Raw genomic sequence first — 57,278 nt, 5'->3', positions numbered from 1 at the left:
ACTTCCTGCACGGCAAGTGGCACTTCGGCACGGCGCGCGACGCCGCCAAGGCCCGCCACCTCGCCGCCCGCCCCGCCGTCAGCGCCGCGCACATGCGCGGTGAGGACCTGGGCGTGTTCACGCACGGCACGGTGGAGATCCTCAACCCTCAGGACGGCGAACGGGCCGCGGACTGGCCGTACTTGGTCGCCTACCTCAAGGACTTCTACGGCGACGACCTCTTCGACTGGGACAACGAGGTGGTCTACTACCGGCTGCATCCGCACTGGATGACCGTGTACGCCCCCGACGCCGGCAAGCTCACGTCTGTACCACCGGAGAACGACGGGACGGCCGTCACCGGGTCAGGCCGATGATGAGTTCGTCGCGGCCGCTCACGCCGGTGTTGCGGTAGATGGATTTCAGGTGGTCGTGCACGGTGTGCTGGGACACGCCCGATCTGCTTGCTGGGCAGCGCGTCGAGCAGGTGCCGTACGACCAGGAGCTGATGCCGCACCAGGCGGTGATGGCGGACCGGAGGGCCGCAGGATGGTGACGACCACCTCGGCCGACTCCGGATCCCCGATGAGCCGGCCGATCGCCCTCGCCCTTGTCACCGTGTCCGGCGGCGACCAGTGGGCGTGGTCGATGTGTGGAGCGACCTCGCCGCCACGGTGAAGGGCCCCAGCGCCCGCCGCACCAGCCAGGCCGCCCTGATCTTCGTTTCGGGAGCTGATCCCCGCTCCATGCCCTCAGGACCGATCAGGCCTCCCGGGTCAGGAACCCGTGGAGGCTTCGGCAGGCTCGGGTCAGTGAGGTCGAACCGCGCTTCTTCGCGTGGGCGGCCACCTCGGGGATCTCGCCCCGCGCGCCCGCCCACATGGCGAGATCCGTGGCCAGGACGACGGCGTCGGTGTGCGGGCGCTGGGCCCGTTCGCCCTCCCTCGGCAGGAAGACGGCCAGGAAGTGGCGCAGGATCGTCCATGCCTCGGCGTGCGCGCCCTGCCTGGCGGCCAGCTCCAGTGAGGGCAGCGCGGGGCCGGCCTCGTAGCGGGTGCGGCGGCTCAACTGGCCCAGCAGGCGGCCCGTCTCTTCGGCGGGAAGCGCGCCCTTGGCCGCCAGTTGCAGCAGCGGGGGCACCGCGTCGTCGCCCTCCACGGTGAGGAAGTAGGCCAGGACCAGGGCCGTCGCCGGGCCGGACGTGCCTTCGGCCATGGCCAGGGCGCGGAGGTCGTCGATCGCGATGCCGGGCGGGTCGAAACGGCCGATCAGGCCGACCGCCAGATGGGCCGCCGCGAGCTCCCGGTGGTGGGGCGTCATGGCGGGCCAGAAGTGACGTGACACGCGCCGGAACGGGCGCATCTCGGACGGGGTCAGCAGGGCGTCGAGGTGGGCGAGGCCGGTGGGCTCCACGGGCCGCCAGCTCACGTTGGCGATGCCGCGCTGGTCGAGGACGTGGTCGTCGCAGGGCACGACGCGGGAGCCCAGGTCGAGGGTCCAGGTCAGCTCCACCTCGGGGGGCGGGGGCGCGCCGCGCTCGAACCAGCGGGCCACCACCTCGGAGCCGCTGCTCTTCGCGCGTTCGGCCAGGTCGGGGGCGGGGCCGGGTGGGAGGCGTAACAGGGCCTGTGCCAGGTCCAGCGGGAGTGGTTCGCGGCTGGATTCCGCGTACACGGCCAGGCGGTCGAGCAGGGTCTCGGGGTCGAGGTGGCCGTCGGCGCGGGTGGGGGTGGCCAGCAGGACCGGGGGCAGGGCTCCGGTTTTCGCCGCGCGCAGGAGTTCGTCGAGGCGGGACAGGAGGAAGGCGTCGGGGCGGGCGCACTGCCGCAGGCTGGGGAGGCGGTTCCAGGGGGTGGGCGCAGGCCGCCCTTCGGGGTCGTAGAGGTCGTGCGGGCCGGTCTGGACGTCGAACGCCCGCTGGATGTCCTCCTGTACGTGGCCGGGCATCTCGTGGAGCGGGACGATCGTGCGGAGGCCGGGGAACAGGTGGAAGGCCGTGGCAGCGACGTTCACCATGCTGTCGTACAGGGTCTGCCCGAGGCCGCCGGAAAACGCCTGCTCCGCGGTGCCCCACTGCCTCGGCGGACGGGCCACGGGCGGCCCCGGATCTTCGCCTGGGTTGACGAGTTCCCTGGCCAGCGCCGTGCACCAGTCACGCGGGGACTCCCACCTCTCCGCGTCGTAGAGCACCGGCCGCAGGTGTTCGCCGAACCGGCGGGCCAGCGTTTCCCTCAGGGAGCCCGGGTTCGTCCGCGCCTCCCGCGTGACCGCCGCCAGCCACGCCTCGACATCGATCCAGCCGATCTCCTCCGGCGGGCCGCTCTCCAGATCGGAGGTGGGGAACGGGCCGGGGACGGTGACCTCGGGCAGGTGGCCGGGGGTGAAGTCGCCGGTCCAGCCTTCGGCGAAGCGCTCGAAGAGCTGCCGGGCCGAGGACGGGGGCAGCAGGTCGGCCGCCTCCAGGATCGGGGCGGGGTCGGTGATGTGGCCGGCGTGCTTGAGGGTGAGGGTGACCGCGCGGTCGCGTACCTCATGAGAGGCGTGCGCGTACGCGCTGGTCAGCGCGGTGACGTGGTCGGCCACCCGCTCCGGGTGCGGGCCGAGGTCGCGGTCGAGCCAGGTCAGGCCCTTCACGGCGAGCTTGGCCTCTGGGCGGAAGGTCATCGCCTCGATGGCCTCGGCGACGTCCGCCGGGTCGAGCCGTGCCTGGCGTACCTGCCGCCAGGCCAGCTCGGCCACCGGGCCCGGCGCGACGGGCAGCAGCCGCAGGTAGTCGCGCAGCCGCCCGGCCGACTCCTCCGGCGTGGGCGCCACGAGCGTGTGCAGCCGGACGAAGAAGCGCAGGTCCTGTGCGTCGCCGCCGAGCAGGAAACGGCTCACGCAGCCGGCGATGATCTGCTCGCGCGGCAGGGTGCGGGCGGTCAGGGCCAGCCAGCGGGACGGCTTCGGGGTGAGCGTCTCGTTGACCAGCGCCCGGCCCGCGCCGGCCGCCTCGAAGATCTTCGGAAGCAGGTGGGGCGTCAGCGGGTCCTTGGCCACGCCCACCGCCGACAACCAGGCCGCCACCAGCGGCTCGTGGTCGGGTGGGGTGGCCTCGCAGTCGCGCAGCAGCGCCAGGGCCAGCGCTGCGATCCGGTCGTCGGGACGGCGGATGCGGCGCGCGAGGCGTACCGCCAGATCGGCGCGCCAGGCCGGCGGGCGACCGGAGACCGCCTTCACCAGCCGGTGCGGGCTCGGCGCGCCGGACCAGCGGGGATTGAGGTCGCGCTTCATCAGCCAGGTGGCCGCCCCGGCCGGGCCGGGAATGGTCGCCGCGCCCACCATCATCAGCGCCTCGGACCGGCCGGTGACCTGGTCGCCGGCGGTCCAGTCGAAGGCGTCCCAGCCGACGGTGGCGCTCAGCAGCGGGCTCTCGCTGAGCAGGCTCGGCAACTCGGCGGCGACGGTCGCACGCTCGGCGTCGGTGAGCTTCGGCAACCGTAACGCCAGCCCCTCGGCGTCGTGGTTGAGCACGAGATTCCTGATCTCGGTCCGGATATCGGCAGATGTCATGACGTGACTCCGGTGAGCTGGGCGTGGAGGCGCCTGGTCATCGGGAGACCTCCACGGCGGCGCGGGCGACGATCCGGGCGGCCAGCACGTGTTTGCACGGCCCGAGCAGGGCCGCCGCGGCGGGGGCGGCCTGGGCCACCACGCCGCTGAAGAACCGAGGGGCCACGGCCGGGCCGGACAGGGCCCGCCCGCCGGAGGTCGCCAATCCGAGACGACCGTCGACGAGGGAGGAGGGCGCGGCGTAGGTGTACGCCTGCGTCGCTGAAGTCATGGCCGGGACAATAGATCGTCCCACCGACAATCCGGCGCGGCCGGATCAGGTCCCTTCGAGGACGTGCACCTGGGGGAGGTCGCGGTGGCGGTGGTGGGCTTGCGCGATCGCGGCGAGATTGTCGCGTCCCAGGGCGCGGTAGGCCAGGGTGAGCAGCTCGTTCGCCTGGCGTTCGCGTTCGGGGTCGCCCGCGCTGATCCAGTGCAGGTCACGGCCGAGCGTGAGGGCGTCGGCGGGCTGTCCGGCGGCGCAGCGCTGCCGTGCCTCGGCGACGCGGGCTCCGCGGGCGGCCGGGTCGGTCAGCTCCTTGCGCAGGGCCGTGCAGAAGTCGTAGTCGTCCCATGGTCTCTGACGGCCGCGTTCGATCACGGTGTCACCGTCGGCGAGCGCGCCGCCGCCGTCGAGGGTCTCGATCCGATCTTCGTGCTCGGGCTGCCCGCAGGCGTTGTGGTAGTCCTCGCCGTGTTCGTCGCGGTCGCCGGTCTCGAAGGTCATCAGGGTCTCGCGCAGCAGCCGTAGCCGATGCCGTCGTTCGACCACCTCGGGGTCCGGGGGATCGGCCGGCTCGTCGTCCCAGTCTCCGACGTGGCGCCATCCCCATTCGAGCGCGTTCCGGACGGTTTCGAGAGGGGTCCCCGATGGGAGGCCCACGCCGCCACCGTCGTTGTTGTAGTAGGAGGCGACGCCGGTGCAGGTGCGGCCGTCGTCGTACCAGAGCCCGAAATGCAGCCCGTCGGTGCCGCCGTGCATGAACGTGAGGAACTCGGGCGGGTCACGGTAGTAGCGGCCGTGTACGCGCACATCGACGCCGGGGCGGGCACCGCGCGCGGGATCGTCGAAGAGATCCATGATCCCGTACGGGACCAGCTCCAGGTCGTCGAGAGCCCGCTTTTCGATCGGGCCCAGGGACAGCAGGAAGGCCCGGAACCGGAAGATCGAGCCGGGCAGCCGGAACCCCCAGTCGCGCTCGACCCGTTCCTCAACGGCGGCGCGCTCGCGCTCCACCCGGGCCACCGCGGCGCGCTGGCCCTGCGGCCGGTTCGCCGCCCGCCACACCGCGTAGTCACGCAGCTCGGCGGCGGAACGCGCCGCGGCCCGCCGGCGGTGCGCCCGTTCGGCGTCAAGGCGCGAATAGCGCGACCGGCGCTCTTCCCGGGCGGCCGGCAGGGCGGCGATCCCCTGATCGAACGCACGCAAGGCCGCCGCCCTGCGCTGCCGCATTCGGGCGTCGACCTCGGCGCACAGCGCGGTGTAGGCGTCCCACTCCTGGGCCGGATCCTCCTCGGGAAGATCGACCCGCCCGAGGAAGAACGCGAACTTCTCCTCATACCCGAGGTCGTCGTACCGCGCCGCCACCTGCTCCCGCAGTTTTGTGAGGTCGCTGGACCACAACTCGGGTATGTCCTCGGGACGCTCCACCTGGTCCCGGTGGAGTTCCACCGTTGTCGGCCGGCCGAAGACCGTCACCTGCGCCGTCAACGTGTCTCCGTCCGCGGAGACGAGCTCCGCGTCCATGCCGGCGAACGGGCCATCGACGATCTTCACGAACCGACGCTACCGTACGGCGGAACAGAACCGTCTCAGGGATGGCGGTGGGCGGGAATTTCCGGCTTTTTCGTGTCACGGGCCGGTCTGAAACTTGGGGGAGATCCAGGCCAGGCGGAACGAGTCGCCCGTCGACGTGCTGTTGCCCTTGAGCACGAGAATCTTGAGCGTAATGCGGGACGTATCCGCCACCTGAGCCGTCACGGTCGGCGACTCGGTATACGTGGCCACCTGCTTGTCCAGCACCCGGCCATCGAGAGCCACGACCGAGAATTCGACCTGCGCCGCACCATTGGCGGATTCTCGATCAATGCCGGCTTTCGCCGTGAACGTGATGGCGCCCTGGGGGACGACGAAGTCCATGCTGCCGTCCATGGCGCCACGCTGAGAGACGAGGCAGGTCATGCCGGGAGCCGGCGTGGTCTCGCCACCCAGCAGCGCGGTGCCGTCTTCCCAGGCGTTCCCGCCCAGGCTCCCGCAGGACTCGTCCGTGACCGCCTCATTGGCGCTGAGCACGACTCCCGTTCCCGCGGACGCCTGTTCCCCGTCTCTGGTCGCCGAAGGGACGGCCGTGGCCGTGGTCGTCATGGTGACCGTCGCCGTGGCGGTCGTGGTCACCGCGATGCGATCGCCCAGCGCATCGCGTACCGCGTCAGGAGCGGCGATGATGGCGGCGACCACGACGGCGGCCGATGAGATCAGAGTTCCGGCGAATGTCACGAACGCCGTCACCACCGCGACCCGATGTTGATGCCCGCGTTCTTTTGCGGCGGCCGGATCTTCTACTCGGTCCTGGGCCATCCAGCGATATTAGCGGACATTCTTCTGCCTGTAGATATTATTCGAGTGATCCATTGTTGAGAATGGATAATTTGTCTCTCGTATTTTATTTCGCCGCCGGGTGGCCGTCATTCCCCGCCCCGCCGCGCGAGGTCGGCGACGGGGATCCTGCTGAGCTGCACGTCCTCCTTGTTGGTGCCGTACGCCGCGTACAGGTGGCCGTTCCACACGACGCTCTTCGGATAGCTGTACCCGGCGTTCTTGTACAGGCCCTCGTAGCGGCGCGGCTGCAGGTCATTGGCGGTGCGCAGGTTGTACCCCTTGTCGAAGGTCACCCCGTCGGCGCTGGTCAGCACCGTGAGCGGATACCGGGTGCGGGTGCCGGTCGGGTTGCTCACCAGGTAGGCGGTGCCGTCCGGCAGGTTGCCCGCGCTCTGCTTGCTGCGCGAGTCGGGCACGTTCGTCTCGACCGACCGCGACCAGGTCTCGCCGTTGTCGGTGCTGACCGCGGCGAGCTTGCGGAGGGTGCCGCCGCCCTGGTCGCGGAAGACCATCACGACCGAGCCGTCCGGTCGCCGGTACCAGCTCGGCTCCAGTTCGCGGCTGATCTCCGGGGTGTTCGGCTGGTTGGTGAAGTCGCCCTGCTTCCAGCCGGAGACGCCGAGCGGGTCGTCGGTGTAGTACGGCTTGACGAACAGGCCCGGCTGCACGTGGAACGCGGTCAGCAGCCGCCCGCCCGGCAGCGCCTTGACGTCCTGCTCGATGATGCCGTTCACCGGCTGCCCGTCGGCCCCGGTCACCCGCCGGGGCTTGCTCCAGCGGCGGCCGTCGGTGCTGGTCACGTACTCGGTGTGGCCGCCGCGCGGGGTCAGCGCGCGCGGCCAGACGTTGAGGTAGGCGACGAGGGTCCGCCCGTTGGTCCACCAGCCGCCGCTGGAGGTGTATCCGTCGGTGCGCGGCGCGGTGAGCGGGATCGGCTTCGACCACTTCTTGCCGTTGCCGCTGGTCGCGTAGGTGACGATCGTGTCGGGCGCGTCCTCGTCGACGGCGGAGCTCTGCCACTGCGCGTACAGCCGGCCCTTGAACGGCATGAGCACGACACCGTGGTTGTACTTCAGGTCGTCGTCGCCCGGCGCGAAGACCGTAATGGTCCTGGCGCGCTTGGCCAGGTCGAGGCCGAGGGTGGCGGTGTCGGAGGTGTCGATGAGCCCGTCGGTCACCTTCATCGGCGGTTCCTCCGCGGCGTACGCCGGGGCTGCGGACAGGGCGAGGAGGGCCGCCAAGGCGAGGGCGGCGGTGCGGACAGGGCGGCGTGTACGCGTCATGGCATTCTCCGTTAGTGGTAGAGTGGCAGGGCTCGGGCGAGCCGCCGCAGGGCTTCCTGGTCGGGTTCCGGGATCGGCATGCGTGACCGGCCGACCGGCCGGCCGGCGAGGCGGTGCACCGAGCGCATCCGCGTCGGCTCGCCCTGGATCGCGTCCACCACCTCGTCGACGTCGCCCTGCAGGCGAGCCACGGCGGCGGCGTCCGCGCGCTCCAGCGCGGCCCGCATCGCGACGAACGGTCTGGCGAACGCCGACGCCACGCCGGACACGATCCCGTTCGCGCCCGCGGCGGCGGACGTCGCGTAGTCGGCGTCGCTGCCGGTGTAAATGAGGAACTCCTCGGGCAGGCGGCCCCGGAACGAGGCGATCCTGTCGAGCGGTTCCCCGCTGACCTTCAGTCCCACGACGTTGGGGAGGCCCGCGAGCCGTACCAGCAGGTCCTCGTCCACCGCCACGCCGGTGCGCGCCTCGAAGAGGTAGACGAACACGTCCAGGCCGTCGGCCTCGGCGCTGACGTCACGGAAGAACGCGAAGACCTCGCCGGGCGGCGCCGGCAGATAGAACGGGGTGAGCACGGCGATCTCGCGGGCGCCGGCCGCCCGCGCGCCCGCGATGAGCTGCGACACCTCGAACCGGCTGGCGGCTCCGACGTGCACGATCACCCGGATGTCGGGCAGCACCTCCACGGCGAGCGCCGCGACCGCGTTGCGCTCGGGTATCGACAGGGCCGGGAACTCCCCGGTCGTGCCGAGCACGAGCGCCCCCTGGACCCCGGAGCCCGCGACGTACGCGAGGATCTCCCGGGTTCCGGTCAGGTCGAGCGATCCGTCCTCGGCGAACGACACGGGTACGGCGGTGATGATGTCATGCGACGTTGTAGGCATGGCTCTTTCGCGAGAGAAGGGAATCAGCGGCCGTAGGCCTCGTCCATCGACGCCAGCACCTGCTTGGCGTCCGCCTGCCCGGAGAAGAGCCGCTGGATCCCGGCGAGGTGCGCGGCCTGCACCTTCGCGCTCGGCCAGCCGGTGTCCGGGAAGGGAGCGGTCTTGCCGGCGGCGATGATGTCGATCGCCGCCCGCACGGCCGGCTCCGCCTCGACCTCGGCCCCCTGGATCGCGGGGATGCCGGGCGCCGTGCCGAACCAGGCCTTGGTGGCCTCCGGCGTCGCCAGCCAGTCGACGAAGCCGAGGGCGTTCACCCTGTTCTTCGCCTTGTCGTTGACCGCGAAGCTCACGCCGATGCCGCGCGGGATCGGGTTGGTGCCGGTGTCACCGCCCGGCAGCGGGAAGAACCCGAACTCCGTGCCCTTCGGAGCGGCCGAGGTGATCTGCGAGAACGAGGCCAGCACCTGCACCACGCCGACGGCCTTACCGGTGTTGACCAGGGAGTAGGACGCGGTCACGTCGGTGCCGAGCGGATCGTCGTTGAAACAGCCGGACTTGTTCATCTCCGTGTATTTGGCGAGCGCGGCCTCCCACCCCGAGCCGGCGAAGGTCGCCTGCCGCTTCGCCATCTTGTCGTTGAACGCCGGGTCGGCGGCGTAGACGGTCGAGGCGACCAGCGCGTACGGGATCAGCTGCGTCACCCAGTCGGTCTGGAGGCCCAGCGCGAAGGCGACCTTGCCCTTCGCCTTGACGTCCGCGCAGAACTTGAGCAGCTCGGTGTAGGTCGCCGGCACCTTCAGGCCGGTCTCCTTCAGCGTGCCGGCGTTGTAGATCGCGCCGATCGCGTCGAGCTTGGACGGCAGCCCGTACGTCTTGCCGCCGATCCGCAGCGTCTCGGCCGTGCCGGGCTCGACCTTCGTGGTCCACGGCCGGTCCGACAGGTCGGCCAGGTAGCCGGCCTTCTGCAGGATCGTGATGGCGCCGGGATTGCCGCTGCCCGGCCACACCGTGAACACGTCGGACGCCGTCCCCGACGACAGTTGGGTACGCAGCGTGGTCTGGTACTGCGCGGTGTCGGCCACGGTCAGGTTGACGTCGAGGCCGGTCTTCTTCTTGTACGCCTCGATCACCGCCTCCATCGGCGCCTGGTTGTTCGACGTCGTGGCGATGGTGAGCGCCTTGGTCTTCTCAGAGGTCTGTGGCGGTGACCCGCAGGCGGCCAAAGTCAGCGCCGCGATGCCGGCGACAGCGGCGATCTTCCGGTTGTGCATGCTGCTCCAAGCGAGAGGGGGCGGGGCCCCGGAGAATGTCAGTGGATCGGCGTCGCGGCAGGCGCTCCGGCCGGAAAACGGAAGTGGTAGCTTCCCGGCTCCAGCCGCAGCCGGGTGCACCCCTGCCGCTCCGCCTGGAGGGTGACCCCTTCCGAGCGGGTGACGGCCTCACCTCCTTCCGTGATCGCCGCCGCCGAGGGCACCGGGATTACGGCTTCGGCGGCCGCTCCCGGCGGTATCAGGACCGACCATTCGCACCAGCCGGCCTCGTCGCGGCGCCAGGAGCTCCCGACGCGCCCGCGAGGGGTCTCGACCGAGCCGCGCGCCCAGTCGAGGGACGCGTGGAGCTGCGGCGCGAGCCGGATGTCCGCGTACCCGGCCGAGCCGGGCGCCTGCCCGATGCCGAGCACCCCGGTGAACAGCCACTCGCCGACGGCGCCGAGTGAGTAGTGGTTGAAGCTGTTCATCCGCGGCGACTGGAATCCGCCCTCGGGCGTCCAGCCGTCCCAGCGCTCCCAGATCGTCGTCGCCCCGTTGCGCACCGAGAACAGCCACGACGGATACCGGTCGTCGTTGACCAGCGCGTACGCCAGGTCCGAGCGGCCGATCGCGGTCAGCACCGGGCACAGGAGCCCGACCGTGATGAAACCCGAGGTGAGGGAGACGCCGCGGCGTTCGATCGCCTCCACGAGCCGTTCGGCGACGGCGTCGCGCTGCCCCTCGGCGCACAGGCCGAACGCGAGGGTGAGCAGGTAGGCGCCCTGCGTGTCGCCGCGCACCCGGCCGTCGGGGCCGACGAACTCCGCCCGGTAGGCCGCGCGAACGCGCTCCGCGAGGTCGGCCAGCTCGCGCGCCTCGGCGTCCCGGCCCAGCACGGCGAGGCTGCGCGCGGCCAGGTCGGCGCTGTGCGCGAAGTAGGCGGTGGCCAGCACGTCCTTCGGGGTCTCCGCGCCGACCTGCAGCCAGTCGCCGTAGTCGTTGCCGACGCGCTCGCGCCAGATCAGGCCGGGATTGTGCCGTTCGATGTGCCGTACCCAGGCGGCCATGGAGTCTACGGCCTCGCGCAGGACGTCGGTGTCGCCGGTCGCGCGGTAGACGTGCCAGGGGATCGTCACCCCGCCGTCGCCCCAGGCCGGCGCGCCTTCCCGCAGGTGGATGAGGCGTGGCGAGATGTCCGGGAACGCTCCATCCGCGGACTGGCCGATGCGCACGTCCCGCAGCCAGCGGCGCAGCAGCGGGGCGACGTCGGCGAGCAGCAGCGCGGTCGGCGTGAACACCTGCGCGTCGGCGAGCCAGCCGAGCCGCTCGTCACGCTGCGGGCAGTCGGTCGGGATCGACACGAAATTGCCCCGCAGGCTCCAGGTGATGTTCGACGCCAGTGCGTTCAGGTCCGCGCTGGAGGTCTCGAACGCGCCGGTCAGCGCGAAGTCGTTGTGCAGCACGACCGCCTCGGCCTGCTCGGGGGCCAGGTCTCCGGTCAGGCCGGCGACCTCGGCGTACCGGAAGCCGTGCAGGGTGAACCGGGGCTCGAACACCTGCGCCGGCGAGCCGTCGGTCCAGAAGACGTCGACGGGTTCGGCGGTACGCAGGTTCGCGGTGTAGAGCTCGCCATTCTCGTCGAGCACCTCGGCATGGGTGAGCTGCACCCGGGTGCCGGCGGGCTGGCCCGTCAGGGTGAGCGCGACGCGGCCCACCACGTTCTGCCCGAAGTCGACGACGAACCGTCCGTCGCCCCGCGGCGTCACCGCGACCGCGGGCAGCCGGCCGGTCACGCGCACCGCCGGGTCGGTCTCCGGGACCAGCATGGAGGTGTCGCGGGAGGTCACCACCGCCTCCGACCAGGCCGAGGTGTCGTGTCCTGGCAGCTCCCAGCCCGGCTCGGCGCGGCGCGAGTCCTCGTACTGGCCCATCAGCAGGTCGGCGTAGAGGATGTCGCTCGGCGACTCCCTCCACCCCTCGCCGCTGACGATCGACCGGCGCGACCCGTCCGCGCCGTCCACGTCGAGCTGGACCAGCAGCGCGGGTTCGGTGCCGTAGTGCTGCGCCTGGTGCCGGCGGTCGGTGCCGATGAACCCCACGTACCAGCCGTCGCCCAGCAGCGCCGCGATGGTGTTGCGGCCGGGCCGCAGCAGGGCGGTCACGTCCCAGCTCTGGTACGTGATCCGCTCCCGGTACTCGGTCCAGCCCGGCACCAGCTCGTCCCGGCCGGCCCGCCGGCCGTTGACGTAGAGGCGGTACACGCCCTTCGCGGACGTGTGGATCCGCGCCGACGCCGGTGTGGTGGCCAGCTCGAAGTCGTGGACGAAGCGGCGTACCGGCCGCAGTTTGTTCACCGTGTAGCTGATGTCGGTGTCCTGCGGCGGCGAGGCCGCCTGGCGGTACACCGGGTTGCGGCCGATCCACGCGGCCCGCCACTCCCCGGCGTGCACCACTCCGGTGCCGAACCGGGCCCGGGCCGTCGCCCGTGCGCCCGTCTCGTCCTCGACCTCGACCTCCCATGCGTAGGCCGACGACGACACCAGCGGCCCGCCGCCGTAGCGGGCGCCGGCGGTGTCACCCGACTCCACCACGCCGGAGTCCCACACCAGCACCGCGCCGCCGGTCGCCGGCAGGTGCCGCACCCGGACGCGGTAGGAGCGCTGACGCGCGCCACGCCGGTCCGATTCCAGCCGCCAGGAGAAGGAGGGCGCGGCGACGACGCCCAGCGGCTCGTCCTGCCCGCCGGTACGCAGCTCGTAAGGTCGCAATCCGGTCATCCCTTCAGTCCTCCCGCGAAACCGCTGATGATCCGGCGCTGCAGCAGGAAGTAGACGGTCAGCACCGGCAGGATGCTGATCACCAGGCCGGCGAACACGATCGGCCAGTTCGACACGTACTGCCCGACGAAGGCGTACAGCGCGACCGTCACCGTCTGCCGCGGCGTCCCGCTCAGGTACAGCAGCGGGACCAGGAAGTCGTTCCACACGGTGATCGCGTTCAGGATGACGACGGTGCCGGTGACCGGGCGCAGCAGCGGGAAGACGACACTGCGGAACGTACGCAGCGCGCCCGCGCCGTCGATCGAGGCCGCCTCCTCGTACTCCTTCGGGATCGTGCGGAGGAACCCGGTGTAGAGGAAGATCGAGAACGGCACCTGCGCGCCGGCGTAGAGGATCACCAGCGCCCACAGCGAGCCGAGCAGCCCGAGGTCACGCATGGTCTGGTAGAGCGGAATGAGCGCCACCTGGAACGGGATCAGCATCCCGCAGAGCACCAGCCAGAAGATCGTCGAGGACAGCCCCGACGTGATCCGCGCCAGCGGGTAGGCCGCCATCGAGGAGATCACCACGATCAGCAGCACGCTGACGGTCGTCACGATCGCGCTGTTGAGCAGCGCGCCGGCCATGCCCGCCTGCTCCCAGGCGGCGGCGTAGTTGTCGAACGTCGGCGCCGTCACCGGCCGCAGCGGCGAGGAGACGTCGCCGGCCGGCCGCAGCGACAGGTTGACCAGGATGTAGATCGGCAGCACGAACACGAGGGCGACCAGGAGCATGACGACCTCACGCGCGAGGACGCCCTTGGTGTAGCGGAACATCAGCTCGCCGCCTTCCGGTTGGACAGCCGGTACTGCGCGACCGAGAACACCGCGACAACGGCCGCCAGCACGAGGGCGAGCGCGATGCCGTACCCGAACTCGTCGAACTGGAACGCCGACTTGTAGAGCAGCGTGGAGAGCGTCTCCGTGGCCCCGCCGGGGCCGCCGCCCGTGAGCACGTACACCTCGGTGAACATCTTGAAGCCGCCGATGATGGTCAGCATCACGTTGATCGTCGTCGCGGTGGCGAGCAGCGGCCAGGTCACCGACCAGAAGCGGCGCCACGTGCCCGCGCCGTCCACGGCGGCCGCCTCGATCAGCTCAGGCGGGATCGACTGCAGGCCCGCCAGGTAGATCACCATCGAGTACCCGGCGTGCTGCCACACCACGATCATGACCACCGACACCGCCGCCCACATCGGGTCGCCGAGCCAGCTCTGCCGCAGTGCGCCCAGCCCGACCGCCTCCAGCGCGCTGTTGACGGCGCCGTCCGGGGTGAGCATGAACTTCCACAGGTACGCGACCACGACCGGCGTGATCACGACCGGGGCGAAGAAGAGCACGCGCAGCACGTTGCGCGTCTTCAGGCCCGTGTGCAGGCCGACCGCGAGCAGCAGCCCGACGCCGTTCTGCAGCACCGTGATCGCGAGCGCGAAGACGAACGTCATGGTCAGCGCTTCGAGCGAACTCGCCGAGGAGAAGATCCGGACGAAGTTGTCGAACCCGACGAAGCTGTAGCCGGGGGAGAGCCCGTCCCAGTCGGTGAAGGCGAGCGCCCCGCCGCGCAGGGTGGGCACCACGACGGCGAAACCGTAGAACGCCAGCGCCGGCAGCGCGAACCAGAGCAGTCCGCGCGACGGCGCCGCCGGACCACGCCTGACGGTGACCTTTTCGCGAGTGGCGCCGCTCATGAGGCGCTCTCCTCGGTCCAGCCGGCCTCGGCCTCGATCATCGCCAGGACCGCGCGCCCCATCCGGTCGCGCGCACCGCGCAGGTGGGCGCGCATCGCGGCGGCGAGCGGGTCCGCCTCGCCCGCGGCGATCAGCTCCAGCAGCCGGCCGTGATCGTGCGCGGACGGGTGCAGGTCGACGTCCTCCTCGACGGTCAGCCGCATCAGGCTGGCGATCAGCGGCCGGCAGTCCTTCCACACGTCGATCAGCCTGCGGTTGCCGCCCAGTTCGTACAGCAGGGCGTGGAACCGCAGGTCGGCCTGGGCGAACTCGCGGGCGTGGGATCGGTCGGCGGCGGCCACCATCTCGCGGACGATCGCGCGCCCGGCCTCAAGCCGTTCCGGTGTCGCCAGTTCGATGGCGCGCGTCACGGCGACCACCTCGATCGCCTCGCGCAGCTCGTACAGGTCCTCGATGTCGCGCTGGGTGAGACCGACGACGAAGAAGCCCCGCCGCCGGGACTCGACCAGCCCCTGGGTCTCCAGCAGCCGCAACGCGTCCCGGACCGGGCCCCGGCTCACGCCGTACTGCGCGGCCAGGGAGTCCTCGACGAGATGCGTCCCGGGTCGCAGCGCGCGCCGGACGATCTGTTCCCGCATGACGTCGGCGAGTTGATCTCCCAGGGCCGGCGCACGCATGGGTGTCTTCGACGTGAGCACTCCCGAACCTCCCGTTTACGGTTAACCGTACGACAGTTAACCGTTAACAAAGAAGGCGCGTCAACACCGATTCGTGTCGGTCGAGTAACGCTCCGGCTCGGTGATCACCTCCGCCGGAACGTCGACCAGAACCGCCAGACGACTCCGGCCGGCCCGAGCGCCTCTCAGAGCAGGCCGCGGTCGGGGCACCTCCACGGCTTGCCGGTCTCGGAGGCGGAGCGGACGCGGCGATGACTCATACCTGCTGCAGCCCGATCACGCGCAGCATGTCGAGCATCGTCGCCTCGGGGGAGCCCGGCTCGGCCGAGTAGACGAGGACGGTCTGGTGGCCGTCCGGGAGCAGCATGGTGTCGCAGTCCAGCGCGAACGTGCCCAGGCTGGGATGCCTGACGCTCTTGGTCGCGGCCCGCCAGGGGGAGGAGCGCCCCTCCCGCCACAGCTCGTCGAAGCGCGGGCTGCCACGACGCAGCTCCGCGATCAGCCGGATCAGGTCAGGGTCGCCGGGGTAACGGGCCTGCGCGGCGCGCAGCGTGCCGACCGAGGCGCGGGCGGCCGCGTCGTCCTCGTCCGGGCCCGCCGCGATCTGGCAGCGGCTGCTGCCGAGAAAGCGCTGCCAGATGAGGTTGCGCCGCCGCCGCGGCCACGCGGACATGTCGCCCTGCAGCGCGGCCCCGAGGGGGTTCCAGGCCAGCACGTCGCCCTTGGCCGACAGCACCAGCACGGGCAGGTCCGCCATGCGGTCCAGCAGCCGGAGCACGCTCGGCCGTACGACCATCGAGATGCGCCCGGCCTGTGGCGGCTCGTGGCCGGCGAGCCGGAACAGCAGGTCGCGGTCGTCGTCGCCGAGCCGCAGGGCCTGGGCCAGCGCGGCGATGACCTGGCTGGAGGGCCGAGGTCCGCGGCCCTGCTCCAGCCGGACCACGTAGTCGACGCTCAGGCCGGCGAGCATGGCCAGCTCCTCCCGGCGTAGGCCCGGCACCTGGCGACGCGTTCCCGCCGGCAGCCCGACGTCCTGCGGCCGTACACGGGCGCGGGCGGCGCGGAGTATTCGGGCGAGTTCGGCGCGGTTCACGGTTCAATCATGCCGCGTAGGTCGCTCCGGCCGGGTGGTACCGCAGGTCCTATGCCTCGGCGGCCCTGGAGGACCCGGGCGTTCGCACCGAGGATCGCTTCCATGACGCAGGAGAAGACGGTGGCGCTGGTCACCGGAGCGAACAAGGGGCTGGGGCTGGAGACCGTACGCCGCCTGGCCGGCAGGGGATGGCAGGTCTTCCTGGCCGCGCGGGACCGGCGGCGCGGCATCGAAGCCGCCGCCGGGCCGGCCGGTGAAGGGGTGGAGTTCGTCGAGCTCGACGTGACCTCCGACGACTCCGTGGCGGCGGCCGTGAAGGCCGTCGCAGAACGCGTGGACCGCCTGGACGTGCTCGTCAACAACGCGGGAGTCGGCGGCCCGCTGCTCGATCCGGCCGACATGGACGCCGACATGCTGCGGGCGCTGTACGAGGTGAACGTCTTCGGGCAGGTGCGGGTCACCCACGCGTTCCTGCCGTTGCTCCGCAGGTCGCGGCAGCCCCGCATCGTCATGGTGTCCAGCGCTCTCGCCTCGCTGACCCACGCCGGCGACCCCGCCCGCCCCGAGCACGGCTTCCTGAGCCTGGACTACGCCTCGTCGAAGGCGGCGCTCAATATGATCGTCTCCCAGTACGCCCGCGCGCTGCCCGGCTTCCAGGTCAACGCCGCGGATCCGGGCAACCCGGCCACCGACATGAACCATCACACAGGCGTCCACACCGTCGCGGAGGGAGCCGCCGCGATCATCAGACTGGCCACCCTGGACCCCGGCGGGCCGACGGGAGGCTTCTTCGGCAGTGACGGCCCCGTCCCCTGGTAGGAGTGAAGATGACCAAGATCCTGACGATCGGGCTGCATCCGAGCGCGATCGACTACACCGGCTTTCCCGACCTCGACGAGGCGAAGCTCACCGCGCGGGTCGAGCAGGGCGACGCGGCGCTGCGGGCGGCGGGCCTCGACACGGTGCCGTGCCTGATCGGCACCGACCCGGAGGAGGCGGAGAAGGCCGTCCGTGAACGGTTGCCCGAAGGGCCCTTCGGCCTGGTCATGATCGGCGGCGGGGTACGCATGATCCCTGAGCACACCCTGCTGTTCGAACGGCTGATCAACGTTCTGGTGGCGCCGACACCCGGAATCCGGTTCTGCTTCAACACCTCACCGGAGACGACGATCGACGCCATTCGCCGCCTGCTCTGACCGCCCAGGCCGGGGCGGAATTTTCATGATCCCGCCCCTCCACGGCGTGTCAGTACTACAGTCACCCCGAATCGGGCCATCCCGGTAGCCCGGTGGACAACGTGACGATCGGGAGTCGCCTGTGACCGTGTTCGGCATTCTCGGTTCCGTTCAGGCTCTCTCCGGCAACAGGCCCGCGCGTCTCCCGGGGAAGCAGCGGTCCGTGCTGGGCGTCCTCCTGCTCTACCCCAATACGCCGGTCTCCCTGGAACGCCTGATCGACTGCCTGTGGGAGGAGCCGCCCGCCTCCGCGGTGTCGAACATCCACAGCTACGTCACCCGCCTCCGCCGAACGGTCGTCCCGCACCTCGTCACCCAGGACCACGGCTATCTCCTGACCCTTGAGCGCACCCAGCTCGACCTGCTCGTCTTCGAGGACACGCTGAGCAGGGCGCGCGGCCACGCGGACGCCGGTGACCTGGACGCGGCCAGTGACGCCTACCGGGACGCTCTGTCGCTGTGGCGTGGCCGCCCGGCCGAGGACGCGCTGCTCACCTCCTCCGTGGCGCCGCGCGTCGCGCTGCTGGAGGAGCTGGCGCTGTCGGCCCGGTCCGACTGGACCGACGTCCGTCTGCGGCTGGGCCTGCACGAGGAGCTGATCGGTGAGCTGCGGGCGCTCGCCGAGGCCCACTCGCTCAACGAGGGCGTCTGGCGGCAGCTCATCCTGGCACTCCACCGGTCCGGCAGGCGGGCAGAGGCCCTGGAGATGTTCGGCCAGGTCCGTACGCTGCTGGCGAGCGAGCTGGGCGTCGAACCGGGCACCGAGCTCCAGCGCCTGCGCGCGGCGATCCTGGGCGACGACGCGGTGCTCGCCCGTCCCGAGCGCGAGACCGTACGCCTCGTGCCCCGGCAGCTCCCGCCGGCGGTGGGCCGGCTGATCGGCAGGCGGGCGGAGCTGAAACACCTGGACGAACTGTCGGCCGCGCGGGTCATCCTGGTGGTCGGGGGAGCGGGAGTGGGCAAGACCACGCTCGCCGTCCACTGGGCGCACCGCGTGGCGGAGCGGTTCCCCGACGGGCAGCTCTTCCTCGACCTGCGCGGGTTCGACCAGGCGCAGCCGATGAGCACGGCCGAGGCGCTACCGCGCCTGATCCAGGGGCTCGGCCGGCCCGCGGAGGACATCCCCGTGGAACTGGAGGTCCAGATCGGTCTGTACCGGTCGATCCTGGCCGGGCAGCGGGTTCTCGTGGTGCTGGACAACGCCGCCGAACCGGACCAGATCCGTTCCCTGATACCGCCGGAAACCGGATCCCGGATCCTGGTCACCAGCCGCGACAGGCTGAGCGGCCTGGTGGCGCTGGAATCCGCCGGGCGGATCACGCTGGACGTGCTCGACCCGGACGCGGCCGTCGACCTGCTCGCCGACACCATGGGCCCTGACCGGATCCGCGGCGAACCGCACGCCGCCGCCCGCCTGGCCGAGCTCTGCGCGCGCCTGCCGCTGGCCCTGCGGGTGGCCGGCGCCCGGGCGGCGAGCGGCCCGCACAGGACGCTCGCCCAGTACGTGGCCGAGCTCGGCGATCACGACCTGCTCTCCCACCTGGAGGTCGAGGGCGATCGGCGGACGGCGGTGCGCGGCGCGGTCGGCCGATCGTACGAGGCGCTGGCCCCGGCGGCACGGCGGCTGTTCCGGCTGGCCGGGCTGGTGCCGAACACCGGCATCACCGTCGCGGGCGCGGTGGCGCTGGCCGGCCACCCGCCGGGCGACACGGCCGGACTGCTGGAGGACCTGGCGCGGGTCCACCTGATGACCGCGGAGCCGGACCGCTACACCTGTCACGACCTGCTGGTCGCGTACGCCGCGGAGCGGACCGAGGCGGAGGACTCGCCCGCCGAGCGCGAGACCGCCGTCGACCGGTACCTGGACTTCTACCTGCGGACGATCGTCGCCGCCGGCGAGCACGTCGACGTGCGCGTGGTCGGGCCGGCGCCGGACGGGCCGGTCACGGAGGTGACGCCCCTCTCCTTCGGCACCGCGGCCGACGCGTCGAGCTGGCTCGACCAGGAGTGGGACACCATCGCCGCGATGATCGCCCGCGCGGCGGAGCGCGGCCCCCACCCGATGGCCTGGCGGCTGGCCGACGCCCTGAGAGACGTCATGTCCTGGAAACGGCCCATCGCCGAGTGCCTGCGCGTCGCCGAACTCGGGCTCAAGGCCGCCCGCGCCGAGCAGGACGGCCTGGGGCAGGGCGCGATGCTGATGTCCATCGGCTACGTACGCTGGCGGACCGCCGACCTGGACGCCGCCATCGACGCCTACCGTCAGGCGCTGCCCTTCCTGCGCCGCGCGGGCTGGCGGGCGGGCGAATCGGCCGTGCTGCGGGCCAGTGGGGTGGCCCTCGCGCAGGCCGGGACGCCCGAGCAGGCCGTCAACCGGTTCCGGCGGGCCCTGGCCATCGACCGCGAGCTCGGCAACCGCGCGGGCGAGACGTCCAGCCTCGGCAATCTGGCGGCGCTCTATCTCGACCTCGGCCGCCTGCGCGACGCGGAAGAGCGCCACCGGCAGGCGCTGGACGCGGCCGTCGAGATCGGCAAGCGTCGGCTTGAGGCCGTCGTCCGCACCAACCTCGGAGTGGTCCAGCGGGAGATGGGCCGGCTCGGGGACGCCTTCGACACGCTCAGCGGGTCATTGTCGCTCGGGCGCGAGATCGGGTCCCCGTACGTGGAGGCCATGGCGCTGGAATCCCTCGGCGGCGTGCATCTCGACGCCGGTCGCCACGAGTCCGCGCTCCAGGCCCTGTCGGAGGCGATCTCCGTGGCCAGGAGCGTCGAGAACCACGACACCGAGGTGCGCGCGCTGATCGGGCTGGCCCGGGCGAAGATCAGGAGTGGGGCCGCCGGAGACGCCGACGACCATCTCGCCGCCGCCGCGGCCGTCACCGAACACACCGGCCACCGGCCGAACCAGGTGGATCTGCTGCTGGCGCGCTCGGAGCTGGCCAGCTCCCGGGGCCTGCACGCGGAGGCGCTGGCCCACGCCGACGGTGCCCGCCGCCTGGCGGGCGACGGATTCCCCTTGGCGCTGGGCAAGACGCACAGCGCCGTCGCGGCCGCGTACCTCGGCCTGGGCGATCCGGCCGCCTGCCAGGAGCACTGCGAGGAGGCGCTGCGGATCTTCCGCCGGACGGGGCAGCGGCTCGCCCAGGCCAGAGCACTGATCACGCTGGGGCACGCGCTCCAGAGCACGGGGAACGAGGGCGCCGCCCGATCGGCTCGGCGGCGCGCCCACGCCATCGCCACAAAAGCGGACGCCTCGCTATAGCTGCCTGATGAACGGGACGCCTTCGTAACCCGCCCGGCGCGCGGCCCGCAGCGCCGTCCCAGGCGTCGGCCCCTCCGCGATGACCGCGTCGTCGTCGACGGCCACCCAGGTGTCGGCCGGCCGGTCGGCCGCGGTCCGGGCGGTGCGGAGCCCGGCCGCCAGCCGATCGACCCGCCCGGAGGTGTCGACCACCGACGCCGGCTCACCGAGCCACCGGCTGGTACGGCGTTCCGCCCCGTGGATCCGGCGCCAGACCAGGTACTGCACCAGGATCGCCGGCCCCAGCACGGTGAGGAACGCCATCCCCGAGCGGAGCACCCCGGTGGCGAAGCCGACCTGTACCACGATGATCAGGCCGACGCCGACGGCGGCCCCGATCCATCCCGCGGTCCTGCCGAACGCCTTGGTCGCGACCATCGGCCACAGCGCGAGCATCAGGCAGTCGCCGAGACCCGCCGCCACCGGCACGGCCCCGGTCGTCACGGCGAGCAGCGGCGCGAACGGATAGCCTTCCACCTGGGCCAGGAACTGATCGGTCATGTCGCCGAGACCGGTCGCGAACAGGTCGTACACCGCCAGCGCACTGGCGAACGCCGCGACGTGGCCGGCGGTCATCCCCGTCTGCGTCCACAGGCTCGTCACACCGATCACGACGATCATGATGAGGGCCGCGTTGAGCACCAGGACCACGGTGTCGTACCCGGCGATGGCGGCCCCGGCCGTGGCGGCGACGAGCAGGACGGCCGCGGCCGTGGCGAGCCGTCCGCCCAGCAACGGCCCGAGCGCCAGTTGGAGGCTGACGAGGAACATGACGCCGAACACCGCGGAGACGGCCGGCGCCGGCATGGCCAGGTAGGTGACGGGCATCACGACCACCAGGCAGCTCATGATGAGCACGTCGGAGGTGGTGGAGCGCCCCACCGGCGGACGCGGCAGCCGATACCGGTGCACGTAGCCGAGGCCGAGCACCACGATCAGCGCGATGAGGAGGTCGAGTAGCGCGAAGTTCTGCAGGGTGAACATGGGGTCTCCGGGCGGGTGGTCGCCGTTATGAACGCGACGTCTCGAAGCTGTGCTCGTACAGGTCCGCGCGGACGCGGCACGGCTCGGGAAGATCTCGGGCCTCGTCGACGAGCACGATGTCGGCGACCTGGAGCGAACGAGCCGTCGCCAGGTCCTCGATCCGGCCGAGCACACCACCTGGTGCGACGACGTGCAGGTCGGGCTTGAGCGGGTCGCCGGTCAGCGCGTACCGGGTCGGCAGCGGGACCTCCCGCACCCCCTGCAGCACCTCCAGGATGTCGCGGGCGGTCGGACCTCCGGTGAAGTGCTTGGCCCGCCCGACGATCGGCGAGGTGGCCGGTAGCTGGGCCAGCTCGCAGCCGTAGGGTTCGTCCGGGAGCCGGCGGACGAGATCGCCCGTCCGGTAGCGGACCAGCAGCGTCGTGTCGCGGTAGGGAGCGTACGGCGTCGCCACGAGCTCGCCGATCTCACCCACCTCCGCCGGGGTGTCGGCGTTCCGGTCGAGCACCTCGAAGTGGGCCTGCTCGGAGGCCAGATGAAGGTGCTGCCGCGTGCACACGAGCCCCGTGGTCGGCACCAGCTCCGTCATCCCGTACACGTCGGAGACCGGTACGTCGAACACCTCGCGCACCCGTTCGCGGAGCGCGTCGGTCAGGATCTCCGCGCCGGTCAGGATCTGGCGCAGCCCGAAATCCCTGGCCTGCCAGCCGTCCTGCTCGGCCCGCTGCACGAGCGCCCCCAGATAGGAGGGGACGGTGTACAGGTCGGTGATGTGCGGCGCCTTTCCCGGCAGGTGCAGCGGCGTGGCCAGCCGGTCCAGCGCGATGCCCGGGTCGACCAGCCCCTGCGCGACGAAACCGGCGCCGACGAGGCCCAGCGCCCGCTGCACCGAGATCAGGCCCACCGTCGCGCGCGAGCTGACGCACGACATGCTGACATGGTGTTCCCGCACGCCCCCGACCATCAGGTACGAGATCGCCGACAACACCGCCGAGAGGTCCAGCTCATACCGCGAGAACCAGACGACGGTCGGCGTCCCGGTAGTGCCGGTGGTCTGTGCCATCAGGACCGGTTCGCTCTTGTCGGAGATGAACGCCGGCCCGGCGCCGCGCAGGGCCGACTTGGGCGTGGTCGCGACCTGGTGCAACTGGTCGAGACCGATGCGGCTCGGATCGACGCCGTGCTCCTCGAACCAGAGCCGGTAGTAGGCGGTGTGCTCGGCGGCCTGGCGGATCGCCTGGCGCAGCCGCCGGTCCGCCATCGCCCGGCGGATCTCCGGGTCGTCGACACCGCTGCCGGGCAGCATCTCGTCGGCGCCTTCACCGGGCTCGCCCAGCTCGTCGAGCGTCTGGCGGAGATCGATCACCATTTTGCGCAGGGCGTCCACGTCGAATCGGCCGCCGCGGAGCACGGTGGCCACATAGCGAAGCTGTCGAGCGGCTGTGGCAAGCATGGGGCCTCAATTCATCTGACGGCGCAGAAGGGCCGGTCGGCCGGTCCCGGAGACCGGCCGACCGTGTTCCATCAACTGCAGGGCAGCTGGAACAGTGCGGTCGTCAGGGTGCTGAGTGCGTACCTGGCATAGCGCAGGCTCATTCTGACCACAGGTTCCTCCATTCCGATGGAGGCGATCGCCTCCGGGCCAACGATCGCGGCGGACTCCACAATGGCTCCACACGCGCACCACATGCGCGAGTCCTCTCGGCTCCCCTCGGTGGGCCGCAGGACGGGACTGTCCCGGCCGCCCGGCCGGCTGGCGGGCCGGGACGACGGCGAGGTGCCATGGCAACCACCGCCCATCACTCGGAAAGGGTGCGCCCATGATCAGGAAACTCGGCCGCCTTCTCACCACGCTGGTGGCCGCCGCTCTCATCGTCGGCCTGACGTCGTTACTCCCCCCTCGCGCGGACGCCGAGGTCGCGTCGAAGCCGGCCGCCTCCGGCAGCCTGGCCGACCACTGCAGCCCGTACACCAACGCGCAGTTCTGGCACACGAGCGTGCGCTGGGGACGGGTACGCGAACGAGTCTGCGTCGAGGAGAACTCACGCCGTCAGGTGCGGGCGGTCGCCCAGTTCGCGGTCGACTGGCCCCGCCGCTGCACACTGTCGGCGGGCCTGCCCCCGCAGGTGTCGGGCACGTGCGACAGCAACGCCTACAGGTTCAGGAGCCTCAGCATCAAGAGCCTCCGCATCGTCTTCGGCTACACCGCGCCGAACGGGGTGCGCAGGAACGGGCTCGTCTGCAAATTCGAGTCACGATGGAACGTCGTCAACGTCGACGGCAGAAGTGACACCAAGCGCTGCTGGTCGAGCTGGCGCCCGAAGCTCAGGGGAACCTACCGGGTCAGGATCGACTACATAGAGGCGGACGTGTTCGACGACGGCCAGGGCTACAAGAAGCTCGCGCCGATCTCCGACACCTTCGTCCTCACCTGACGCTCAAAGGGTTCGGAGCACCGCTTCCGCGATCGCCCGGCTGTAGCGAATCACGCCGGGCGATCGCACCATGCAGTGGCCGGACTTCTCGGGTGCGAGGCACAGCGGATACTCGCTTTTTTCCGGATGGATTCTCGCGACGCCGCCGAACGCCTCGGGAAGGGTGCACAGGTCATAAAGGCGCTCTTCCTCATTGCACGGAAGATACTGCGTCCAGGTGTAGCGGCCTTTCGGAATGTGCTTGTAGAAGTAGACCTCCATGCTGATCTCTCTGCCGGCGTCGATCACATGACCCTCGCCGAGGTCGTTGACCAGCCGCTGGTAGACGTCCCGGTTGAGGCGAAGGGCCCGGTTGGGATCGCTCTTGTCGGGTCCCTGCAGAACCCACATGATCTTCGGCGGGGTCGTTTCGCCGGTCGCGTACTCCGCGTACCCCTGTTTGATCTGCTCGACGGCCCGGCGCGCGGCCTCGTAATAGTGATCGAAATAAGGGCCGGTGCCGAACTTCGCCCCCGTGCATTCCGACACGAAGCCCCAGAACTGGAGCACGACCAGCCTCGGCCTGACCTGGTCGACGAGGGCCGGCAGCCGGCCGTCCGCGGGGATGCCGGAGCGGGCGCCGTCCAGGAAGTCGCAGAGCGCCGCCTCGGGGCGGGCGGCGACCGTCACCGCGCTCCGGCCGCTGGTGTGCAGGAAGTAGGTGAGCGCCGCGGCGGTCTCGGTCGCGAGGGAGTCACCGACATAGAGGACCGGCGCACCGCCCAGCGGGGGCGGCGGTGGCCGGCGCAGAGTCGCGGGGGCGGGCGGGGCGATGCCGGTCAGGGCCGGGGAGGGCGTGGCGCCCGCCCGGCTCTGCGCGGGACCCCGGCTCACGAACCAGATGCCCCCGGCCACGATCAGGGCCAGCCCGATGCCGATGACGATCGGTAATCGCCTGAGGCGTACGCGCGAAGGAGGGGGATCCTCGGCGGGGCCGCCTCCCGCGATCCGGCGGCGGACCCGTACCCACTCCTCCGCCTCGCCCTGGTCGCAGCCGCAGGCGCGGACGAAGGCCACCACCAGGAGTTCCGACGGAAGCCGGCCGCGATCCAGCGCGTTGCTGATCGTGGTGCGCGGCAGGGCGAGCCCGCACCGCTCCGCCTGCTTCTCCATCTGCCGGTAGCTCAGGCCGCTCCAGTCCTTCAACCGGCGCAGCGCCGCCACGAACTCCGTGGGCGTCGTCGCTCCCTCAGGCGACGGCCGCTCACCCTCTGAAGTCATCCCGCCTCCACCGGAACCCGCGACCTCGAAAGTGCTCGGATATCAGTAGACCAGGCGGGCGCTTGGGAGCGCGGTGATCGGGTAGATCGCGCGCTATGTCGGTTTCGCAGGGATATCGGGGTTGGTTGCTGGACGGCCGCTACCGGCTGCAGGCCGAACTCGGCCGGGGCGGCATGGGCCGGGTCTGGCGCGGCCACGACGAGCTGCTCGATCGCCCGGTCGCCGTCAAAGAGGTCACCCTCGACCAGCAGCCGCAGCGCGAACGCGAGGTGCTGCTGGGCCGCACGATGAGCGAGGCCCGCCTGGCCGCCCGGCTGTCGCATCCGCACATCGCCACCGTGTACGACGTGGTGGTGGCCGACGAGCGGCCCTGGATCGTGCTGCAGCTGGTACGCGCCCCCACCCTGGCCGACGTGCTGGCCGAACGCGGGCCCCTGCCGCTCGCCGACGTGGTCAGGATCGGCCTTCAGGTGCTGGAGGCGCTGCGGGCGGCACACGCCGCCGGCATCGTGCACCGCGACGTCAAACCGGCCAACATCCTCCTGGACGACGACGGCCGGCACGCGGTCCTGACCGACTTCGGCCTGGCCACCAGCCTGGAGCGGCCGGTCCAGAGCGGTCTCACCCAGGCGGGCATCGTGGTCGGCACCCCCGCCTACATCGCCCCCGAACGCGCCCGCGGCGCGGCCCCGACCCCCGAGAGCGACCTGTGGTCGCTGGGCGTCACGCTGTACACCGCGGTCGAGGGCCACTGCCCGTTCGAGCAGGGCAGCGCCCTGGCCACCATCAGCGCCGTCCTCACCGCGGATCCGGCCCCCTTCGAACACGCCGGCTCGCTGGCGCCCCTCCTGGCCGGCCTGCTGGCCAAGGACCCGGCCCGCCGCACCGGTATCGACGCCGCCCACCGGCGCCTGCGCCGTCTCACCGCCGCCCCCATCGAGCAGCCGCCGCCCGATCCCGCCGCCGGGCGCCGGCCTTGGGTCAAGTACGCGCGGCCCGCGGCGGCGGCCCTGATCGCCGGTGTGCTGGCGGTCACCCTCTGGCCGGGCGAGCAGGGCGGCGCGCCCGCCGCCGAGCGGCCCTCCTCCGGCACGCCCGCCACCTCGGCCCCGGCCACCGCGGACCTGCGGGCACAACGCGTGTCCATCGAACGCGGCACTTCGACCGATCGGCACCGCCCCGCCCGCACCCCTGCGGTGACGGACTTCGTGCCCCCGGGGCAGGCCAAGAAGGTCACCGGCAAGAATGGTCAGGTCAAGCACGGACACGGCAAAGGCGGGGCCAAACGGTGACCATCGACAAGATCGCCTGGATCCATCTGGACCACGGCAAGATCCTGAGCACCCGCTCACGGGGCAAGGACGCCTACTACATCCCCGGCGGCAAACGCGAACCCGGTGAAACCGACCTCGACACGCTCGTTCGCGAGATCGGCGAGGAGCTCTCCGTCACCATCGTCCCCGCCACCGCCACCCACGTCGGCACCTACCAGGCCCAGGCGCACGGCCACGCCGACGGCGTCACCGTACAGATGACCTGCTACACCGCCGACCACCACGGAGAGCCGACGCCGAGCAGCGAGATCGAGGAGGTCATCTGGCTGACCTACGCCGACCGGGACCGGGTGTCCCCGGTCGACCAGGTCATCTTCGATCACCTGCACGAGACCGGGCGACTCCACTGACGTTCCCCGCCGGATCCGGTGTACGGCGCGGTGCCGGCACTGACGGTGAACCGGCTCAGGCGCTCTCGCCCTTGATCGCGAACAGGTGCCGCACCTGACCGGCCGAGTGACGGAGCCGGTCCAGCAGGATGCCCTCGCGTAACGCCCAAGGGCAGATCTGCACGCTCGTCAGGTCCAGGGCGGCCAGCGTGGCGTCGGCGACGATGGCGCCGGCGAGGATCTGCCGGGCGCGGGCGGCCGAGACGCCGGGAAGCTGCGCCCGCTGTACGGGAGTCCGGCCGGCCAGCAGTTCGATGGCCTGGCGCAGGTCGTCACGGCGGAGCTCACGGGTGACATGAAGCCCGTCCTTGGCCTTCGCCGCCCCGCACAGGCGGGCGAGCTGGGAGAAGGTCCTGGATGTGGCGACCGCCGTCGCCTGGCCGGCGCGGTGCCTGGCGGTGATCTCGCCGACGCCCTCGGCGAGCACGGATTCCACGTGCTCGCGCAGCCGCCGCCGGTGTTTCTTCTTCACGCGCTCGGGGTCCGGCAGGCGGTGGCGGGTCAGCCGGCCGGCGCCCAAGGGGAGGGAGAGTGCCAGGTCAGGGGTTTCGCCGCCGCCGTAGGCGAGCTCCATGGACCCGCCGCCGATGTCGGCCAGCAGGATGGGCCCGGCGGACCAGCCGTACCAGCGCCGGGCGGCCAGGAACGTCAGCCGGGCCTCCTGCTCGGCGTCCAGGTAGCCGACGCGGACGCCGGTGACGGCCTGGATCTCCGCCAGGATCGGATCACGGTTGGCGGCGTCGCGGATGGCGGCGGTGGCGAACGGCAGCAGTTCGTGCACCCGGTGATGCGCGGCGACGGCGGCGGCCTCGCCCACGGCCTCGGTCAGCCGGTCGATCCCGGCCCGCCCGACGAACCCCTCCCGGTCGATCACCTCGGCCAGCCGGACCTGGCGCTTCAGCGTGGCCACCGGTTGCGGCGGGTGGCCCGCCGCGAGGTCCGCGATGCGCAGATGGGCGGTGTTGGAACCGATGTCGAGCACGCCTAATCGCATGGCCCAAGCGCTACCCCGCCCCGGGCCCGACCAATCTCCGTCATCAGGGGCAGAGCCGGCCCGCCAGCCAGTCCACGACCTTGGTCACGAAGCTGATCCGGTTGGAGATGTGCCGGATCTCGTGGCCTTCGTCCTGGAAGATGAGGTGATCGCAGGGGACGTGGAGGGCGGTGGCCGCCCTGATCACCTGCTCGGCCTCGTACAGGGGGACGTTGGTGTCCTGGGCTCCGTGGACCACCAGGACGGGGGCGGTGAGCCGGTCGAGGGCGCGCAGGGGTGACAGGGCGCGGAGCAGGTCGCGGTCGGTGTCCGGGTGGCCGTACTCGCTGATCGCGGCCGCCGCGATCCAGGGCTCGGTGCGGGCGTAGAAGGTCTCGAAGTCGGCGATGCCGCTCACGGTCACGCCGGCGCGGAAAAGGCGCGGGTGGGTGACGAGGGCGGCCAGGGTGAGGTAGCCGCCGTACGACCAGCCCATGCAGGCCAGCCGGTACGGGTCGCCGGCGCCCAGCCGCACCAGCTCGGCCGCGCAGTCGGCCACGTCGTTCACCGCGTGGAAGCGCAGCTCGCGGTCGTCGGCCTGGCGGAAGGCGCGGCCGTACCCGCCGGAGCCGCGCACGTTCGGGGCGAGCACGCCGATCCCGGCGGCCAGCAGGTTCTGGAAGAGGGGGTTGAACGTGGGCCGCTCCTGGTCTTCTGGGCCGCCGTGCAGGAACAGCACGAACGGAGCCGGCCCCTGCGCGTGCGGCGGCCGGTAGAGCCAGGCCGCCAGTTCGAGGCCGTCGCGGGCCGGGAAACGTACCAGCTCGGCGCCGGCCGCCGCGGGCAGCCGGCCGGCGCCCGCCGCGTGCCGGTAGCCGCCCCGGTCGAGGTCGCACAGCAGGACGTGCGAGGGCTCCTGCGGACTCTCGGCGGCCAGCGCGGCGAGGGTGCCGTCCCAGCCGATCCGGGCCGAGGTGACCACGTCGGCGGGCGGCGGCGGGAGGTGCCGGAGCTCGGACGTCTCCAGCTCCAGGACGTCCAGCTCGGAGCGGCCGTGCGTGTTCCACACGAGCAGCGCGCGGCACCCGTCGGCGCTCAGCGCGAACCGGTCCAGCTCCGCGTCCTGGCGTTCGGCCAGCACGACGGCCCCGGCGTCCTGGCGTACCGCCAGCAGTGCGGACCGGTCGCGGCCGGCGTCCGACACCAGGTAGGCGGTCCGGCCGTCGGGGGAGAGCGCTCCGTCGTCGGTGGACCCCGGCAGCCCTGGCAGCAGCCGCCGCTCACCGCTCGGCAGGTGCGCGCCGAGCGCCTCGGCGGCCAGGTCGGCCGCGTACATGTGCCGGCGGCCCCGCGGCCCCCGCCGCAGCAGCATCTTCGCGTGGTCGCGGCTGACGGCGGCCGGCCTCAGCAGCGGGCCGGCCGCGATGACCTGGCGGCCGCCGGTGACCGCGTCGATGAGCACGGCCCGGGTCACGCCGTCGGCCGACGTCTCGGCCACCAGGAGCGTCTCGCCGCGTCCCGTCCAGCGCACCAGCGTGGCCGAGCCGCCGTCGGGCGCGGCGAGCAGGCGCAGGTCGCCGCCGTGCGGCTGGACGGTCCACACCTGGGTGTGCTCGCCGCCGCCGGGGGCCACGAGGACGGCCAGGTGTGTCCCGGTCGGCGCCCAGCTCACGTCGGCCGCCGGCTGCGGCCCGGTGTCGACGGCCCACGGCTCGGCCTCCCCCTGAAGGGGCTGGATCCACACCCGTGGGGAGCCGTCCTGGTCGCTGACGAAGGCCACGGCGCTGTTGTCCGGCGCCAAGGCGGGAGCCACGCAGCTCCACGCGGTCAGGCTTTCGGCGGCGGGCAGGTGCGACGGGCCCCCGATGGTCTGAACCATCACACGTCGTGCGCCTGCAGCCACAGCTCCAGCAGGCCGAGCTGCCACAGGGTGTTCACGCCGGTCGTCGCCCTGTCCTGTTCGGGGTCGGCCAGCAGGCGGTCCACGTAGTCCCGACGGAACAACCCCCGCTCGCGGGCGGCCCGGCCGGTCAGCGCGTCGCGTACGAGGTCGAGCAGCGCCCCCTCGACGTGCCGGATGGCCGGAACCGGGAAATACCCCTTGGGCCGGTCGATCACCTGGGCCGGCAGCAGCGGCCGGGCGGCGTCCTTGAGCACGCCCTTGCCGCCGTGAGCCAGCTTGAGCTCGGCGGGACAGGCCGCGGCCAGCTCCACCAGCTCATGATCGAGGAACGGCGTGCGCGCCTCCAGCCCGTGCGCCATCGTCATGTTGTCGACCCGCTTGACCGGATCGTCCACCAGCATGGCGGTCGTCTCCAGCCGCAGGACGGCGTCCAGCGCGGTGTCGGCGCCCGGCCTGGCCAGGTGGGCGCGGACGAAGTCACCGCTGGCGTCGTGGTCCAGCAGGCGGTCAGGCGACAGGATCGCGGCCAGCCCTTCGTGGGGCCGGTCGAAGAACGCGCGGGCGTAGACGTCGGCGGCCTGCTCGCGCGCCACCTCGGCCAGCGGCGGGAACCAGCTGTAGCCGGCGAACACCTCGTCGGCCCCCTGGCCCGACTGCACCACCTTGACGTGCTCGGCGACCTCCTGCGACAGCAGGTAGAAGGCGACGCAGTCGTGGCTGACCATCGGCTCGCTCATCGCCCGCACCGCGTCCGTCAGCCCGTCCAGCAGGCGGGTGTCCGGGATCCGGATGCGGTGGTGGTCGGTGCCGAAACGCTGCGCGATCAGGTCCGAGTAGACGAACTCGTCGCCCTGCTCGCCGCCGGCCGGCTCGAAGCCGATGCTGAACGTGGCCAGGCCCTCCTGCCTCTCCTCGGCCAGCAGCGCGACGATGAGGCTGGAGTCGAGGCCGCCGGAGAGCAGCACGCCCACGGGCACGTCCGCGACCATCCGCCTGCGGACCGCCGTGCGCAGCGCGCCCAGAATGGCCTCGCGCCACTCCTCGCCGCTCAGCCCGGCGTGCTCCGGCAAGGCGCCGCGCGTGTGGGGCGGGTCCCAGTAGCGGTGTTCGGTGCCGCCGCCGTCCGCCTCGATGACCCGTACCGTAGCCGGGGGTAGTTTGCGCACCCCGTTCAGGATCGTGCGCTCGCCGGGCACCAGCGCGTGGAAGGTCATGTAGTGGTGCAGCGCCACCGGATCGATGCTCGTGTCCACCTCGCCGGCGGCCAGCAGGGCGGGCAGGGAGGAGGCGAAGCGCAGCCGCCGGGCGTTCTCGGAGAGGTACATCGGCTTGATGCCGAGCCGGTCACGGCCCAGCGTGAGCCGGCCCGTGTCACGCTCGGAGACGGCGAAGGCGAACATGCCCTTGAAATGGTCGACGCACTCCGGCCCCCACCGGTGGAAAGCCTTCATCAGCACCTCGGTGTCGGAGGTGGAGTAGAAGCGGTAGCCCGCGCCGCGCAGCTCCTCTCGCAGCTCGCCGTAGTTGTACAGGCAGCCGTTGAACACCACGGCCAGCCCCAGCTCGCCGTCCACCATCGGCTGGGCGGCCTTCTCCGACAGGTCGATGATCTTCAATCGGCGGTGGCCGAGCGCCACCGGCCCCCGCGACCACAGACCCGAGCCGTCCGGGCCGCGCTCGTGCATCACCTCGGTCATCCGGCCGACGTCCCCCATGTCCGCCTCGGCGCCGTCGAAGCGCAGCTCACCGCTCAATCCGCACATGCCGGCCCTCTCAAGACGCCGCGGACCGGTAGGCGGGCGGATCGTCCGCGGGCCGGTCCCAGTCGCAGGCGCGGGTCTCGGCCAGCAGCAGGTTCACGACGTCGGCCAGCCGTCCCCGGCGGGCGAACGCGCGCCGCTGGCGCTCCGCGGAGCTTCCCCTGGCCAGTGCCTCGCCGGCCAGCCCGGAGACGAGCTCCCAGTCGCCCGACTCCTCCAGTTGCGGCCGCAGGCCCTCGACCAGGCGCCGGATCACGACGGGCGCCGGTCGCGGCACGCCGCCCACCGGGTCGATCAGCTCACCCTCCAGCCCCGCGCGCGCGGCCTGCCAGGTCGCCGCGCGTACCGCCGCCAGGTGCACGTCGCGCTCCACCCCCTGGCGCACCGCCTCCACCTCCCGGGCCACCAGGGCGCGGAACAGGCCGGCGATCAGCACGATGTCCTGGACCCGGGGGCAGGAGTCGCAGATGCGCAGCTCGACCGTGGGCACGTGCTGCGACGGCCGGATGTCGGAGTAGATCATCCCGGGGTCACTGATGACGCCCGACCGGATGAGTTCGTTGATCATGTCCTCGTACTCGGCGGCGGAGTCGTACTTGGCGATCGGGCCGGCGGTGGGCCAGCGCTGCCACACGAGGCTGCGGTAGCTGGCATAGCCGGTGTCCTCGCCGTCCCAGTAGGGCGAGCTGGCCGACAGCGCCAGGAGCGGGGGCAGCCACGGCGCCAGCCGGTGCGCCACCGCGACGGCCAGGTCGGGGTCGCTCACCTCCGCGTGCACGTGCGTGCCGCAGATCAGTTGCTCTCGCGTGAGCTGCTGGTAGTCGCTGAGCATCCGCTCGTAGCGCGGCTCCGGTGACACCTTCAGCTCGCCCATGTCGGCCAGCGGGGCGCTGCCCGCCGCGTTGATCCCGAGCTCCACCGTGTCGGCCTGCCGGATCAGCTGCCCGCGCAGGTCGCACAGGTCGCGCGCCAGATCCTCCAGCGCCAGGAAAGGCGCGCTGTTGGACTCCACCGTCGAACGCTGCAGCTCCTGCGCGAAGCTTCCCTCGGGCAGCGCCTCCAGCAGCAGATCGGCTCGTGCCGTCAGACGGTGGGTACGGAGGTCGACGACATGGAACTCCTCCTCCACACCCACCCGAATCGCTTCCTCGTCCCCCTCCACGACCATCACCCCCGGTAGATCCGACACGTACAGGTTTGTCTACTCCCCAGAAAACGGCCTTCCGCACGTGAAGGCCCAGTTGAGCCGGGTCGGCCGACGCCGGAGAGCAGGCCGCCGGAGAGCAGGACATCGGCGAGCAAGGGGCGGGGGCGCTTTCCGCCGCGTCGGCTCGGCTTGCCTGGGCGTCAGCCACGGATCCCACGGCCGGACGGCGGTATTCCGCCGGCGCTCGGTGTGCTTGACTGTTCGATGAGCCGGGCGAACTATCTTGTTCTGGGCGCGATTCCCCTTCTGCCGGCCAATTGGTATGTCGTTGCCATGATCATGGGGCGCGACTGTGTCCGGTATGAGGGCGGCAACATCACCGAATGCGGTGGCGGGTTTTCCGAGGAGCAGATGTCCGCCGGAGCGGGAGTGATCGCGCTGGTGTTGTTCGTCATCCAGATGGGGCTGATCGTTCTGGTGACGCGGCGTACGCGATAAGATACGCGGGTGGATCGTAGTCGGCGGCGGGGTCTTGAGCTGGAGGGCGCGCTGCTCGATGCCGCGTGGGACGTGCTGGTCGAGCACGGCTATCACGGCTTCACCTACGAGGCGGTCGCCGCCCGTGCCGGGACGAGCCGACCGGTGCTCTACCGGCGCTGGCCGCGGCGCGACGACCTGCTGCTGGCCACGCTCACCACATACTGGCAGCCGATCGCGGTGCCCGACACCGGGAGTCTGCGCGAGGACGCGGTCGGGTTCCTGCGCAACGCCGATGCCGACCGCGCGGGCATGATCTCGGTGATGAGCGTGCAGTTGGAGGGCTACTTCCGCGACACCGGGACCAGCCTCGGCGAGCTACGAGACGCTCTCGTGCCGCCGGGCCTGGCGAGCGCGTTCGAGATGATCGTCGCCCGCGCGGTCGAGCGCGGTGAGCTGCCCGACGTGCCGCGTTCGTCCCGCGTGGTGAATCTGCCGCTCGATCTGCTGCGTCACGACATGTTCCTGACGATGCGGGCGGTGCCCGACGAGTCGATCGTCGAGATCGTGGACGAGGTGTGGCTGCCCCTGCTCAGGGCCTGAGCCGGTCAGATGCGGACCACCGCCGTGCGGGCGTGGCCGCGGCTGCCACCGACCTCCACCTTGACCGACTTCTTCGACTTGCGCACGCCGCGGCTCTTCTCCTTGAGCGATTTCACCGGCCAGGGCAGCGAGATCTTCACCTCGTCGGCGGTTCTGGACGGGTCGGAGACCGCGAGCCGTACCTGCTGGTGGTCGCGGCGGATCAGCAGTGTGCAGGGGCCGTCGGCGGTGAGCGGGCCGTCCGGGGTCTTGACGGTGCCCGCGCGCCAGAAGACGGCGGCGAGCAGGTCGTCGCGGGAGATGGCCTGCACCGTGCCGGAGTTGGCGAGGATCTTGACCCGCCGGCCGTAGGTCTCGGTCTGCGCGCTGGAGGCGTCGGGCAGCACGGCGTAGGCGTAGCGCTTCTTGCGGGGATCGACGCCGTGGTCGATGAGGATCGTGGTGTAGTGCCGGGTGACAGGGGTTGTGTCGCCGCCGGTGGTCGCGCCCGTGTCGATGTCGCGCCAGCGGCCGGTGCGCTTCTTGCGGATCACCTTCGCGTCCGCGCCGTCGAGCAGCGCGTAGCCGGCCACCCCGGGCAGATGGATCCAGTCGTCGCCCCGGGTCAGCGGCGGATGCCCGTCGTGGGTGTTGCGGTTGTCCACGACGGTCTCGACGCGGCGGCCGTCGGAGGCGGTGATGCCGGTGCCGAGGGCGATCACGGCGTCATCGAGCAGGAACCACGCCTTCTTGGCCCGCAGCGAGGAGCCGTCGGCGATCAGCTTCATGGCCGCCACGCCGTACTCTCCGTCGAGCGCCACCCCGCCCGCCCACGGCGTGGGCGGCAGGCGGCGCTTGCCGTGCCGGAGCTTGGCGCGCCGGCGGGTGTCGACCGTCGTGCCCGGCAGCCGGTACGGGTCGATCGTGGGCCACAGGTCGTCGTTCCAGTGGGTGAGGTCGCCGGTGTAGAGGTAGGTCATGCCGTCGCCGGTGTACCAGCCGCGCAGGTTCTCCTCGTTCATGGCCTCGGCCGTGCCGATCCGCTGCGAGCTCATCGCGATCGCGTAGGACCAGGTGGGACGGTGGTGGACGACCCGGTCCATGTCGGCGAAGACCCACGTGCCCGTCGTACGCGGCCCGACCGGCACCGACAGGTCCTGCAGCAGGGCGTTGGCCTTCGCGATGCTCGCCGGCGACGCGAGCGTGTCGTACGGGATGGCCTGGTTGCGGGTGAGCCAGCCCTTCACCAGCGGCTTCCAGCGCCGGGCATGACCCTCGGGCGCCGCCTCCAGCAGGGTGAGGATGGCCTCGACCGTCTTCTGGCCCGAGTGGTAGTCGCGGTGGCCCTGCACTGAGATCTGCCGGCCGCGTACGCAGTCCATCATCAGCCCGTCGACCATGAACGGCACGAACGAGCGATCCACGAGATCGTAGACGTTGCCGATGTCGCGAATCTCCCACGGCGAGCTCGCGAGCATGGCGATCAGCTTGGCCACACTCTCCAGGTAGTCCACGCCGTAGCTGCCGTTGTACGGGTAGATGTCGTGCTGGATGAACGAGCCGTCACGGTAGAAGCCGTCGCCGGGGCCCCTGGTCGTCCGCAGCAGGTCGCCGACCGCGTTCCTGGCTCGCTTGATGAGGCGAGCGTCGTGGGTGAGCAGGCCGCGCATCGCCACCGCCATGGCCTTGCCCGCCCGGTTGGCGCCGGTCTCGACGACGCCCGGGTGGCTGACGCGGCGCTCCGGGTCGGGGCACCAGCGGCGCAGCGGGCGCAGCCAGCGTTTGAGGTCGTTCTTGGGCAGGCCGTCGTACATCAGGGCGCACGTGTCGGTCAGCGCGCGGGGGACGCCGATCTCCCACCAGTACCAGTTGCTGTCCCGCCGGTCGAGGTCCTCGTGGTAGGCGTGCTCGTACAGGAAGTCCAGCGCCCTGGCGGCGGTCTCGGCGACCCGCTCATCGCGGTGCATGGCGGTGCCCGGCGTGGCCCAGCCGAGCGCCAGCGTGCGCATCCGGTTGTAGGCGCGGTTGAAGTTGCCCGTACGGGGGTCGCCGAGCGGCAGGTCGGGCCAGAGGCTCGGGCGGCCGGGGGCCGGCTTCAGCTTGCGCAGCACAGCGTTGGCCGAGCCCTCGATCGCCTGCGTCTTCTCGTTATAGGCGGGGTCGTACGATCCACCGGCCAGCAGGCCCACCCATCGTTCCCGCGCGGCGTCGAACGCGGCGGTGCTGATCGCCTCAGCCGGTCTGTCCCACAGGGCGAGGCCGGCCACGGTCGCGGCGCCCAGCAGGGCGGACCGCCGACTGAGGGGGTGGATCATGAAGACCTTTCCGACAATCGGGCAAATATCAATCGAAAGGATCATATGTCGGCAGGCAGGTGGACCAGTTCGGAAGCGATAGGCAGGCCCGTTCAGCGCAGCGACTGCGCGAAACGGAACAGGCCGGCCGGGTCGTAGGCGGCCTTGACCGCACGAAGGCGCGGCAGGTTGGCCCCGTAGTACGCCTGCGCCCAGTTCTCCAGGTCGGCGTCGGGATAATTGGGATAGACCGCCCCCGAGGCCCAGGGCGACACCCGCTCCCATGACCGGCGTAGCCACGCGTGCGCGTCCAGCCGGCGGCCGTCGGTGGCGCGGAAGCCGACCTGGACGGCCTGCTTGAGCAGGAAACGCGGGGAACGGTGGACGAACGCGCTCGCGTCGGGGGCGACCCGGCCGATGGCGCCCGCCCAGGGCACGAACTCCAGATCCCGGATCTCGCCGTACACGCGGTCGGCGGCCAGCCGTTCCAGCAGGTCCTCGATGGCCGCCCTGGGCAGGTGGCCGTCGAAGAAGCCCGACCTGTTCAGCCGCAGCCCGGGCCGCTCACCGGACGGCAGCTCCGTGACGGCGCCCGCGCCGCCGTCGGCGTAGGCGTGGTGACAGGCGGCGTCGGCGCCCTCCAGACGGGTGAGCCGCAGGTCGTTCAGCGGCGCGAGGTCGCCGACCAGCTTTCCGGCCTGCTCCTCCGGACCCGCGACGACGCCGAAGAGCACGGCGTACGGCGGCTCCTCAGGGAAGTCGCCGGCGATGACCGCGATCTCCAGGTTGACCTCGTCCGGCGCTTCCGGCGCCCACTGTTGCCAGGCTTCGACGAGGTCGGCGGCGCGGCCGAAATCACAGACGGCCTGCACGGCGGTGACCGGCACGACGGGCCGGGTGCGCAGCGTCACCCGCGTGACCACGCCGAAATTGCCCCCGCCGGCTCCGCGCAGCGCCCACAGCAGGTCGTCCTCCGCCTCGACGCACCGCCCGTCGGCCAGGACCACCCGCGCGGCCAGCAGGTGGTCGGCGCCGAGCCCGTACAGGCGGCTGAACACGCCGTATCCGCCGCCCAGGACCGCTCCCGTCACACCGACCGCGGGACACCAGCCGCAGGGCACCATTTGCCCGGTTTCGGCCAGGCGCCGGGCCAGCTCGCCGACCCGCACGCCGGGGCCCACCTGTACGCTCTCCGCGCCGACCTCGATGTCCCTCATCGCGCCGAGGTCGACGAGCAGGCCGGTCGTGGAGGAGTGCTCGGCGAAGCTGTGGCCGCCGCCCCGCAGGGCGAACGGCATGCCGCGATCACGGACGTACTCCAGCACGCCCGCCACATCGGCCTCCGAGGCGGGGCAGGCGATGGCGGCGGGCAGGTCGTCGGTGAGCGTGCCGAGGAAGGCCTTGCGCCTGGCCTGGTAGCCGGGCTCGCCCGGGTGGATCATCGGCGGGCGGGCTTTCCGGTCTGCAGCGCGTACAGCTCGGCGTAGCGCCCCTGCAGAGCCAGCAGTTCCTCGTGGGTGCCCTCCTCGGCGATGCGCCCCTGGTGCAGCAGGTAGATGCGGTCGGCGTGCCGGACACTGGTCAGCCGGTGCGTGATCAGCAGCACGGTCCGCTCACCGGCGAGCCCGCGGAGCGTCTCGTAGACGGCGTACTCCGCCTTGGCGTCCAGCGGCGCGGTCGGCTCGTCCCAGATCAGCAGCGGTCCGTCGCGGAACAGCCCGCGCGCCACCGCCAGCCGCTGCCACTGCCCGGCCGACAGCTCGTGACCGCCCCTGAAGTGCCTGGACAGCAGCGTGCGCCACCCTGCGGGCATCCCGGCGACGACATCGTCGGCCGCGGCGAGCGAGGCGGCCTCGCGCAGGGCGTGGTCGCCCGGGTCGGGACGGTCGTGGCGGCCCATGCGGACGTTCGTCCTGGCGTCGTGCGGCCAGCGCACGGGGTGCTGCGGCACCAGGACCACCCGGTCGGCCAGCGTGTACGGATCCAGCCCCGCAGTGTCGAGCCCGTCCCACCGCACCGCGCCACTGGTGGGCCGGTACAACCCCGCCAGCACCCTGGCCAGCGTGGTCTTGCCCGAACCGTTCTCGCCGACCAGCGCGATCGTCTGCCCGGCGTGGATGGTCAGGTCGATCTCGCGGAGCGCCGGATTCAGGCTGCCGGGGTAGGTGAAGCCGACGCCGTGCAGGGTGATGCGCTCGGGGGAGCGCGGCGCCGCCGTGCCGCGCGACGGTCGTTTCCTGCGGTCGGCGTCGGCGAGGAAGTCGTGGTAGTCGGCCACGTACAGGGACTGTTCGAACAACTGGTTGGCGGCCTGGGCGAGCTGCCGCAGCGCCGCGGCCGCCACCCGGACGGCGATCACCGCGGTGCCCGCCGCGGCCAGCGCGATCCAGCCGGCGTGCAGCATCAGCCCGAGCACGGCCAGCACCCCGGCCATGGCGAGGCCGGCCATCGCGCGGCCCGCGGTCCTGACCCGCGCCATGGACAGCCCGACCTGCGTCTCCTTCTCCTTCAGCAGGTCGGCCACCTGGCGATATTCGGCCAGCACGTACGGCTCCGCCTGGCAGGCCCGCAACTCGCCCGCCGGATCCCGCTCGGTGGCCAGCTCGGCGAGCAGTTGCACCCGGCGGTTCAGCGTGACCATGCTGCGCATGCCCGCGTACCCGCGCTGTGCCGCCTTCAGCACCGCCCACGCCTCCGGGATCATGCCGACGACCAGCAGCGGCACCAGCAGCGGGTGCAGAACGGCCAGCCCCGCCACCGCGGCCGTCACCCCGCAGGTGGCCCCGAGCAGGTCGATGGTGTTGCCCACCGCGCGATCGAGGTGGAACAGCCCCCGGTCACGGGCCCGGTGCAGGCCGTCGTAGAAGTCGGCGTCGTCGAAGTCGGTCAGTTGCACGCCGAGGGCGGCGGCGAACAGCCGCTCCTCCGCCGTCCGCCGCAGCGCGGGCTCCAGCCGTGCCCTGGCCAGCTCGACCGCCGCCTCGGCCGCCCCGCGCAGCGCCAGCATGGCGGCGACCAGGGCCAGGCCGGGCGCCGCCGCCAGGAGCCGGTCGGGCGCCGTCCCGGCGGCGAGCAGCTCGTCCAGCACGCGCGCGGTCGCCAGCAGCCCGCTGGCCGTCGCGGCGCCGGCGGCGAGCTGCAGGACGAGGATGGTGAGCGCGGGCCGCCGCCCGCTCTGCCAGATGAGCCGCAGCACCGGGAGGGTGATCGCCGACAGTTGCCGTGGCGTGCGCCGGGCCCCGTCCGGCCGCTCCAGGTGCCAGTACGGAGTGACGAGCTCCTCGTCCACGTGACTCACTCCAGGTCCGGGAGCAGCACGGACGGCAGCTCGCACGAAGGGTGCATGCGGAGCAACTGATACGCCACCCCGCCCAGCCCCGGCATCAGCCCCGGCGCGAAGGCGTCCCTGGCCAGGCCGCTGACCGGGCCGTTGACCTCCAGGCTGCCCAGGAGATGGGCGTCCAGCCGCTCCCGCTCCACCGGGGCGACCCCGGCCGCCCTGGCCAGCTCGATCGCCTCCCAGCAGCCGAGATCGCCGTGGCAGAGCGTGTGGTTCCAGCCGATGCCGCCGGTCCAGCAGGAGGCGGCGGCCCGCGCCAGCCTGTCGCGCCATCGGGCACCGCCCTCGCGGGCCAGCCGGTCGGCGGCGACGATCCCGATCCCGCCCGCGCCGTGGCACCACGCCTTGGCGGTGAAGCCGTCGTTACGCAGATCCAGCCAGCCACGCTGGCCCTGGTCGTAGAGGGACTCCTCGTAGGCGAACGCCGCCTCGGCGAGGTCGCCGGGACCGCCGGTGGACTCCGCCAGCCGGGCCAGCGCCCAGCCGATGCCGGTCGCGCCGTGGGCCAGCCCGCCGAGCCCCTGCGGGAAACGCGGGCTGGGCCAGCAGACCCCGCCGGCCCGGTGCTCGGCCAGCCCCGCGAGGCGCGTGCCGATCGACCGGGCCAGTTCGGCCCACCGTGTCTCCCCGGTCGCCTCGCTCAGCCGCAGCAGCGGGACGATCGCGCCCGCCATCCCGGACAGCAGGTCGTAGCTGTCGTCGGCCTCGATCGACTCCGGAAGCAGCTCGGCCAGCGCGCGGGCGCGCGTCAGCGCCTCCTCGCCGACAACGCCGAACCTGCGCAGCAGCAGCCAGCTCCACACCTGCGAGGCGATCCCGAGGTAGGCGCCGGGCGGCTCGGGCCGCAGCCGCATGCCCTCCCGCCGCCTGGCGGCGTCGCGATCCTCCGTGACGCGGATGGTGCGCAGGACCGCTGCCAGGAGCGGGTCCAGCTCGTCGATCTTCTCGGCCCGGCCGGGCGTGGCCTCCCGTGTGTACGCGGTCAGCAGGATCGCCAGGCCGTGGGCTCCGCCGTACACGTCGAGCGACAGCGGCTGCACGGCCCAGCCGGTGAGGTTGAGCACGGGAGTGATCCAGGTGACCGTGCCGTCCGCGCCGCGCACGGCGCCGTCCAGCACGGCTTTGAGGAGGCCGGCCGCCGCCGCGCGCCGCCGGGGCTCCAGCCGGTCGGTCCGCACGAGGCCGGGGGAGAGCTGTTCGAGGTCCGGCATCCACCCCTCGTTCAGGTACGCGCTGACCAGCGCCGCCTGCGCCACCCCCCGATCCAGGCCATGGTCGCGCGCCCGCCAGCGGGCCACGGCGTCGGCCACCAGGTCGCTCTCCGGGCCGCACCGGGTGCCGGCCGGGCCGGTCAGCATGCCGACGCGCGGCGTGGTGTCGAACATCGGGATGTCACCGTGGCACAGCTCGTCCACCTCGGCGGCGATGATGACGGGGTCGCCGGGCGCGCCCGGCACGTTCTCCGACATCTTGGCCAGCAGCGCGGCGGCCTTCGCGCGGGCGGGCGCCTCGTCGTGGAGCGCGGCGGGGTGCCAGAGCATGCGGCTCAGCTCGGCGTACGCCTCGGTGGCGCGCAGCACCGCGCGGACCGGGCAGTCGGCGAAGGCCGCCAGCAGCGGCTCCAGCTTGCCCGATCCGTCCAGTTCGGCCAGGCGGTCGTCGAGCTCGTCGAACCCGGCGATGATCAGGTCCCAGTAGCGGCCGAGCACCGGCTCGGGGCTGGGATGGTTGGCCGCCAGGGGCAGCTCCACCTGCTCGGTGCCCATGCGCGGGCTGTCGGTGCCCGCGTCGAGCACCACCGGCAGCTCGATCCGCGGCTGCTGGCCGGGCAACGCGCCGGCCGCCGACATGTCCACGCCCCGCCAGCCCAGGGCCACGCCGCGTCCGGGGAGCAGCCCGGTGCGCATCACCGAGGTGTTCACCAGGTCCACCGCCAGGTCGAAGGCGTGGCCGTATCCGGAGGGGCGGGCCGTGGCGTGCGGCGTGAACAGGCTCTCGCAGTCGACCACCACGGGGTGCGGACCGGCGGCGATGAGGTTCTCGGCGTGCAGGTCGCTGCCGCCGAGCAGGCGCATGAGGGCCAGCCAGTGGCCCATGCCGCGATAGAACGCGCGCAGCTCGCCGTCGTCGGCGCAGTGGCGGTGCCCGATGTGCTCGGCCCAGCCGTACCCCTGCCTGGTCACGACCGCGGGCACGCGCATGGTGGAGACGCCGAGGTGGGTGAGCAGGTCGGCGAGCACCGCGTCCACCGCCAGCGAGCGGGGTTTGTAGATCACCCGGCCGTCCTCGCCGTGCAGCACCACGACCGTCTGCCCGCCCCGGTGGCTGTCGCCGGCGCCGAACTCGACGCGTTCGAGCGCGCCCGACGGCGCTCCGGGAAGGGTGGCCAGCAGGGAACGGTCCTCGGCGAAGCGTTCCGCCAGCCGCCCGGCGGCCGCGCAACGATGGCGGACGACCGTCATGAGCCTGGCCATCATGGCCGGGTACGGCGCCGCCAGGTCATGCCAGAACGCCGGCTCCGCGACGCTTCGCTTCCATTCCTCCCAGCGAGCGGCGGGGTTGGCGGCGGTCAGGCGGCCGGACAGCCGGGCGGCGTTCACCTCCAGCACCAGCACCCTGGTGATCTTGCGGCGGACCTCCTCCTCGACGGACAGCGTGGCGCCCGTCAGAATCGCACCGCGCTCGGCCGGGGCGAGGCCGGTGAGCGACCCCAGCCGGGCCTCCAGGTCGGCCAGAGCGGGTCCGATCAGCGAGTCCAGCGGCGGGTCGAACTCACCGGCCATTCGCTCCGCCTCGCTCAGCAGCACTGATAGGTTCTGGAGCCCGAGCAGGCGGTCCCGCATCTGCCGGAGCCACCGGGCCCGGTCATGGTGATCTCAGACTCGACGTACATTCCGGGCAGCAGCGGGCCGACCGGGCTGTCCGGGTCGTCGCCTGTCCGCCAGGCGGCGATGATCTCCTCGGCCCTTTCGAGGGTGACGGTCATGCTGGCTCCCTTCTCGAACTTGGCGCCATGATCCGTGGCCGGAACCAGGGGCCGATAGACGCCATTACTGCGCACTTGACAGGACATGGCGGATATGAAAGAGACAGACGTGATCACCGTTTCTGCGGTAGATGATGATCGGATGCTCATCGACGGGCTGGACGCCTGGCTGGCGGGTGTCTCCGACGTACGGCTGACCGGACGGGCCGCGACCGTCGCCGAACTGCTCGTAACGGAGCGGTCACCGGCCGACGTGGTGCTCCTCGACCTGCTGCTGGCCGACGGCTCCGACCCGGTGGAGAACGTGCGCACGCTGGTACGGCAACGGCGGCGGGTGCTCGTCGTCAGCGTGGTCACCACGGGCGACATGGCCAGGAAGATGATCGACGCGGGGGCCTGCGGCTACCTCACCAAGGACCACGACCTGGCCGCCCTGGTGGCGAAGGTCAGGGAGGTGGCGGAGGAGGGGGTGGCCATCTCGCCCGAGGTGGCGCTGGGCTGGCTGGCCGACCGCGACGGCGACCGGCCGGTGCTGTCTCCGCAGGAGCACGCGGTGCTGCTGGCCTACGCCTCCGGCATGACGCTCACGGCGGCGGCGCGCAGCGCCGGGGTGCGGCCGGGGACGGCCAAGAACTACCTGGAGCGCGTCAAGGACAAGTACCGGAAGGCGGGGCGGCCCGCGTACACGAAGCTGGACCTCGCCGCCCGCGTCAGGGAAGACGGTCTGGCCACCTGAGCTTCAGGCAGGCTGGTCCGGCCACCTGAGCTCGACGCACACGCCTTCCCCGGGGGCCGTGATGACCTCCGCGCCGCCGCCCGCCTCACGCATGCGCCCGAAGACCGACGAGCGCAACCCGTAGCCGTACTCGACCCGGCCGGGATCGAAGCCCTGGCCCCGGTCGACCACGCGGACCGTCACCACGCCGCCGACCGCGAGGGCGGTGAGCCAGGCCTCCCGCTCCCCGGAGTGCCTGGTCACGTTGTTGAGCGCCTCCGCCGCGGCCTCCGCCATGGCCATGGCCACGTCGTCGGGCAGGTCGTCGGGCAGCGCCTCGGCGGCGTAGCGCACGCACAACCCCAGCCCCGACGCCCTGGCCACCGCCCTGGCCAGGCCGTTGGCCAGCCCGGTGGCGGCGCCCGAGGCGTCCTGCCTGATCAGCGTCCGTACGTAGGCCGCGTCGGCCGCGCACCGCCGCCGTACCTCCTCCGTGCGGTGATCCAGCCCGCCCCGGGCGATCGCGGTCAGCGTGGCCAGGACCGTGTCGTGCAACTGCCGGTAGTGCGCCAGCCGGGCCTGCTCGGCGATCCGCTCCGTCTCGGCCGCCAGCCGCTGCTCGGCCAGCCCGTCCAGCCGCGCGGCCTGCCCGGCGAGATAACGGCGGATGAAGAAGACGACGATCGCGAACCAGACGTAGCTGTTGATCTGCGCGGCCAGATCCAGCACCGGTGGGAGTCGCCGGCCGAGGTCGCCGGCGTGCACGATCGCGTACACCACGACCGGCGGCAGCAGCGCGGCGAACTGGATCGGCCGGTCGATGACCGCTCCGACCAGCGCCCCCGTCGCCAGCAGCGCGTGCCTGGACCAGCCGCTCTCGCACGTGCCCGAGTCGGGCGGGCAGGTGCCGGTGACCGCGACCAGGAGGGCGCAGGTGGCCAGGACGTCGATCACCACGGCCGCGGGCGCGAACCAGCCGCGCCGGGCGACCCAGTGGAACAATGTCACGTTCCAGGCCAGGGCCAGGGCGAGCAGCGCCGCGTTCCGGCCGGAGAGCGGCTCGTCGGCGAACAGGCTCGCGCACGCCGGCAGCAGGTAGCTGAGCCGCTGCAACATCAGCAGCATCGCCACGAACCGGCGTACACGCTCGCCGCTGGGCCGGGACGCCAGGAACAGGGGATCGCGCCAGCCGAGCGAGCCCCGCGCCGATGGTGGCCGCATGTGGAGTGGCGCCTTTCCGGCCGGGTCTTATCGCTCGATGTTCGCCGTCGTCTTGCGGACCGTGACCGGTTCGGCGAGCCGCTGCTCGTCGCAGACCCGCTGCAGCGCGTCGAGCGTCTCGTCGAGCCCGGCGCCTCGTCTGGGTCCCGGGGCGAAGGTGGCGGGGAGGTGGCGCATGCCGTTGATGACGCCGATGGTGTCGTAGTGGACCGTGCCCTCGGCCTCGCACCGATAGCCGGGCATGCGGTCGAGCACCTGCAGCAGCATGCGCTTGAACACGGCGCGGGCCACGTTCGAGCCGATGCAGCGGTGGATGCCCAGCCCGAAGCTGCTGTGCCGGTTCCCGGTGCGCGCCAGGTCGACGGTGTCAGGCTCGGGGAAGACGGAGGCGTCCCGGTTGGCCATCGCCCACGACAGCCAGAGGCGTTCGCCCTCCTTGAACCGGGTGCCGGCGACCTCGCAGTCGGCGGAGAACGTACGCCCGTCGCCCGGGGCCGGGGTGAAGAAGCGCAGGAACTCCTCGGTCGCGGAGTTGAGCAGGGTGTCGCGTTCGCGGCTCAGGCGCGTGCGCTCACCGGGGTGCTGGGAGAGCCATTCGAGCGCGTGCGCGGTCAGCGCCGTGGTGGTGTCGAAGCCGCCGCCGATGATCAGGACCAGCGACCCGACGAGGTCCTCGTAGTCCGGCGGCCGGCCGCCGATGTCGGCCCGGATGAGCGCGTCGATCAGGCCGGGACGCGGGTCGGCGCGGATCTGTTCCAGCTCGGAGACCAGATCCATCACCATGTCCATGTACATCTGCCCGACCCGCGCCGAGTCGGGAGAGTCCGGCGGCGTGTAGACCGCGGCGTGCACCGGCTCGTTGTAGATCGTCCATCTCTTGAGCGGGATGCCCATCATGGCCAGCGTGAGGACGGCGGGCACGACATTGGCCAGGTCGTCGACGAAGTCGATGCGCCCTTCCTCGATCCTCTCGTCCAGGCAGGCGCGGGTCACCTCGTCCACGAACGGCAGCCAGCGGGCGACGGCGGCCGGCGACAGGTACGGATTGAGCGCCTGACGGTAGTAGCGCTGCTCCGGCGGATCCATCTCCAGGAAGCCGGCCCTGCCGAACAACTTGGGCGTCGGAATCGTGATGCCCTTGTAGCCGCGCCGCTCGCCCTTGACATCATGGTCGTTGGACAGCACGTCGGCGCGGCGGGCCAGCTCGAACAACTCCCGGTTACCCGCGGCCACCCAGTGACCCTCGTAGGTGTCGCTCCAGGCGATGGGGCACTTGGTGTGCATCTCCTGGGCGACGGACTCGAACCGGTGGCGGTAGTCGGGGGTGTGACGATCGAAGTCGTACCGGTTGCGCTCGTCCTGGCTCACGCGTCGCTCTCCTTGTCGTCGAGGAGCACCGGTCATAAAGCGGCGATGGCCCGTTCCGGACAGGACCTGATGGCCTCGGCCACCCGCCCCTCCTCATCGACGGGGACGTTCTCGTTCACGACCGAGGAGTGGCCGTCGATCTCGTCGAGCTCGAACACGTTGGGGGCGATCATGTTGCAGAGCGTGTGCCCTTGGCACAGCTCGGGGTCGACCCGCACCTTCATGCCGGCGCCTCCCTTGGATGAGCCTGGAGCATGGGAACAAACGTGCTGTGCCGAGGCCGTATATTAACCCGCCCCGGGTGCCGGCGTCGAAGCCGTCCGCTCCGATACGTCGGATTCGGTCGGGCGGCCGATGACCAGCGACTGCTAGGTCGAACCGGAAGAGTTCTTCAACTTCTTCGCCGCCGACAAGGCTCTTTGGGACTGGGATCTCGACCTCGACGAAATCCGTGACGGAATCATCTCCCGCAACTGCTTTCGATGAATCGCTTGGAAGGATTCTTGGTATATTCCGGATCTCGCGCATCGCGATTCCATCGTTCGGGCCTTTCCTGACGTTTCCCGCCGAGTCCGAACCAGTGCGGCCGGTAGTTCGGCATGGCCTCGATTCAGCCGGTCAACGGCGATTCGGCGCAGGTGCGCATGTCGCCTCCCCCGCTTATCCGAGGTATCCGTCGATCGTGCGGTGGACCTTGTCGGCGGCGGCCTCGTCGCCGAGTCGCAGGGCGGTGTTGGCGGCGCACAGCACCGCGTCGATCTGGAAGGCGGCAAGCTCGGTGTCGAGGTCGGCGATCTGGGCGGCGTCGGCGGCGTGGCGTAGCTCGGCGGCGAGCAGGCCGAGCCAGTGGCGGTGGTGGCCGAACAGCGCGTCGCGGACCGGCCCTGGGCGGCTGTCGAAGTCGGCGAGGTTGGCCGCCCAGAAGCAGCCGCCCGGCAGCAGTGGCGTCCGCGCGTAGGCGAGCCAGCGTTCGATGAGGGCGCGCAGTCGTTCGGCGCCGGGAGGCACGTCGCTCGTGGGGTCCACGACCGTTTCCGCGAACACCTTGCTGGCCGCCGAGCACGACGCGGTGCTGGCCGACATGTGGAATCACCCGGTCAATGACCGGCCTGATCTGCTGAGCGCCGATCGGGTGCACTTCGCCACGGCGGGGCAGGCCGTGATGGCGGCCGAGATGGTCAAGGCCCTGCACGGGAGGGTCGCGTGATCGCTCCGTTCCAGTGGCGGGCCGTGCTGATCGTGATGGCCGGCACCTTCATGGCGGTCCTCGACTCGTTCATCGTGGTCGTGGCGGAACCGGCGATCCAGGCCGAGCTGGGGCGCCTCCACCGGCCGGCTCCAGTGGATCCTGGCCGGCCGGCTCGTTCCACGGTACGGCCGGCGCGTGCTGGAGATCGGCGCCATCGTGCTGGCGCTCGGCTACGCCTCGACCGTGACCGTCCTGGTGTCCGGGCTGCCGTTCACGCCGGAAGTGGTCATCCCGACCCTCATGCTGCAGAGCGCCGGCGGCGGCCTGCTCATCACCCCGTCGCTCAACGCCGTCCTGGCCCGTATCGACCCGGCCGACACCGGCGTGGCCTCGGGGGTGCTGTCCACCGCCCAGCAGGTCGGCGGCGCGCTCGGCGTCGCGATCATCGGGGTCGTGTTCTTCGGGTGCTTCCGCGCCGGGGACCCGGAGGCGGCGGCGCACGCGCTGGCGATGTCCTCGCTGTTTCCCCTCGTCACCGCCGTTGTCGCGATGGTGCTGGTGTTTCTGTTAGGGGAGGAACGCCGGGAAACTGCTACCTTCGGCTCCGAACGGGTGAGCTGAGGGGTGATGGTTGGCAGAGGAAGCGGTACGGCTGCTGGTGCACTTCGGCCGCCGTTACGCCGCCGCCGTCCGCCTGGCCACCCTCGTGCCGATCTGCGTGATCGCCCTGACCCGCGCCTCTCCCGAGCATGCGACGGCCACCGGGTACGTGGTCGCCGCCGCGGCCGCCTGGACCTGCGGATACGCGTGGTGGCTGCGCGTGGGCCGGGGGAACCTGCCGGTCGCCCTCGACGTGGTCGTCCTGCTCGGCCTGTTCGCGAGCGTCTTCCTGACCGGCGCCGTCGAGGACAGGAACACCGGGTGGTTGCGGCTCCTGGTCATGTTCGCCGGGGTGACGTGCCAGTGGCACACTCCGCCGCCGGTGGGCGGGGCGGCGGCGCTGGTGGCCGGGGGCGGGGCGGTGGCCATCCTCGTCGCGGCGGGCGCGGTCGAGGAGGACGGCACCGTGATCACCGGGACGGCCTGGGCGATCCCGGCCGCCGCGCTGTCCCGGGCGGCGTGGGTGCTGGTCAAGCGGGCCGCGGAACGGGCCGACCGGATGGCGGCCGAGGCCGTGCGGGCGCGGGGTGAGTCGCTGGTGGCCGCGGCGGCGCGGGCGGAGGAGCGCGAGCTCGCCAACGCTCTGCACGACACGGCGGCGACGACCCTGCTGATGGTGGGCATCGGGCAGGTACGTTCGGACGCGGACTGGCTGGCGCCGCAGGCGCGCCGCGACCTGGACTGGCTGCGCTCGTCCGACGGCAGGCGGGCGCCGCCGTACGCGGATCTCGTCGGCCTGCTGCGCGCCGACTTCGAGGTCACGCACCTGACCGTGGAGTTCGACGCCCCCGAGCGGTTGCGGCTGCCGTTCGACGTCGCCAGGGCGATCGCCGACGCGGCGCGGGAAGCGCTGACCAACGTACGCCGTCACGCGGGCACGACCCAGGTGACCGTCCTGCTGCGCGGGGACGCGAAGGCGCTGCGCCTCGACATCGCCGACCGGGGGAGGGGATTCGCGCCGGCGGACGTGCCCGCCACCCGGCGCGGCATCCGTGAGTCCGTACGCGGCCGGATGAGCCGTATCGGCGGCACGGCCACGATCACCTCCGCCGCGGGCGAGGGCACCCTCGTACGGCTGGAGTGGCATGAGTGACACCGTCGAGGAGATGACACGCGCGCAGCTCAGGCACGGCCTGCGGATCGCGGCGCTGCTGGTCGCCCTGGCGATCGTGTGCGGGCTCGGACTGGCCAACCTGGTGCGCTACCAGCACCTCTACCCGTGGCCGCTCGCGCAGGCGGTCGCCTTCGCGGCGCTGGGAGCCGTGCTCGCCGGTGAGGCCACGCTGCTCGTCCTCGGGCGTTCGTGGGGCCGGCTGCGCGGGCCCGCCATCGCCCTCGTGCTCGCCGCGTCCGCGCTGTCGTACGTGACCCTGCCGGACGGGCGCACATCCAGCGGCGTCGACTGGGCTTTCGGCGCGGCCAACTGGGTGGGCGTCGTCGTGCTGCTCGATCGCCCGCTGCGGACCGCCGTGGCGTTCCTGCTGGCCCACGAGGTCACCGCCCTGCTCCACCTGCTCCTGCTCGACGACCCCAGCCGGTCGGACATGGCCAGGTTCGCCACCGGCTCGGTGACCGTGTTCGGCTTCCCGATGTGCCTGGCCGTGGTGGCGGCCGTCCTGCGCGGCCTCAGCGCCGCGGCGGCGGCCTCCCGCGGCGAGATCGAGCGGGTACGCGTCGCCGAGGCCGTCGCCGTGGAGTCCCACGGCCGCAGGCGGCAGCGGTTCGCCGAGCTGTCGGTCACCACGATCCCGCTCCTGGAGGGGCTCGCCGACGGCTCCCTGCGCCCCGAGGACCCGGTGGTCCAGCGGCGCTGCGCCATCGAGGCGGCCCGGATGCGGAGACTGTTCGCCGAGGCGGACGACGTCGCGAACCCCCTGCTGCACGAGCTGCGCCACTGCATCGACGTCGCGGACCGCAAGGGTGTCGTGGTGGAGCTGGACGCGCGCGGCCAGTGGCCCGAGCCGCCCGTGGCCGTTCGCCGCGATCTCACCGAGGCGGTCCTCATCGCCCTCGCCACCACCGCCTCCCGGGCCCGGATCACCGTCATGGGAGGCTCCGACCTGGTGTCGGTCAGCGTGGTCGCGGACTGCGGCGAGCTGGACGTGCCGAGCCCGGCGACCCCCGGCGTACAGGTCGAGGCGCTGAACACCGACGACACGGTCTGGATGGAGGCCCGATGGCAGCCGACGAGCTGATCACCGCGGTGATCGTGGACGATCACGCGGCCATCACCGCGGGCGTGAGCTTCTGGTGCTCCCAGGCCGTGCCACCGATCGAGCTCATCGACGCGGGCGACCGGCTCGCCGACGTCTGGACCGGCCCCGGCGCCGTCGCCGACGTGGTGATCTTCGACCTGGAGCTGGTGCCGCGCCGGCCGGACTTCGGCGAGCTGCGCAGGCTGGTCGACAACGGCCGGCGCGTGATCGTGTACTCCCAGCACACCGACGACGCGACCGCGATCAAGTGCATCGACCTCGGCGCCCTCGCCTACCTGACCAAGCGCGAGGGTCCTGATCACCTGGTGCCCGCCATCCGGGCGGCCGCGCGGGGCGACTCCTACACCGCGCCGGCGCTGTCCGGGGCGCTCGTCGCCGACCAGGATCCGGGCCGGCCCCGCCTGTCGCAGCGTGAGACCGAGGTGCTGCGGGCCTGGTTCGTGTCCTCGTCCAAGGATCTCGTCGCCGCGAAGCTCCACATCACGGTCAAGACCGTGGACACCCATATCGCCCGCGTACGGGTGAAGTACGCCAACGTGGGACGGGCCGCTCGTACCAAGAGCGAACTCGTCGTCCGCGCCCTCGATGACGGGCTCATCACCCTCGCCGAGCTCAACGTGTAGGGCGTTCACCGGACACCGGTCCACCCCGCCGCTTCGTACAGTGGTGAGCAGTCGAGGCGGGCGCGGGTGGAACCGGCATGGCCAGAGCTTTCGGTGGGAACGCCGCCTGACGATCACCCTCTTTCTGCCCCTTTGCGGGCCGGTCTGTTGGCCTGCCCGGATTCCTTTCACTCGCGTCGGCTGTCCACGAGGACGAGGAGAGCCTGATGGGGTTGGAGATCAAGCTCCTGGGGCCGTGGGAGACCACGGCGAACGGGGTTCCGGTGCGACTGACCGGCGAGCGGCGGATCGGGGTGCTGGCCAGGCTGGCACTGAGCGCCGGGCAGCCGGTCGCCGCGGAAGAGCTGCTCACCCAGGTGTGGGGCGAGCACACGGCGACGACGGCGGGCAAGCAACTGCACATCGTGGTGTCGAAGCTGCGCGGGTCGCTGGGGCCGTACAGGGACGTCATCGAGACCGTCTCCGGCGGATACCAGCTGAACCTCGCGTGCGAGCACGTCGACGCCCACCGGTTCACGCTCCTGGGGCGCCGGGCGCGTGCCGCGCGCGCTCGTGGCGACATCACGATGGCCGGTGAGCTGTTCCAGCGGGCGCTGGCGCTGTGGCGGGGTGACGCGCTGGCCGGCATGACCGCCTCGTGGGCGCGGGTGGAGTCCGCCCGGCTGGAGGAGGAGCGCCTGACCACGCTGGAGGACCACGCCGACCTGCGCCTGGCGGCCGGTGATCACGACGCGGTGGTGCCGGTGCTCACCGCCCACGCCGAGGCTCACCCGCTGCGGGAACGTCCGCGCGCCCAGTTGATGCTGGCGCTCTACCGGGCCGCCCGGGCCTCCGAGGCGCTCGCGGTGTACGAGGACACCCGCCGCGTCATGGCCGATGAGCTGGGCATCGAACCGGGTGTGGCGCTGCGCGGGCTGCGGCGGGCGGTGCTCCGGCGCGATCCCGCGCTGCACCTCGCCGCTCCCGCGCAGCGGACGACGCTCGCCAAGCCCGTCATCCCGATCGAACTCCCCGCCGACACCCGGGCGTTCACCGCCAGAACCACGGAAACCGCCTGGCTGCACAGGACACTCACCGACACCGTGTCCGGTCTGCCGGATGCCGCAACCGTGGACGGGACCGTGCCGGGGCCGCCGGCCGTCGCCGCCGTGCACGGGCCTGGTGGGATGGGCAAGTCCGCGCTGGCCGTTCACGCCGCGCACGCCGTAGCCGGCCGTTTCGCCGACGGCGTGCTCTACGTCGATCTGCGCGGCGCCACCGCCGGGGTCCAGCCGCTGTCACCGTACGAGGCCCTGAGCCGCCTGCTGCGCTCGCTCGGGCTCGGCGGCGCCGCCATCCCGGCCACCCTGGAGGAGGCCACAGCCCGCTACCGTTCGCTCACCTCGACGCGCAACCTGCTCGTCCTCCTCGACGACGCGCTCGACGCGACCCAGGTCCGGCCGCTCATCCCCGCAGGCCCCTCGTGCGCGGTCATCGTCACCAGCCGCCAGATCATGGCCTCGCTCGACGGCGCGAGCCACCTGCGCCTGACCGGCCTCGAACCCGACGACGCCACCGAGCTGTTCGCCCGCATCGCGGACCCCGGCCGGCTCCGCGCGGAACCGGACGCGGCCCGGCGGATCATCCGGCAGTGCGGCGGCCTCCCTCTCGCGCTGCGCATCGCGGCCGCGCGCCTGGCCGCCCACTCCGGCCGTACGCTGACCGCCCTGGCCGACCAACTCGCCGATCCCGACCGCCGCCTCGACGCCCTCGAACACGCCGACCTGGCGATCCGCGACAGCATCGCCGTCAGCCTGGAGCACCTCCCGGCAGAACCCGTCGGGCACGACGCCGCCCACACGTTCCTCATGCTCGGCCTGCTGGAAACGCCCACCCACACGGTGCCGGCCGCGTCCGCCCTCACCGACTGGCCGGAACACCGCGCGGAAACCGCGCTCAACCACCTCCTGGACGCCCGCCTCCTCGAACCCGCCGGCCCCGGCCGCTATCGGATGCACGACCTGATCCGCCTCTACGCCCGCGAGCAGGCGGTCCTCCATGTGCCGGAACCCGTGCGCATCACGGCCACCCTCCGCGCGTTCCATCATTTCGCCGCCCAGGACGCGCCGGTATATCGCCGGTATGTTCCGGCGTCCGGCGGTCCCCTTGTAATTGACGCTTATCACCGGTGACCTCTTAACTGCTGGAAAGCCTTTACCCAGCCCTTGAGAGGGATTGACGATGCCGAAAAAATTAGGCCCCCGCCAGCCTGTTGTCGGGCCTCGCGCTCTTCGCCGCGACGTTCACCTTCACCACCATGGACACCGCCCATGCGGAAAGCTCCCCCGGCGGAAGAATCACCCGGTCAGAAGTCCTGGCACGCGCCCAGAACTGGGTCGACCGCAACGTCCGCTACAACCTCACCCGCCTGCCCAACACCCTGGTCACGGACGCGGAGGGGGACAACAAGTACGGCCCCGACTGCTCCGGCCTGGTCTCCATGGCCTGGCACATCACCGCGAATTCCGGAAAGGACGGCAACAGCACGGACGACTTCGCGGGATACTCCGGAAAAGTCAATCTGTCGAGCCTGCACCAACTCCTGCCCGGCGACGCGATTCTCCGTAACGGGCACATGGAACTCTTCGCTCGCTGGAAGAACGAGCAGGATCACACGCAGGGCGCATGGACCTACTCCCTCAATGGCGGCAGCGATTCCAATAACGACGGCTGGCAGGACGACTGGGCGAAAGGCCCGGTCGTCAACTCCCACGGAGACCGCGGGGACGAATCCTGGGCGAGCATGCAGAACTACACCCCGATCCGGTACAAGAACATCGTCGATGACCTCGCTCCCGTGTCCGGCGCGGATTTCGACCCGGACGGGATCGGTGACATCTTCTCCGAGACGACCGGCACGCTGTCGATCTGGAACGGCGAGGGCAACAACAATTTCGCCACCCGTCAGGAGATCGGTGGCGGCTGGTCCGGCGTTCAGTAAGCCGGTGGCGGGTGATTACAACAATGACGGCATCAGCGATCTGGCCGCCATCAAGGACGGCAGCACGCTGCACATCTGGAATGGCGAGGGCGGCAGCAGGTTCGGTCCGGCCGACTCCCGTCACGGCCAGGCCGAACAGTCGTGCGTAGTCGCGCCGGGCGTCTCTTCACACGCCGGTCGGTCAGCCCGTCCGCCCCTCCCGCTCACGACCTTCGAGGAACGGGCGCGCGGCTCATGACCGGGCCAGGCATCATCGTGGACGCTTTTCGTCCCGGTTACTCCCGGTAGTGGGGCATGATATTTCGGGTGAAAATCCGACAAGACGGGGACGTGCGGCGGATGCCCGCCGGCCTGCTCGCGCTCGCGCTCGGCAGTTTCGGCATCGGCCTGACCGAGTTCGTGATCGCGGGCCTGCTGCCCCAGGTGAGCCGCACCCTGGAGGTCTCCGAGGCCGCGGCCGGGTGGCTCATCTCGGGGTACGCCCTGAGCGTCGCGATCGGCGCGATCCTGCTGACCGCCGCGACCACCCGCCTCCACCGTAAGGCCGTCCTCGTCGGGCTGGTGGCGTTGTTCGTCGCCGGCAACCTGCTGTCCGCCGTCGCGTCCACGTACACCGTGGCGATGATCGGCCGGATCGTGGCCGCCCTGTGCCACGGCTCCTTCTTCGGCATCGGCTCGCTCGTCGCCCGCCGCATGGTCCCGCCGGAGCGAGCCTCGCGCGCGGTCGCGATGATGTTCGCCGGGCTGACCGTCGCCAACGTGCTGGGCGTGCCGTTCGGCGCCCTGGTCGGCGAACGGTGGGGCTGGCGCGCCACGTTCTGGGCGATCACCGGGATCGGCGTGCTGGCCCTGGCCGCCATCGCCATCTGGGTCCCGGCCTGGGCGGGCGCCGTGGACCGGGCGCACCGGGTGGCCGGCCTGCGTCCGCAGCTCCGCGCCTTCCGCTCCTGGCAGGTCTGGCTGACCCTCGCCGCCACCGCCCTCGGCTACGGCGGCATGTTCGGGGCGTTCAGCTACATCGCCTACACCTTCACCGAGGTCACCGGCTTCTCCGGCACCGACGTCGCCTGGCTGCTCGTCGTCTACGGCGGCGGCCTGGTGATCGGCAATGTCGCCGGAGGGCGGGCGGCCGATCGCGGCCGCGACCGCACGCTGATCGTGTCCCTGGCCGGGCTCGCCGTCACGCTCGCGGCGTTCGGGCTGCTGGCCGAGGGGCGGATCGCGTCGGTGGTCCTGGTCTTCCTGATGGGCGTCTTCGGGTTCGCCAGTGTGCCCGGCATGATCACCCGGGTCACGGACGCCGCCGGTGGCGCGCCGCTCGCCGCCAGCGCCAACGTCTCGGCCTCCAACGTCGGCAACGCCCTGGGCGCCTGGCTCGGCGGCCTCGCGATCAGCGCCGGCCTGGGCTACACCGCACCTTTGTACGTGGGCGCCGCCGTCGTGGCGGCCGGCCTCGTCGTGATGGTGATCGCCGCCCGCACTCCCGTACCTCCGCCGGCCGGTTTCACCCAAGAGGTCACGCGCGCCGGCAACCCGGCCACCCCCTAGCGACGACCAGCGTCTGGGGCGCCGCCCGCGTCATCCGGGCGCGCGACCACGGCAACCGGATTTCGCCATACGAATGTACCGCTGACATGGCCGGGGCCCACGTGAGACCATCCGCAATACTCGGTCCCATTGATGCGGCGGCATCGGAGGTTGGACGCGTATGGGCGAGGTGTCGGTCGAAACGAACGAGGACGGCACGCTGCGGCTGGTGCTGCGGGGTGAGATCGACTTCACGAACGCGAACGAGATCCACAAGACGTTCCGCGAGGCCATAGCCGATCAGCGGCCGCCCGCGGTGTTCGTGGACCTGGCCGACGTGACGTTCATGGACTCCACCGGGATCAGCGTGCTCGTCGACGGGATGCGCGCCGCTCTGGACGTCGAGGCGGAGTACCGCGTACAGAATCCCAGCCAGCGGCTGCTGGACCAGTTGCGGACGACGGGCCTGGCTAAGGCCTTCGGTCTGACGTGAGAGCCGCCAGGTGATGGATCCTCTTGCGGGCTACCGGAACCGGCTGGCCGATCTGCACGCCAGCATCGAGGAGGCCCGATCGGCGCCGGAGGTGCTGCTGGCGCAGGCCAGCGGGCTGCTGGCCGGGCGGGTGGGCTGCCAGGTCGGAGAGGCGCACGCCTACCTGGTGCGGCTGGCCGCCGAACAGCGGCGCCAGGCGGACGCGCTCGCCTCCGACGTGCTGGCGGCCATGGAGGGACGGCCCGGGGGAGCGGCCCTGACCGCGGCCCTGGACGCCGCCCTGCGCCCCGCGCCGCGGAACGGCGGGTGGTCGCCGCCCGCAGCCGCCCCGCAGACGGACGACCGGTGGGTCCAGGCCGTACAGCAGATCCTCGACACCCTGTCCGACCAGCACGTTCTCCTCGAACCGCGCTATGACGCGGCGGGACGGGTCACGGACTACACGTTCGCGGCGGTGAGCCCGGCGGTGGTGGACCTGTCGGGGCGCGGCGGCGCGCACCTGCTGGGCAGGACGATGAGCGAGGTCTACCCCTCCATCGTGGGCGGGCCGATCTGGGAGGCGTGGGGCCTGACGATCGGCGACGGCGTGCCGCGCGAGGTGGGGCCGGTTCCCTATGCCGGTTCCGCCGGGCGGGAGATCCTGCTCACCGTCAAGATGTGGCCGGTCGGGTCCGGCCTGCTCAACACCTGGATCCGCCACGACGAGGAGACCCGGCTGAGCGACCGCATCGCGCAGACCGAGCGGCTGGGCAACCTCGGCTGGGGCGAATGGGACCTGGTCACCGGGCAGGTCCTCTGGTCGGACGGGCTGTATCGCATCTACGAGCGCGACCCCGCGCTGGGGCCGCTGTCCAGGGAGGAGACCGAGGCGCTCACCCTGGCCGACGACGTGCCCGTGCGCCGGCAGGCGGCCGAGGCGTTCGGGCGCGGCCAGTCGGTCGACGTGACGCACCGCATCCGCCTGTCCGGCCGGATCAAGTACATCCGCACCGTCGTGGACACTGTGCGCGACGGCGACGGTCAGCCGGTCAAGGTGTACGGCATCGTCCAGGACGCCACCGCCCGCGAGACCAGCAGCCTCAGGCTCACGGAGGTCGAGCGGCAACTGCGCGAGCACCAGGAGAGCCTGGCCGCCGAGCACAAGCTCGCCGGGCGCCTGCAGCAGATCGTGCTGCCGATGCCGGTCGATCCGATCGACCTGCCCGGGCTCCGGGTCGCGGTGCGCTACCTGCCCGCCGAGCAGGCCGGCCGGGTCGGCGGCGACTGGTATCACGCCGCGCCGGTCGGTGACGGCCGTGTCCTGCTGGCGGTGGGCGACGTGGCCGGGCACGGCATCGAGGCGGCCGCCGCCATGGCACAACTGCGTCACGGGCTGGCCGCGCTGTCCGTCACCACCACCGACGATCCGGGGAAGCTGCTGACCGCCCTGAACCGGCTGCTCTTCGCCGGCCAGCTCCCCGACATGTCCCGCAGTTCGCTGCCCGTGACGGCGACCGCGGTGGTGGCCCGCTACGAGCCGGGGACCGGCCGGCTGGTGTGGGCTAGGGCCGGGCACCCGGCGCCGCTGCTGTCGCGGGCCGGCGTCACCACCGAGCTCGACCCGCCAGAAGGCTCCCTGCTCGGCGCCTTCCCGACGGCCCACTACGAAACCGCCGACGCCACCCTGCGGCCGGGCGACGTGCTGCTCCTCTACACCGACGGGCTCATCGAACACCGCCACCGGAGCCTGGACGACGGGCTCGCTCCCGTCGTCGCCGTACTCGACCACCTCACCGCCGAGCCGAGCGCCCAGCCCCTGGCCGAGCTGCTGGGCCGGCTGCGCCACGCCAACCCCGACGACGACACCTGCATCCTGGCCGCCCGCCCTCTATCTCCGGAGGTGGGCCGCGATGGCTGACCTCCTGGTACGCGACTTCGATCTGCGGACGCTCGCCGAGGTCAGGCACGAGGTCGAACGCTTCTGCGGCCGGTGGAACCTGGACGGGCTGGCGTTGTACCGGTTCGTGGTGGCCGTCAACGAGATC

At 71.9% G+C, this 57,278-nt stretch carries 50 protein-coding genes (2 of these 50 only partly in view); 22 read left to right on the top strand and 28 right to left on the bottom strand.

Features of this window, described 5'->3' with window-relative positions; all coding sequences use genetic code 11:
* Positions 1 to 356, top strand: partial view of a pyridoxamine 5'-phosphate oxidase family protein gene (locus C4V41_RS24645; protein ID WP_103958274.1) — the 3' portion only. It extends 205 nt beyond the left edge of the window; the window shows 356 of its 561 coding nt (coding positions 206-561); its start codon lies beyond the left edge, outside the window; it ends in the stop codon at positions 354 to 356.
* A gap of 385 nt (positions 357 to 741) precedes the next feature.
* Here the strand turns inward: C4V41_RS24645 and C4V41_RS60820 are convergent, their stop codons facing one another.
* The 12 genes from C4V41_RS60820 to C4V41_RS24585 all read right to left on the bottom strand — a co-directional run bounded on the left by C4V41_RS60820 (position 742) and on the right by C4V41_RS24585 (position 15,862).
* The gene (locus C4V41_RS60820) at positions 742 to 3,531 is read right to left on the bottom strand and encodes a hypothetical protein (RefSeq protein WP_146103770.1); all 2,790 of its coding nucleotides are present in this window, start codon (positions 3,529 to 3,531) and stop codon (positions 742 to 744) included.
* A 37-nt stretch (positions 3,532 to 3,568) separates the two neighbouring features.
* A complete protein-coding gene (locus C4V41_RS24635) occupies positions 3,569 to 3,802 on the bottom strand; it encodes a hypothetical protein (RefSeq protein ID WP_200824194.1) in 234 nt (77 codons plus the stop codon).
* 45 nt (positions 3,803 to 3,847) lie between these two features.
* The gene (locus C4V41_RS24630) at positions 3,848 to 5,347 is read right to left on the bottom strand and encodes a DUF2228 domain-containing protein (protein ID WP_103958273.1); all 1,500 of its coding nucleotides are present in this window, start codon (positions 5,345 to 5,347) and stop codon (positions 3,848 to 3,850) included.
* Between the two features lie 75 nt (positions 5,348 to 5,422).
* Positions 5,423 to 6,148 (bottom strand): NPCBM/NEW2 domain-containing protein, encoded by a 726-nt coding sequence (locus tag C4V41_RS24625; protein ID WP_103958272.1) that lies wholly within the window; start codon positions 6,146 to 6,148, stop codon positions 5,423 to 5,425.
* Positions 6,149 to 6,255: 107 nt separating this feature from the next.
* Positions 6,256 to 7,452, bottom strand: coding sequence for a sialidase family protein (locus tag C4V41_RS24620; protein ID WP_103958271.1), 1,197 nt, complete (start codon positions 7,450 to 7,452; stop codon positions 6,256 to 6,258).
* An 11-nt stretch (positions 7,453 to 7,463) separates the two neighbouring features.
* Positions 7,464 to 8,336 carry a dihydrodipicolinate synthase family protein gene (locus tag C4V41_RS24615; RefSeq protein WP_103958270.1) on the bottom strand — a complete coding sequence of 291 codons (873 nt, stop codon included), beginning with the start codon at positions 8,334 to 8,336 and terminating at the stop codon, positions 7,464 to 7,466.
* Positions 8,337 to 8,359: 23 nt separating this feature from the next.
* Positions 8,360 to 9,607, bottom strand: a complete 1,248-nt coding sequence (locus C4V41_RS24610) for an ABC transporter substrate-binding protein (protein WP_103958269.1) — start codon at positions 9,605 to 9,607, stop codon at positions 8,360 to 8,362.
* 38 nt (positions 9,608 to 9,645) lie between these two features.
* Entirely contained in the window at positions 9,646 to 12,363 is a 2,718-nt protein-coding gene (locus C4V41_RS24605; RefSeq protein ID WP_103958268.1) for an alpha-L-rhamnosidase, read from the bottom strand.
* On the bottom strand, positions 12,360 to 13,181 hold the full coding sequence (locus C4V41_RS24600; RefSeq protein ID WP_103958267.1) for a carbohydrate ABC transporter permease: 822 nt from the start codon (positions 13,179 to 13,181) through the stop codon (positions 12,360 to 12,362). The genes C4V41_RS24605 and C4V41_RS24600 overlap by 4 nt, the downstream gene beginning before the upstream one ends.
* On the bottom strand, positions 13,181 to 14,092 hold the full coding sequence (locus C4V41_RS24595) for a carbohydrate ABC transporter permease (protein ID WP_103958266.1): 912 nt from the start codon (positions 14,090 to 14,092) through the stop codon (positions 13,181 to 13,183). Before C4V41_RS24595 ends, C4V41_RS24600 begins: the two co-directional genes overlap by 1 nt.
* Positions 14,089 to 14,769: a GntR family transcriptional regulator gene (locus tag C4V41_RS24590; RefSeq protein ID WP_103958265.1), complete on the bottom strand. Its 681-nt coding sequence runs from the start codon at positions 14,767 to 14,769 to the stop codon at positions 14,089 to 14,091. The genes C4V41_RS24595 and C4V41_RS24590 overlap by 4 nt, the downstream gene beginning before the upstream one ends.
* 256 nt (positions 14,770 to 15,025) lie before the next feature.
* Positions 15,026 to 15,862, bottom strand: a complete 837-nt coding sequence (locus C4V41_RS24585) for a helix-turn-helix transcriptional regulator (RefSeq protein ID WP_103958264.1) — start codon at positions 15,860 to 15,862, stop codon at positions 15,026 to 15,028.
* A 102-nt stretch (positions 15,863 to 15,964) separates the two neighbouring features.
* Between C4V41_RS24585 and C4V41_RS24580 the strand changes: the two genes are divergently transcribed.
* From C4V41_RS24580 to C4V41_RS24570, 3 genes are all read left to right on the top strand, one after another.
* Positions 15,965 to 16,681 (top strand): SDR family NAD(P)-dependent oxidoreductase, encoded by a 717-nt coding sequence (locus tag C4V41_RS24580; protein WP_103958263.1) that lies wholly within the window; start codon positions 15,965 to 15,967, stop codon positions 16,679 to 16,681.
* A gap of 8 nt (positions 16,682 to 16,689) precedes the next feature.
* Complete coding sequence (locus C4V41_RS24575) at positions 16,690 to 17,058, top strand: hypothetical protein (protein ID WP_103958262.1); 369 nt, start codon at positions 16,690 to 16,692, stop codon at positions 17,056 to 17,058.
* Positions 17,059 to 17,179: 121 nt separating this feature from the next.
* Positions 17,180 to 20,359, top strand: a complete 3,180-nt coding sequence (locus C4V41_RS24570) for an AfsR/SARP family transcriptional regulator (protein ID WP_103958261.1) — start codon at positions 17,180 to 17,182, stop codon at positions 20,357 to 20,359.
* On the opposite strand, the gene C4V41_RS24565 is transcribed toward C4V41_RS24570, so the two are convergent.
* Together C4V41_RS24565 and C4V41_RS61985 are read right to left on the bottom strand one after the other, a co-directional pair.
* Complete coding sequence (locus C4V41_RS24565) at positions 20,354 to 21,382, bottom strand: hypothetical protein (protein WP_103958260.1); 1,029 nt, start codon at positions 21,380 to 21,382, stop codon at positions 20,354 to 20,356. The genes C4V41_RS24570 and C4V41_RS24565 overlap by 6 nt on opposite strands.
* A 25-nt stretch (positions 21,383 to 21,407) precedes the next feature.
* Positions 21,408 to 22,802: a phenylacetate--CoA ligase family protein gene (locus tag C4V41_RS61985; protein ID WP_160150378.1), complete on the bottom strand. Its 1,395-nt coding sequence runs from the start codon at positions 22,800 to 22,802 to the stop codon at positions 21,408 to 21,410.
* Positions 22,803 to 23,202: 400 nt separating this feature from the next.
* Here C4V41_RS61985 and C4V41_RS24555 point away from each other — a divergent pair, with 400 nt between their 5' ends.
* Positions 23,203 to 23,817, top strand: coding sequence for a hypothetical protein (locus C4V41_RS24555; protein WP_103958258.1), 615 nt, complete (start codon positions 23,203 to 23,205; stop codon positions 23,815 to 23,817).
* 3 nt (positions 23,818 to 23,820) lie between these two features.
* On the opposite strand, the gene C4V41_RS24550 is transcribed toward C4V41_RS24555, so the two are convergent.
* Positions 23,821 to 25,077, bottom strand: coding sequence for a helix-turn-helix domain-containing protein (locus C4V41_RS24550; RefSeq protein WP_103958257.1), 1,257 nt, complete (start codon positions 25,075 to 25,077; stop codon positions 23,821 to 23,823).
* A gap of 95 nt (positions 25,078 to 25,172) precedes the next feature.
* Here C4V41_RS24550 and C4V41_RS24545 point away from each other — a divergent pair, with 95 nt between their 5' ends.
* Together C4V41_RS24545 and C4V41_RS24540 are read left to right on the top strand one after the other, a co-directional pair.
* The gene (locus C4V41_RS24545; RefSeq protein ID WP_103958256.1) at positions 25,173 to 26,369 is read left to right on the top strand and encodes a serine/threonine-protein kinase; all 1,197 of its coding nucleotides are present in this window, start codon (positions 25,173 to 25,175) and stop codon (positions 26,367 to 26,369) included.
* On the top strand, positions 26,366 to 26,761 hold the full coding sequence (locus tag C4V41_RS24540; RefSeq protein WP_103958255.1) for an NUDIX hydrolase: 396 nt from the start codon (positions 26,366 to 26,368) through the stop codon (positions 26,759 to 26,761). Before C4V41_RS24545 ends, C4V41_RS24540 begins: the two co-directional genes overlap by 4 nt.
* Before the next feature lie 55 nt (positions 26,762 to 26,816).
* On the opposite strand, the gene C4V41_RS24535 is transcribed toward C4V41_RS24540, so the two are convergent.
* The 4 genes from C4V41_RS24535 to C4V41_RS24520 are packed head-to-tail and all read right to left on the bottom strand — an operon-like array spanning position 26,817 to position 32,625.
* The gene (locus C4V41_RS24535; protein WP_103958254.1) at positions 26,817 to 27,794 is read right to left on the bottom strand and encodes a Ppx/GppA phosphatase family protein; all 978 of its coding nucleotides are present in this window, start codon (positions 27,792 to 27,794) and stop codon (positions 26,817 to 26,819) included.
* 43 nt (positions 27,795 to 27,837) lie between these two features.
* On the bottom strand, positions 27,838 to 29,652 hold the full coding sequence (locus C4V41_RS24530; protein ID WP_103958253.1) for an alpha/beta fold hydrolase: 1,815 nt from the start codon (positions 29,650 to 29,652) through the stop codon (positions 27,838 to 27,840).
* Complete coding sequence (locus C4V41_RS24525) at positions 29,652 to 31,439, bottom strand: N-acetylglutaminylglutamine amidotransferase (protein WP_103958252.1); 1,788 nt, start codon at positions 31,437 to 31,439, stop codon at positions 29,652 to 29,654. The genes C4V41_RS24530 and C4V41_RS24525 overlap by 1 nt, the downstream gene beginning before the upstream one ends.
* Positions 31,440 to 31,449: 10 nt before the next feature.
* Complete coding sequence (locus C4V41_RS24520; RefSeq protein WP_235030357.1) at positions 31,450 to 32,625, bottom strand: carboxylate-amine ligase; 1,176 nt, start codon at positions 32,623 to 32,625, stop codon at positions 31,450 to 31,452.
* A gap of 222 nt (positions 32,626 to 32,847) precedes the next feature.
* On the opposite strand from C4V41_RS24520, the gene C4V41_RS24515 reads away from it, so the two are divergent.
* Positions 32,848 to 33,081, top strand: a complete 234-nt coding sequence (locus tag C4V41_RS24515; RefSeq protein WP_103958250.1) for a hypothetical protein — start codon at positions 32,848 to 32,850, stop codon at positions 33,079 to 33,081.
* A 9-nt stretch (positions 33,082 to 33,090) separates the two neighbouring features.
* The gene (locus C4V41_RS24510) at positions 33,091 to 33,663 is read left to right on the top strand and encodes a TetR/AcrR family transcriptional regulator (protein ID WP_103958249.1); all 573 of its coding nucleotides are present in this window, start codon (positions 33,091 to 33,093) and stop codon (positions 33,661 to 33,663) included.
* Positions 33,664 to 33,668: 5 nt separating this feature from the next.
* Here C4V41_RS24510 and C4V41_RS24505 read toward each other — a convergent pair whose 3' ends face one another.
* From C4V41_RS24505 to C4V41_RS24485, 5 genes are all read right to left on the bottom strand, one after another.
* Complete coding sequence (locus C4V41_RS24505; protein WP_103958248.1) at positions 33,669 to 35,957, bottom strand: polysaccharide lyase 8 family protein; 2,289 nt, start codon at positions 35,955 to 35,957, stop codon at positions 33,669 to 33,671.
* Positions 35,958 to 36,049: 92 nt separating this feature from the next.
* On the bottom strand, positions 36,050 to 37,378 hold the full coding sequence (locus C4V41_RS24500; RefSeq protein ID WP_103958247.1) for an FAD-binding oxidoreductase: 1,329 nt from the start codon (positions 37,376 to 37,378) through the stop codon (positions 36,050 to 36,052).
* Positions 37,375 to 39,225 carry an ABC transporter ATP-binding protein gene (locus tag C4V41_RS24495; RefSeq protein ID WP_200824193.1) on the bottom strand — a complete coding sequence of 617 codons (1,851 nt, stop codon included), beginning with the start codon at positions 39,223 to 39,225 and terminating at the stop codon, positions 37,375 to 37,377. The genes C4V41_RS24500 and C4V41_RS24495 overlap by 4 nt, the downstream gene beginning before the upstream one ends.
* Positions 39,226 to 39,230: 5 nt before the next feature.
* Positions 39,231 to 42,083 carry a type 2 lanthipeptide synthetase LanM family protein gene (locus tag C4V41_RS24490; protein WP_235030356.1) on the bottom strand — a complete coding sequence of 951 codons (2,853 nt, stop codon included), beginning with the start codon at positions 42,081 to 42,083 and terminating at the stop codon, positions 39,231 to 39,233.
* On the bottom strand, positions 42,074 to 42,262 hold the full coding sequence (locus C4V41_RS24485; protein WP_103958246.1) for a DUF6229 family protein: 189 nt from the start codon (positions 42,260 to 42,262) through the stop codon (positions 42,074 to 42,076). Before C4V41_RS24485 ends, C4V41_RS24490 begins: the two co-directional genes overlap by 10 nt.
* A gap of 109 nt (positions 42,263 to 42,371) precedes the next feature.
* On the opposite strand from C4V41_RS24485, the gene C4V41_RS24480 reads away from it, so the two are divergent.
* Complete coding sequence (locus tag C4V41_RS24480; protein ID WP_103958399.1) at positions 42,372 to 42,998, top strand: response regulator; 627 nt, start codon at positions 42,372 to 42,374, stop codon at positions 42,996 to 42,998.
* Between the two features lie 3 nt (positions 42,999 to 43,001).
* On the opposite strand, the gene C4V41_RS24475 is transcribed toward C4V41_RS24480, so the two are convergent.
* The 4 genes from C4V41_RS24475 to C4V41_RS24460 form a co-directional block, all read right to left on the bottom strand.
* Positions 43,002 to 44,198, bottom strand: coding sequence for a sensor histidine kinase (locus C4V41_RS24475; protein ID WP_103958245.1), 1,197 nt, complete (start codon positions 44,196 to 44,198; stop codon positions 43,002 to 43,004).
* A gap of 27 nt (positions 44,199 to 44,225) precedes the next feature.
* Positions 44,226 to 45,566: a cytochrome P450 gene (locus C4V41_RS24470; protein ID WP_200824191.1), complete on the bottom strand. Its 1,341-nt coding sequence runs from the start codon at positions 45,564 to 45,566 to the stop codon at positions 44,226 to 44,228.
* 32 nt (positions 45,567 to 45,598) lie between these two features.
* Positions 45,599 to 45,790 carry a ferredoxin gene (locus tag C4V41_RS24465; protein WP_103958243.1) on the bottom strand — a complete coding sequence of 64 codons (192 nt, stop codon included), beginning with the start codon at positions 45,788 to 45,790 and terminating at the stop codon, positions 45,599 to 45,601.
* Positions 45,791 to 46,226: 436 nt separating this feature from the next.
* Positions 46,227 to 46,592: a TetR family transcriptional regulator C-terminal domain-containing protein gene (locus C4V41_RS24460; protein WP_146103768.1), complete on the bottom strand. Its 366-nt coding sequence runs from the start codon at positions 46,590 to 46,592 to the stop codon at positions 46,227 to 46,229.
* Between C4V41_RS24460 and C4V41_RS24455 the strand changes: the two genes are divergently transcribed.
* From C4V41_RS24455 to C4V41_RS24400, 12 genes are all read left to right on the top strand, one after another.
* The gene (locus C4V41_RS24455; protein WP_200824190.1) at positions 46,582 to 46,773 is read left to right on the top strand and encodes an SGNH/GDSL hydrolase family protein; all 192 of its coding nucleotides are present in this window, start codon (positions 46,582 to 46,584) and stop codon (positions 46,771 to 46,773) included. The two genes, C4V41_RS24460 and C4V41_RS24455, sit on opposite strands and share 11 nt — an antisense overlap.
* A 177-nt stretch (positions 46,774 to 46,950) precedes the next feature.
* A complete protein-coding gene (locus C4V41_RS24450; protein WP_103958241.1) occupies positions 46,951 to 47,376 on the top strand; it encodes an MFS transporter in 426 nt (141 codons plus the stop codon).
* A 10-nt stretch (positions 47,377 to 47,386) separates the two neighbouring features.
* The gene (locus C4V41_RS65375) at positions 47,387 to 48,508 is read left to right on the top strand and encodes a sensor histidine kinase (RefSeq protein ID WP_103958240.1); all 1,122 of its coding nucleotides are present in this window, start codon (positions 47,387 to 47,389) and stop codon (positions 48,506 to 48,508) included.
* Positions 48,501 to 49,610, top strand: a complete 1,110-nt coding sequence (locus C4V41_RS24440) for a hypothetical protein (protein ID WP_103958239.1) — start codon at positions 48,501 to 48,503, stop codon at positions 49,608 to 49,610. Before C4V41_RS65375 ends, C4V41_RS24440 begins: the two co-directional genes overlap by 8 nt.
* Positions 49,592 to 50,254 carry a response regulator gene (locus tag C4V41_RS24435; protein ID WP_103958238.1) on the top strand — a complete coding sequence of 221 codons (663 nt, stop codon included), beginning with the start codon at positions 49,592 to 49,594 and terminating at the stop codon, positions 50,252 to 50,254. Before C4V41_RS24440 ends, C4V41_RS24435 begins: the two co-directional genes overlap by 19 nt.
* A gap of 206 nt (positions 50,255 to 50,460) precedes the next feature.
* Entirely contained in the window at positions 50,461 to 52,425 is a 1,965-nt protein-coding gene (locus C4V41_RS24430) for an AfsR/SARP family transcriptional regulator (RefSeq protein ID WP_103958237.1), read from the top strand.
* Between the two features lie 125 nt (positions 52,426 to 52,550).
* Complete coding sequence (locus C4V41_RS24425; RefSeq protein WP_146103767.1) at positions 52,551 to 53,234, top strand: hypothetical protein; 684 nt, start codon at positions 52,551 to 52,553, stop codon at positions 53,232 to 53,234.
* A gap of 4 nt (positions 53,235 to 53,238) precedes the next feature.
* On the top strand, positions 53,239 to 53,472 hold the full coding sequence (locus tag C4V41_RS24420) for a hypothetical protein (RefSeq protein WP_103958235.1): 234 nt from the start codon (positions 53,239 to 53,241) through the stop codon (positions 53,470 to 53,472).
* A 68-nt stretch (positions 53,473 to 53,540) separates the two neighbouring features.
* The gene (locus C4V41_RS24415) at positions 53,541 to 54,782 is read left to right on the top strand and encodes an MFS transporter (RefSeq protein WP_235030355.1); all 1,242 of its coding nucleotides are present in this window, start codon (positions 53,541 to 53,543) and stop codon (positions 54,780 to 54,782) included.
* Between the two features lie 160 nt (positions 54,783 to 54,942).
* Positions 54,943 to 55,254, top strand: a complete 312-nt coding sequence (locus C4V41_RS24410) for an STAS domain-containing protein (protein WP_103958234.1) — start codon at positions 54,943 to 54,945, stop codon at positions 55,252 to 55,254.
* 13 nt (positions 55,255 to 55,267) lie between these two features.
* A complete protein-coding gene (locus C4V41_RS24405; protein WP_235030354.1) occupies positions 55,268 to 57,151 on the top strand; it encodes a PP2C family protein-serine/threonine phosphatase in 1,884 nt (627 codons plus the stop codon).
* Positions 57,144 to 57,278, top strand: partial view of an ATP-binding protein gene (locus C4V41_RS24400; protein WP_103958232.1) — the start only. 255 nt of this gene lie beyond the right edge of the window; only the first 135 of its 390 coding nucleotides appear in the window; it begins with the start codon at positions 57,144 to 57,146; its stop codon lies beyond the right edge, outside the window. Before C4V41_RS24405 ends, C4V41_RS24400 begins: the two co-directional genes overlap by 8 nt.

The sequence above is a fragment of the Nonomuraea solani genome (assembly GCF_900108335.1).
Lineage (GTDB): Bacteria > Actinomycetota > Actinomycetes > Streptosporangiales > Streptosporangiaceae > Nonomuraea > Nonomuraea solani.
The sequence above is the reverse complement of the archived record's forward strand: the minus strand, read 5'-3'. Positions and strand labels throughout refer to the sequence as shown.

Excerpts from the sequence above, each read along its gene's own strand:
- C4V41_RS24625 (WP_103958272.1), bottom strand. The coding sequence starts at position 6,148 with ATGGCCCAGGACCGAGTAGAAGATCCGGCCGCCGCAAAAGAACGCGGG.
- C4V41_RS24595 (WP_103958266.1), bottom strand. The coding sequence starts at position 14,092 with ATGAGCGGCGCCACTCGCGAAAAGGTCACCGTCAGGCGTGGTCCGGCG.
- C4V41_RS24525 (WP_103958252.1), bottom strand. The coding sequence starts at position 31,439 with ATGTGCGGATTGAGCGGTGAGCTGCGCTTCGACGGCGCCGAGGCGGAC.
- C4V41_RS24580 (WP_103958263.1), top strand. The coding sequence starts at position 15,965 with ATGACGCAGGAGAAGACGGTGGCGCTGGTCACCGGAGCGAACAAGGGG.
- C4V41_RS24610 (WP_103958269.1), bottom strand. The coding sequence starts at position 9,607 with ATGCACAACCGGAAGATCGCCGCTGTCGCCGGCATCGCGGCGCTGACT.
- C4V41_RS24605 (WP_103958268.1), bottom strand. The coding sequence starts at position 12,363 with ATGACCGGATTGCGACCTTACGAGCTGCGTACCGGCGGGCAGGACGAG.
- C4V41_RS24430 (WP_103958237.1), top strand. The coding sequence starts at position 50,461 with ATGGGGTTGGAGATCAAGCTCCTGGGGCCGTGGGAGACCACGGCGAAC.
- C4V41_RS24530 (WP_103958253.1), bottom strand. The coding sequence starts at position 29,652 with ATGGTTCAGACCATCGGGGGCCCGTCGCACCTGCCCGCCGCCGAAAGC.
- C4V41_RS24555 (WP_103958258.1), top strand. The coding sequence starts at position 23,203 with ATGATCAGGAAACTCGGCCGCCTTCTCACCACGCTGGTGGCCGCCGCT.
- C4V41_RS24505 (WP_103958248.1), bottom strand. The coding sequence starts at position 35,957 with ATGATCCACCCCCTCAGTCGGCGGTCCGCCCTGCTGGGCGCCGCGACC.
- C4V41_RS60820 (WP_146103770.1), bottom strand. The coding sequence starts at position 3,531 with ATGACATCTGCCGATATCCGGACCGAGATCAGGAATCTCGTGCTCAAC.
- C4V41_RS24515 (WP_103958250.1), top strand. The coding sequence starts at position 32,848 with ATGAGCCGGGCGAACTATCTTGTTCTGGGCGCGATTCCCCTTCTGCCG.
- C4V41_RS24545 (WP_103958256.1), top strand. The coding sequence starts at position 25,173 with ATGTCGGTTTCGCAGGGATATCGGGGTTGGTTGCTGGACGGCCGCTAC.
- C4V41_RS24620 (WP_103958271.1), bottom strand. The coding sequence starts at position 7,452 with ATGACGCGTACACGCCGCCCTGTCCGCACCGCCGCCCTCGCCTTGGCG.
- C4V41_RS24590 (WP_103958265.1), bottom strand. The coding sequence starts at position 14,769 with ATGCGTGCGCCGGCCCTGGGAGATCAACTCGCCGACGTCATGCGGGAA.
- C4V41_RS24550 (WP_103958257.1), bottom strand. The coding sequence starts at position 25,077 with ATGACTTCAGAGGGTGAGCGGCCGTCGCCTGAGGGAGCGACGACGCCC.
- C4V41_RS24425 (WP_146103767.1), top strand. The coding sequence starts at position 52,551 with ATGGACACCGCCCATGCGGAAAGCTCCCCCGGCGGAAGAATCACCCGG.
- C4V41_RS24575 (WP_103958262.1), top strand. The coding sequence starts at position 16,690 with ATGACCAAGATCCTGACGATCGGGCTGCATCCGAGCGCGATCGACTAC.
- C4V41_RS24500 (WP_103958247.1), bottom strand. The coding sequence starts at position 37,378 with ATGATCCACCCGGGCGAGCCCGGCTACCAGGCCAGGCGCAAGGCCTTC.
- C4V41_RS24615 (WP_103958270.1), bottom strand. The coding sequence starts at position 8,336 with ATGCCTACAACGTCGCATGACATCATCACCGCCGTACCCGTGTCGTTC.
- C4V41_RS24565 (WP_103958260.1), bottom strand. The coding sequence starts at position 21,382 with ATGTTCACCCTGCAGAACTTCGCGCTACTCGACCTCCTCATCGCGCTG.
- C4V41_RS24465 (WP_103958243.1), bottom strand. The coding sequence starts at position 45,790 with ATGAAGGTGCGGGTCGACCCCGAGCTGTGCCAAGGGCACACGCTCTGC.
- C4V41_RS24475 (WP_103958245.1), bottom strand. The coding sequence starts at position 44,198 with ATGCGGCCACCATCGGCGCGGGGCTCGCTCGGCTGGCGCGATCCCCTG.
- C4V41_RS24435 (WP_103958238.1), top strand. The coding sequence starts at position 49,592 with ATGGCAGCCGACGAGCTGATCACCGCGGTGATCGTGGACGATCACGCG.
- C4V41_RS24600 (WP_103958267.1), bottom strand. The coding sequence starts at position 13,181 with ATGTTCCGCTACACCAAGGGCGTCCTCGCGCGTGAGGTCGTCATGCTC.
- C4V41_RS24440 (WP_103958239.1), top strand. The coding sequence starts at position 48,501 with ATGAGTGACACCGTCGAGGAGATGACACGCGCGCAGCTCAGGCACGGC.
- C4V41_RS24485 (WP_103958246.1), bottom strand. The coding sequence starts at position 42,262 with ATGACCGTCACCCTCGAAAGGGCCGAGGAGATCATCGCCGCCTGGCGG.
- C4V41_RS24535 (WP_103958254.1), bottom strand. The coding sequence starts at position 27,794 with ATGCGATTAGGCGTGCTCGACATCGGTTCCAACACCGCCCATCTGCGC.
- C4V41_RS24635 (WP_200824194.1), bottom strand. The coding sequence starts at position 3,802 with ATGACTTCAGCGACGCAGGCGTACACCTACGCCGCGCCCTCCTCCCTC.
- C4V41_RS24410 (WP_103958234.1), top strand. The coding sequence starts at position 54,943 with ATGGGCGAGGTGTCGGTCGAAACGAACGAGGACGGCACGCTGCGGCTG.
- C4V41_RS24405 (WP_235030354.1), top strand. The coding sequence starts at position 55,268 with ATGGATCCTCTTGCGGGCTACCGGAACCGGCTGGCCGATCTGCACGCC.